61 protein-coding genes and 3 tRNA genes (2 of these 64 only partly in view) are annotated in these 54,940 nt (G+C 60.9%); 36 read left to right on the top strand and 28 right to left on the bottom strand.

Annotated elements, in window-relative coordinates:
• From U1R88_RS04890 to U1R88_RS04905, 4 genes are all read left to right on the top strand, one after another.
• Positions 1–78, top strand: partial view of a hypothetical protein gene (locus U1R88_RS04890; protein ID WP_322430228.1) — the 3' portion only. 312 nt of this gene lie to the left of the window's left edge; the window shows 78 of its 390 coding nt (coding positions 313–390); the start codon falls outside the window, past its left edge; its stop codon occupies positions 76–78.
• 20 nt (positions 79–98) lie between these two features.
• Entirely contained in the window at positions 99–248 is a 150-nt protein-coding gene (locus U1R88_RS04895; RefSeq protein WP_322430229.1) for a hypothetical protein, read from the top strand.
• Positions 249–564: 316 nt separating this feature from the next.
• A complete protein-coding gene (locus U1R88_RS04900) occupies positions 565–990 on the top strand; it encodes a phage virion morphogenesis protein (RefSeq protein ID WP_322430230.1) in 426 nt (141 codons plus the stop codon).
• Positions 987–1,580 (top strand): phospholipase D family nuclease, encoded by a 594-nt coding sequence (locus U1R88_RS04905; protein ID WP_322430231.1) that lies wholly within the window; start codon positions 987–989, stop codon positions 1,578–1,580. The genes U1R88_RS04900 and U1R88_RS04905 overlap by 4 nt, the downstream gene beginning before the upstream one ends.
• Here the strand turns inward: U1R88_RS04905 and U1R88_RS04910 are convergent.
• Positions 1,509–2,003 carry a hypothetical protein gene (locus U1R88_RS04910; RefSeq protein WP_322430232.1) on the bottom strand — a complete coding sequence of 165 codons (495 nt, stop codon included), beginning with the start codon at positions 2,001–2,003 and terminating at the stop codon, positions 1,509–1,511. The genes U1R88_RS04905 and U1R88_RS04910 overlap by 72 nt on opposite strands.
• Before the next feature lie 40 nt (positions 2,004–2,043).
• Positions 2,044–2,472, bottom strand: coding sequence for a GIY-YIG nuclease family protein (locus U1R88_RS04915; protein WP_322430233.1), 429 nt, complete (start codon positions 2,470–2,472; stop codon positions 2,044–2,046).
• Positions 2,473–2,594: 122 nt separating this feature from the next.
• On the opposite strand from U1R88_RS04915, the gene U1R88_RS04920 reads away from it, so the two are divergent.
• Positions 2,595–4,595: a hypothetical protein gene (locus U1R88_RS04920; protein ID WP_322430234.1), complete on the top strand. Its 2,001-nt coding sequence runs from the start codon at positions 2,595–2,597 to the stop codon at positions 4,593–4,595.
• A gap of 52 nt (positions 4,596–4,647) precedes the next feature.
• On the opposite strand, the gene U1R88_RS04925 is transcribed toward U1R88_RS04920, so the two are convergent.
• A complete protein-coding gene (locus tag U1R88_RS04925; protein ID WP_322430235.1) occupies positions 4,648–5,496 on the bottom strand; it encodes a hypothetical protein in 849 nt (282 codons plus the stop codon).
• A gap of 169 nt (positions 5,497–5,665) precedes the next feature.
• Here U1R88_RS04925 and U1R88_RS04930 point away from each other — a divergent pair, with 169 nt between their 5' ends.
• The 17 genes from U1R88_RS04930 to U1R88_RS05010 all read left to right on the top strand — a co-directional run bounded on the left by U1R88_RS04930 (position 5,666) and on the right by U1R88_RS05010 (position 18,753).
• Complete coding sequence (locus tag U1R88_RS04930; RefSeq protein WP_322430236.1) at positions 5,666–6,427, top strand: hypothetical protein; 762 nt, start codon at positions 5,666–5,668, stop codon at positions 6,425–6,427.
• 3 nt (positions 6,428–6,430) lie between these two features.
• Positions 6,431–6,652, top strand: coding sequence for a hypothetical protein (locus tag U1R88_RS04935; RefSeq protein ID WP_322430237.1), 222 nt, complete (start codon positions 6,431–6,433; stop codon positions 6,650–6,652).
• Positions 6,649–7,686 carry a phage late control D family protein gene (locus tag U1R88_RS04940; protein ID WP_322430238.1) on the top strand — a complete coding sequence of 346 codons (1,038 nt, stop codon included), beginning with the start codon at positions 6,649–6,651 and terminating at the stop codon, positions 7,684–7,686. Before U1R88_RS04935 ends, U1R88_RS04940 begins: the two co-directional genes overlap by 4 nt.
• Complete coding sequence (locus tag U1R88_RS04945; RefSeq protein ID WP_322430239.1) at positions 7,683–8,225, top strand: phage baseplate assembly protein V; 543 nt, start codon at positions 7,683–7,685, stop codon at positions 8,223–8,225. Before U1R88_RS04940 ends, U1R88_RS04945 begins: the two co-directional genes overlap by 4 nt.
• A gap of 8 nt (positions 8,226–8,233) precedes the next feature.
• Complete coding sequence (locus tag U1R88_RS04950; protein ID WP_322430240.1) at positions 8,234–8,599, top strand: hypothetical protein; 366 nt, start codon at positions 8,234–8,236, stop codon at positions 8,597–8,599.
• A 9-nt stretch (positions 8,600–8,608) separates the two neighbouring features.
• Positions 8,609–9,730, top strand: a complete 1,122-nt coding sequence (locus U1R88_RS04955) for a baseplate J/gp47 family protein (protein ID WP_322430241.1) — start codon at positions 8,609–8,611, stop codon at positions 9,728–9,730.
• Positions 9,730–10,455: a hypothetical protein gene (locus U1R88_RS04960; protein ID WP_322430242.1), complete on the top strand. Its 726-nt coding sequence runs from the start codon at positions 9,730–9,732 to the stop codon at positions 10,453–10,455. The genes U1R88_RS04955 and U1R88_RS04960 overlap by 1 nt, the downstream gene beginning before the upstream one ends.
• Positions 10,456–12,000 carry a hypothetical protein gene (locus U1R88_RS04965; RefSeq protein WP_322430243.1) on the top strand — a complete coding sequence of 515 codons (1,545 nt, stop codon included), beginning with the start codon at positions 10,456–10,458 and terminating at the stop codon, positions 11,998–12,000.
• Complete coding sequence (locus tag U1R88_RS04970) at positions 12,000–12,353, top strand: hypothetical protein (RefSeq protein WP_322430244.1); 354 nt, start codon at positions 12,000–12,002, stop codon at positions 12,351–12,353. Before U1R88_RS04965 ends, U1R88_RS04970 begins: the two co-directional genes overlap by 1 nt.
• 66 nt (positions 12,354–12,419) lie before the next feature.
• On the top strand, positions 12,420–14,201 hold the full coding sequence (locus U1R88_RS04975; protein WP_322430245.1) for a glycine-rich domain-containing protein: 1,782 nt from the start codon (positions 12,420–12,422) through the stop codon (positions 14,199–14,201).
• A 123-nt stretch (positions 14,202–14,324) separates the two neighbouring features.
• Entirely contained in the window at positions 14,325–14,630 is a 306-nt protein-coding gene (locus U1R88_RS04980; RefSeq protein WP_322430507.1) for a septal ring lytic transglycosylase RlpA family protein, read from the top strand.
• Positions 14,631–14,891: 261 nt separating this feature from the next.
• Positions 14,892–15,431: a hypothetical protein gene (locus U1R88_RS04985; RefSeq protein WP_322430246.1), complete on the top strand. Its 540-nt coding sequence runs from the start codon at positions 14,892–14,894 to the stop codon at positions 15,429–15,431.
• Between the two features lie 626 nt (positions 15,432–16,057).
• Complete coding sequence (locus U1R88_RS04990; RefSeq protein ID WP_322430247.1) at positions 16,058–16,723, top strand: NlpC/P60 family protein; 666 nt, start codon at positions 16,058–16,060, stop codon at positions 16,721–16,723.
• Between the two features lie 170 nt (positions 16,724–16,893).
• Positions 16,894–17,484 carry a hypothetical protein gene (locus tag U1R88_RS04995; RefSeq protein ID WP_322430248.1) on the top strand — a complete coding sequence of 197 codons (591 nt, stop codon included), beginning with the start codon at positions 16,894–16,896 and terminating at the stop codon, positions 17,482–17,484.
• Positions 17,481–17,747, top strand: coding sequence for a hypothetical protein (locus U1R88_RS05000; RefSeq protein ID WP_322430249.1), 267 nt, complete (start codon positions 17,481–17,483; stop codon positions 17,745–17,747). The genes U1R88_RS04995 and U1R88_RS05000 overlap by 4 nt, the downstream gene beginning before the upstream one ends.
• Before the next feature lie 180 nt (positions 17,748–17,927).
• Positions 17,928–18,386 carry a hypothetical protein gene (locus U1R88_RS05005; protein WP_322430250.1) on the top strand — a complete coding sequence of 153 codons (459 nt, stop codon included), beginning with the start codon at positions 17,928–17,930 and terminating at the stop codon, positions 18,384–18,386.
• Positions 18,373–18,753, top strand: a complete 381-nt coding sequence (locus U1R88_RS05010) for a hypothetical protein (RefSeq protein WP_322430251.1) — start codon at positions 18,373–18,375, stop codon at positions 18,751–18,753. Before U1R88_RS05005 ends, U1R88_RS05010 begins: the two co-directional genes overlap by 14 nt.
• A 231-nt stretch (positions 18,754–18,984) precedes the next feature.
• Here the strand turns inward: U1R88_RS05010 and U1R88_RS05015 are convergent, their stop codons facing one another.
• The gene (locus U1R88_RS05015) at positions 18,985–20,001 is read right to left on the bottom strand and encodes an IS110 family RNA-guided transposase (RefSeq protein WP_322430252.1); all 1,017 of its coding nucleotides are present in this window, start codon (positions 19,999–20,001) and stop codon (positions 18,985–18,987) included.
• Between the two features lie 411 nt (positions 20,002–20,412).
• Here U1R88_RS05015 and U1R88_RS05020 point away from each other — a divergent pair, with 411 nt between their 5' ends.
• A complete protein-coding gene (locus U1R88_RS05020; RefSeq protein ID WP_322430253.1) occupies positions 20,413–21,267 on the top strand; it encodes a glycosyltransferase family 2 protein in 855 nt (284 codons plus the stop codon).
• A 45-nt stretch (positions 21,268–21,312) separates the two neighbouring features.
• Here the strand turns inward: U1R88_RS05020 and U1R88_RS05025 are convergent, their stop codons facing one another.
• From U1R88_RS05025 to U1R88_RS05050, 6 genes are all read right to left on the bottom strand, one after another.
• Complete coding sequence (locus U1R88_RS05025; RefSeq protein ID WP_322430254.1) at positions 21,313–22,368, bottom strand: Pnap_2097 family protein; 1,056 nt, start codon at positions 22,366–22,368, stop codon at positions 21,313–21,315.
• The gene (locus U1R88_RS05030) at positions 22,361–23,461 is read right to left on the bottom strand and encodes a GNAT family N-acetyltransferase (RefSeq protein WP_322430255.1); all 1,101 of its coding nucleotides are present in this window, start codon (positions 23,459–23,461) and stop codon (positions 22,361–22,363) included. The genes U1R88_RS05025 and U1R88_RS05030 overlap by 8 nt, the downstream gene beginning before the upstream one ends.
• Before the next feature lie 293 nt (positions 23,462–23,754).
• Positions 23,755–24,255, bottom strand: a complete 501-nt coding sequence (locus U1R88_RS05035; RefSeq protein ID WP_322430256.1) for a hypothetical protein — start codon at positions 24,253–24,255, stop codon at positions 23,755–23,757.
• Between the two features lie 24 nt (positions 24,256–24,279).
• Positions 24,280–24,660 carry a hypothetical protein gene (locus tag U1R88_RS05040; protein ID WP_322430257.1) on the bottom strand — a complete coding sequence of 127 codons (381 nt, stop codon included), beginning with the start codon at positions 24,658–24,660 and terminating at the stop codon, positions 24,280–24,282.
• A gap of 69 nt (positions 24,661–24,729) precedes the next feature.
• Positions 24,730–25,092, bottom strand: a complete 363-nt coding sequence (locus U1R88_RS05045) for a hypothetical protein (protein WP_322430258.1) — start codon at positions 25,090–25,092, stop codon at positions 24,730–24,732.
• A 2-nt stretch (positions 25,093–25,094) separates the two neighbouring features.
• Positions 25,095–25,757 (bottom strand): SOS response-associated peptidase, encoded by a 663-nt coding sequence (locus U1R88_RS05050; protein WP_322430259.1) that lies wholly within the window; start codon positions 25,755–25,757, stop codon positions 25,095–25,097.
• A 152-nt stretch (positions 25,758–25,909) separates the two neighbouring features.
• Here U1R88_RS05050 and U1R88_RS05055 point away from each other — a divergent pair, with 152 nt between their 5' ends.
• From U1R88_RS05055 to U1R88_RS05065, 3 genes are all read left to right on the top strand, one after another.
• On the top strand, positions 25,910–26,359 hold the full coding sequence (locus tag U1R88_RS05055) for a hypothetical protein (RefSeq protein ID WP_322430260.1): 450 nt from the start codon (positions 25,910–25,912) through the stop codon (positions 26,357–26,359).
• Positions 26,356–26,616, top strand: coding sequence for a hypothetical protein (locus tag U1R88_RS05060; RefSeq protein ID WP_322430261.1), 261 nt, complete (start codon positions 26,356–26,358; stop codon positions 26,614–26,616). Before U1R88_RS05055 ends, U1R88_RS05060 begins: the two co-directional genes overlap by 4 nt.
• Before the next feature lie 316 nt (positions 26,617–26,932).
• A complete protein-coding gene (locus U1R88_RS05065) occupies positions 26,933–27,256 on the top strand; it encodes a hypothetical protein (RefSeq protein WP_322430262.1) in 324 nt (107 codons plus the stop codon).
• Here U1R88_RS05065 and U1R88_RS05070 read toward each other — a convergent pair.
• The 7 genes from U1R88_RS05070 to U1R88_RS05100 all read right to left on the bottom strand — a co-directional run bounded on the left by U1R88_RS05070 (position 27,231) and on the right by U1R88_RS05100 (position 34,838).
• Positions 27,231–27,479 carry a hypothetical protein gene (locus tag U1R88_RS05070; RefSeq protein WP_322430263.1) on the bottom strand — a complete coding sequence of 83 codons (249 nt, stop codon included), beginning with the start codon at positions 27,477–27,479 and terminating at the stop codon, positions 27,231–27,233. The genes U1R88_RS05065 and U1R88_RS05070 overlap by 26 nt on opposite strands.
• A gap of 147 nt (positions 27,480–27,626) precedes the next feature.
• Positions 27,627–27,702 (bottom strand) — tRNA-Val (locus U1R88_RS05075).
• Between the two features lie 115 nt (positions 27,703–27,817).
• A complete protein-coding gene (lon, locus tag U1R88_RS05080) occupies positions 27,818–30,241 on the bottom strand; it encodes an endopeptidase La (protein ID WP_068296297.1) in 2,424 nt (807 codons plus the stop codon).
• Between the two features lie 547 nt (positions 30,242–30,788).
• On the bottom strand, positions 30,789–32,048 hold the full coding sequence (clpX, locus tag U1R88_RS05085) for an ATP-dependent Clp protease ATP-binding subunit ClpX (protein ID WP_068296294.1): 1,260 nt from the start codon (positions 32,046–32,048) through the stop codon (positions 30,789–30,791).
• A gap of 280 nt (positions 32,049–32,328) precedes the next feature.
• A complete protein-coding gene (locus U1R88_RS05090; protein ID WP_068296291.1) occupies positions 32,329–32,961 on the bottom strand; it encodes an ATP-dependent Clp protease proteolytic subunit in 633 nt (210 codons plus the stop codon).
• Positions 32,962–33,261: 300 nt separating this feature from the next.
• Positions 33,262–34,692, bottom strand: a complete 1,431-nt coding sequence (gene tig, locus U1R88_RS05095; RefSeq protein WP_322430264.1) for a trigger factor — start codon at positions 34,690–34,692, stop codon at positions 33,262–33,264.
• Between the two features lie 61 nt (positions 34,693–34,753).
• Positions 34,754–34,838, bottom strand: a tRNA-Leu gene (locus U1R88_RS05100).
• Between the two features lie 223 nt (positions 34,839–35,061).
• Here U1R88_RS05100 and U1R88_RS05105 point away from each other — a divergent pair.
• On the top strand, positions 35,062–36,363 hold the full coding sequence (locus U1R88_RS05105; RefSeq protein WP_322430265.1) for a multicopper oxidase family protein: 1,302 nt from the start codon (positions 35,062–35,064) through the stop codon (positions 36,361–36,363).
• A 63-nt stretch (positions 36,364–36,426) separates the two neighbouring features.
• On the opposite strand, the gene U1R88_RS05110 is transcribed toward U1R88_RS05105, so the two are convergent.
• Positions 36,427–37,221 carry a bestrophin-like domain gene (locus tag U1R88_RS05110; protein WP_322430266.1) on the bottom strand — a complete coding sequence of 265 codons (795 nt, stop codon included), beginning with the start codon at positions 37,219–37,221 and terminating at the stop codon, positions 36,427–36,429.
• A 26-nt stretch (positions 37,222–37,247) separates the two neighbouring features.
• Here U1R88_RS05110 and U1R88_RS05115 point away from each other — a divergent pair, with 26 nt between their 5' ends.
• Positions 37,248–38,363: an RNA ligase family protein gene (locus tag U1R88_RS05115; protein ID WP_322430267.1), complete on the top strand. Its 1,116-nt coding sequence runs from the start codon at positions 37,248–37,250 to the stop codon at positions 38,361–38,363.
• 16 nt (positions 38,364–38,379) lie between these two features.
• Here U1R88_RS05115 and U1R88_RS05120 read toward each other — a convergent pair whose 3' ends face one another.
• Positions 38,380–39,825 carry an NAD(P)H-hydrate dehydratase gene (locus tag U1R88_RS05120; RefSeq protein WP_322430508.1) on the bottom strand — a complete coding sequence of 482 codons (1,446 nt, stop codon included), beginning with the start codon at positions 39,823–39,825 and terminating at the stop codon, positions 38,380–38,382.
• A gap of 310 nt (positions 39,826–40,135) precedes the next feature.
• Between U1R88_RS05120 and U1R88_RS05125 the strand changes: the two genes are divergently transcribed.
• The 5 genes from U1R88_RS05125 (at position 40,136) to U1R88_RS05145 (ending at position 46,152) form a co-directional block, all read left to right on the top strand.
• Positions 40,136–40,474 (top strand): P-II family nitrogen regulator, encoded by a 339-nt coding sequence (locus U1R88_RS05125; RefSeq protein WP_068296275.1) that lies wholly within the window; start codon positions 40,136–40,138, stop codon positions 40,472–40,474.
• A gap of 166 nt (positions 40,475–40,640) precedes the next feature.
• Positions 40,641–42,050, top strand: coding sequence for a type I glutamate--ammonia ligase (gene glnA / locus U1R88_RS05130; protein WP_322430268.1), 1,410 nt, complete (start codon positions 40,641–40,643; stop codon positions 42,048–42,050).
• 214 nt (positions 42,051–42,264) lie between these two features.
• The gene (locus tag U1R88_RS05135) at positions 42,265–43,416 is read left to right on the top strand and encodes a carboxylate-amine ligase (RefSeq protein ID WP_322430269.1); all 1,152 of its coding nucleotides are present in this window, start codon (positions 42,265–42,267) and stop codon (positions 43,414–43,416) included.
• Between the two features lie 165 nt (positions 43,417–43,581).
• Positions 43,582–45,213 carry an HAL/PAL/TAL family ammonia-lyase gene (locus U1R88_RS05140; protein ID WP_322430270.1) on the top strand — a complete coding sequence of 544 codons (1,632 nt, stop codon included), beginning with the start codon at positions 43,582–43,584 and terminating at the stop codon, positions 45,211–45,213.
• A 9-nt stretch (positions 45,214–45,222) separates the two neighbouring features.
• Complete coding sequence (locus U1R88_RS05145) at positions 45,223–46,152, top strand: carbohydrate kinase family protein (protein ID WP_322430271.1); 930 nt, start codon at positions 45,223–45,225, stop codon at positions 46,150–46,152.
• Positions 46,153–46,206: 54 nt separating this feature from the next.
• Here U1R88_RS05145 and U1R88_RS05150 read toward each other — a convergent pair whose 3' ends face one another.
• The 4 genes from U1R88_RS05150 to U1R88_RS05165 form a co-directional block, all read right to left on the bottom strand.
• Positions 46,207–46,602, bottom strand: coding sequence for a hypothetical protein (locus tag U1R88_RS05150; RefSeq protein ID WP_322430272.1), 396 nt, complete (start codon positions 46,600–46,602; stop codon positions 46,207–46,209).
• Between the two features lie 460 nt (positions 46,603–47,062).
• Positions 47,063–47,136 (bottom strand) — tRNA-Gln (locus tag U1R88_RS05155).
• Between the two features lie 243 nt (positions 47,137–47,379).
• Positions 47,380–47,694, bottom strand: a complete 315-nt coding sequence (locus U1R88_RS05160; RefSeq protein ID WP_322430273.1) for a hypothetical protein — start codon at positions 47,692–47,694, stop codon at positions 47,380–47,382.
• A gap of 53 nt (positions 47,695–47,747) precedes the next feature.
• The gene (locus tag U1R88_RS05165; protein WP_322430274.1) at positions 47,748–47,945 is read right to left on the bottom strand and encodes a hypothetical protein; all 198 of its coding nucleotides are present in this window, start codon (positions 47,943–47,945) and stop codon (positions 47,748–47,750) included.
• A 139-nt stretch (positions 47,946–48,084) separates the two neighbouring features.
• Between U1R88_RS05165 and U1R88_RS05170 the strand changes: the two genes are divergently transcribed.
• The gene (locus tag U1R88_RS05170) at positions 48,085–48,822 is read left to right on the top strand and encodes a hypothetical protein (RefSeq protein ID WP_322430275.1); all 738 of its coding nucleotides are present in this window, start codon (positions 48,085–48,087) and stop codon (positions 48,820–48,822) included.
• 17 nt (positions 48,823–48,839) lie between these two features.
• Here the strand turns inward: U1R88_RS05170 and U1R88_RS05175 are convergent, their stop codons facing one another.
• A complete protein-coding gene (locus U1R88_RS05175; protein WP_322430276.1) occupies positions 48,840–49,088 on the bottom strand; it encodes a hypothetical protein in 249 nt (82 codons plus the stop codon).
• Positions 49,082–49,702: a hypothetical protein gene (locus tag U1R88_RS05180; protein ID WP_322430277.1), complete on the bottom strand. Its 621-nt coding sequence runs from the start codon at positions 49,700–49,702 to the stop codon at positions 49,082–49,084. Before U1R88_RS05180 ends, U1R88_RS05175 begins: the two co-directional genes overlap by 7 nt.
• Positions 49,703–49,972: 270 nt before the next feature.
• Between U1R88_RS05180 and U1R88_RS05185 the strand changes: the two genes are divergently transcribed.
• Positions 49,973–51,082, top strand: a complete 1,110-nt coding sequence (locus U1R88_RS05185) for a hypothetical protein (protein WP_322430278.1) — start codon at positions 49,973–49,975, stop codon at positions 51,080–51,082.
• Positions 51,083–51,358: 276 nt separating this feature from the next.
• Positions 51,359–52,105 carry a V-type ATP synthase subunit I domain-containing protein gene (locus tag U1R88_RS05190; RefSeq protein WP_322430279.1) on the top strand — a complete coding sequence of 249 codons (747 nt, stop codon included), beginning with the start codon at positions 51,359–51,361 and terminating at the stop codon, positions 52,103–52,105.
• 28 nt (positions 52,106–52,133) lie between these two features.
• Here U1R88_RS05190 and U1R88_RS05195 read toward each other — a convergent pair whose 3' ends face one another.
• The 3 genes in view from U1R88_RS05195 to U1R88_RS05205 are tightly spaced (each overlapping or abutting the next) and all read right to left on the bottom strand, a layout consistent with a single transcriptional unit that may run on beyond the window.
• On the bottom strand, positions 52,134–53,060 hold the full coding sequence (locus U1R88_RS05195) for an RDD family protein (RefSeq protein WP_322430280.1): 927 nt from the start codon (positions 53,058–53,060) through the stop codon (positions 52,134–52,136).
• The gene (locus U1R88_RS05200; RefSeq protein WP_322430281.1) at positions 53,044–54,138 is read right to left on the bottom strand and encodes a stage II sporulation protein M; all 1,095 of its coding nucleotides are present in this window, start codon (positions 54,136–54,138) and stop codon (positions 53,044–53,046) included. Before U1R88_RS05200 ends, U1R88_RS05195 begins: the two co-directional genes overlap by 17 nt.
• On the bottom strand, positions 54,135–54,940 hold the 3' portion of the coding sequence (locus tag U1R88_RS05205; protein WP_322430282.1) for a DUF58 domain-containing protein. The gene runs 505 nt beyond the window's last position; 806 of the gene's 1,311 nt are visible here — the last part of the coding sequence; the start codon falls outside the window, past its right edge; the stop codon is at positions 54,135–54,137. The genes U1R88_RS05200 and U1R88_RS05205 overlap by 4 nt, the downstream gene beginning before the upstream one ends.

Genomic DNA, 54,940 nt, shown 5'->3' on the forward strand with positions numbered 1-54,940 from the left:
GGTGCCGAAGCTGTCGCAGACGCGATCCGCGAGCATTTCCGGGTCGAGGAAGAAGGCGCCGGCGAAGCGGGGGAATAGCGGGGGACGGCGATTTCCGGATGAGGCTCTACCTCGTCAAGAACGGCGTCCCCTATGATGTTGCCCTGAGCCTCAGTTCCACCGAAGCCCTCGCCCATTACGTCGTCTTCGGCGAGCTCGACGGCAACAAGTGGAATTGGAACGAAATGAAATGGGAGCCGCGGCGATAATGGGCTCTGTATACGCCTCCGATATGCCCAATGCTCACCGGTTCCCCGGTGCCCCTGCGCGAACGTCCAAGACGCTACCGGCTGCGATCGCGACATATCACATCAGGCGGCAGTTTTCACCGCCTGATCGTCAGTTTGAGTGCCCCAAGCACAACCATAGCAGCGAACAACACCGGCACAGTGGGAAAAGAGCTATCGCCAAGGTCCAAATGTACGCCCATCGCTGTCCAAACGACACCGACAACCAAAGCGAAAAACAACAGCGACCATAGGAAGTGGCGCAGCCCAAGCCATCGCATCGATCTGAGTACCCCCAATGGCCGAATTCACACTTGCCGGTTTCGCGGCACATCTGACCGCCCTTGCCAATATGACCATAGCCGAGCACGAGGGTCTGGAGAAGGCAGCTGTGATTGTCGAGACCGAGGCCAAGAGCGTCATCGGCACCTATCGGTATGGATGGCCCCCGTTGGCCCCTTCAACGCTCGCCAAAAAGTCGGCGAACACCCCTCTCCTCGAAACCGGTGCGATGCGGGAATCCATCCAGCACAGTGTCGGCGATAAGGAGGCCAGGATCGGTTCGAACGACGACAAGGCCGTGTGGCAGGAGCTTGGCACGTCTCGCGGCATCCCTCCCCGATCCTTCCTGGCCGGCGCGGCCCGGCACAAGGCGAAGGAGGTTGTCGCGGCTATCGGCGATGCGGTGTATGGTCATCTGACAATGACTCGGTTCCTCCGTTGAAGATCGCCCTCGCCCTTCTTTCTCTGCTTTTGGTCACGCCCGTCCTGGCTGAGCCGTCGCGCAGCGCCCCGCCGCCGGCCGTGTCGGTTTGCTTCACGCCGGGCGAGAATTGCGAGGCAATCATTGTCCGCGAGATCGCACGCGCGAAGCGCCAGGTTCTGATCCAGGCCTATGGCTTCACCTCGATCCCGATCATCACGGCCGTGATGGAAGCGGCTGGCCGCGGCGTCGAGGTCCTGGTCATTCTCGACAAGAGCAACGATCGCGGGAGGTACAGCGCGGCGACCTATCTTTCGAATGCTGGCATCCCGGTCTGGATCGATACGACCCCTGGCATCGCCCACAACAAGGTGATGATCATCGATCGCGAGCGTGTCCTCACCGGGAGCTACAATTTCACGAAGTCGGCCAAGACCAGGAACGCCGAAAACCTGCTGGTGATCTCCAGTCGGCCGGTCGCGCTGCGGTTCGCGGCGAACTGGGAAGCACGCCTCAAGGCGTCGAAGTCGTATGAGGGCCTACCTGCCGCCGACCTGGATCAGAGCGGCACCGCCTCGAACGGTCACGCTGTGACGAACGCCAGCAACTGATAGCTCTTCGGCTATTCCGGAGGCGGTAGCCTTAGCAATCGCGTCGGATATCGGTTTCGACGTCTGCGAGACCTTCACCTTTTGCCCGGACAGCAAAGTCTCGATTGTCGAGAGGCTGGTCGTCCCGTAGGCCGTCGACGCGGTATCATTGCCGAGAACGACGGTGAAGTGGCTCAGCTCCTCGTTGGGAGCAGGAAAGACGGCCATGAATTTGAAGACGTTCTTCTTCGTGGGGGTGTCGACATAGACATCGCAGACGAAATTCTCGTCTTTTTGGCAGTTATCTGCTCGAAACTTGGTGCGATACCCGAGGCTCTTCGCTGCTTTGGTCAATGCCGTATCGACATCTGCTGAAATCGGATTGGCGGCGAAACTGGCGGTCGACCATAGAGCACATAAGGCAACCAACAACGTCCGTTTCAATCCGGCCTCCCTGATTTGCTTTGAGTTGACACTTGAATGATCACGTCGAGGCGAGCCAAATCACCGACACTCCGGCAACAGCAGCCGGAAAGAGGATGAAAAGCCAAGTCGCCAGCCCTATCGAATCCCTCGGGATCGCATTGAGCCCCCGGCGGAATGTCTCGCTGTCGGTCGTGGCGATCGGGAGTCCGAAATCCGCAGCGACCTCGTTGACGGTGCGTTCGGCCACTTCAGGCGAGCAATCGAACCATTCGCCGGAGCAGCGATAGTTGTCGAGTCGGCGGTGTACTTCGCCCTCGATCTGGCGAGCATCGATCTGCACGGCCAGCGCATAGGTCGGGCGCAGCGGAAAGGCTGATGCCGTCCGCAACTGCGCGAGACGTGCATCCATGTTGGTGGTGACACCGATCTTCACCAGGCCGTGGTCGCCCTGGATGACATAGACGAATTCGATGCCAGCCGCCCCCATCGTAGCGCCGCCTCGACGGCTCTGGCGAGGACCGCTGGCGCCCATAGGGAAGCTCAACCCGGCGCGAAGACCAAAGGGAAGGCGTCTCGAAATGAAAAATCGCATGGCTGGATTCTACGCTGATGTCTGACGTTTACAAGATCGGCGTGCAGCTCGCGTTGACCGGTAACATGTCCGCTGCTCTGGCAGGAATCGCCAGCCAGTTGATCGACATCGACAACAAGACCACCTCCCTGATGTCGAAATGGGAGAAGCTGGGCACAAACCTGAAACTCGCCGTCGGCGGGGCTGTTGCGACAGGTGCTGGCGTCGGCTTGCTCGATGGTCTCGGCAAGCTGATCGATCGAGGAAACGACCTCGTCCACGTCCAGCAGCAGTTGATGGGGGCAACGCAGAATCAGGCTCAAGTCGCCGAGGCGACGGCCGTCGCGTGGGAGAAATCGGCCAAGTATGGGCTCAGCGTTTCCTCGGTGCTGTCCGATATCAAGGAAGCTCGGACTGTCTTTGGTTCCACGGAACATGCCATCGACTTCATCGATCCGCTGGAGAAAATGCGCGTCGTGCTCAATGGCATGACCGAGGGATCGGGCAATAAGGCCGTCGAGGCAGTCTACAACATGGCCCGCGCCGGCGAACTCAAGGGCCTCACGAGCCCGGACGAGTTCATTCGTTATTTCGACGGCATGACCAGAGCCATCACGGCTTCCGGGGGCAAAGTCGACCCGCATGCCTTCATGCAGGCGACCCAGTACGGCAAGCTTGCCTCGAAGGGATGGAGCGAGGAGTTCTATACCAAGATCCTGCCCTCCATGATCCAAGAGGCGGGTCCATCGACCGCTGGCACTCAGCTGATGTCGCTGTATGGAACCGTCAACCAGGGCCGCGTAACGCAACGCGCTCTGGAACTGTGGGAAAAGCTGGGGCTGATCGAAGATCCATCGAAACTGATCTTCGACAAACAGGGGAATACGAAAGGTTTCCAGCCCGGCGCCGTGCAGGGAACGGAACTCTTCACTCGCAACCCGTTCGAATGGGCGCAAACCGTACTGAAGCCCGCGATTGAGAAATCCCTCGGTCACGAGATCAAGCCGGGCGACACCGAAGCGATCAATCTGCTCGGCGGCATGTTCGGGAACCGGAACTCTGCTGCAGCGATTGCAGCACTGCTGCTCGAGGGGCAGCGGATCCGGAAGGATGCCGCCATCACGGGCCAGGCGAAGGGGCTGGACGCAGTCGACGACTTGCTCGGCAAGGACCCGAAGATTGCAGCTGCAAACTTCAAGTCAGCCTGGGACAACCTGCTGACCTCTCTCGGCTCGCCTTTGGTCCAGCCCGCGATCAGCGCCATGAATGCGATGGCAGGTGTCATGAAATCCTTGACAGCTGTCGCCGCTGCGCATCCCGACGCCGTGAAGGCCCTGGGCGTTGGTGCCGCTGGCGCCGGCGGTGCTTTGGCTATCGGCGGTACCGCGGCAATGAGCGCCGCGATCTGGCGGACGCTGTTTGGTTCTGGCGGGTTGAACGCGTCGGCAGCGGCCCTGAACACCTCGGCAGTCATGTTGCAGCAAGCCGCTGTGGCGCTAGGTGCCAAGGGTGTCCCCGGTGTCGGTGGTGTCGCCGGCGCACCTTCTGCCGGGAAGCCTTGGGGAAGCGCCCTGGGTGCTCTGCTGGCCTATTTCGGCGTTGAGTATGCCGACGGCAAGATGGGCCAGTTGATGAACTGGCTGCCTCACGCCAGGACCGACTACTACGGGAAGTCCTACGATCCAGAGGCCGAGCATAGCAAAGGACTTGGCGGCCGCGTCGAGCGCCTGATCAATGACCTGCCGGATAAGATCGCCGGGGATACCCCCTGGTATCGCAGAGCCTTCAGTGATCCGAAGTTCTGGTTCAATCGCGATGCCATGCGCAGTGGGATGCAGAACATGGGCGGTGCCGTTGCACCTCCTCCTCCGCCACCAGTCAACGTCAACCAGCAGACCCAGGTGAAGGTGCAGATCGGTAATCAGAGTATCGACGCCTACATCATGTCGGTGGTGACGAAGGCGATGGCAGGCTTCGCAACGAGTACGCCGGCTCAGAACACAGGCTCGACGATGCCCGCGGTGGATGGTGGGCATTAAGCCGCCAAGCCAAATGCACGGTGGGTCGCAATCTGATCCACAGCCGCCCCCCTCAATAACTCCACCCCTTCACCCCTGGATCCAATTTTCGCTGGCTGGCTTCGTCGGCCAATTGTGCAAAGTCGTCAGGGGTGAAGACACTTGGACCGTCCTCGCTTTGTGGCTCCAACATTCCCCGATCCACCGTCCACAAGCCATAAACTGAGAAAGAAAGATTGAAGTTCGCCCTGCAAATGCCAGTCGTCTTTGCAGGGTCGGACTTGCTTGCGAACCTGAATTGACCAAAAGCCTCTTTCTTTCCTTGCTTTAATGTATCAGTGGTCGGGAGAAGAGAGGTTATTTCTGATGGATAATCATCGGACATCAATTGATGATTTGTTCGCCAAGCGGCTATCACACCGGCTGACGTAGGAAGCGGTTCCTGGCGCTCGTTATAAGCTAACGCCAGTACAAGTTTTTTGCTGAATAACTTTAGATACCAATCGAATACAGGATTAATCTTTACAAATTTGAATCCTGCTTCCCGAGCCATAGGGGAAGCCTGGCTCTTTAGAAAGAACTTTTCTGCGGCCCGTCGCTGAAGCATGCCGACTAAAACATCGGGACGATTGTTTCGGATGCCGCGAAATATCCGCTCCAAGTCTTCGTCGACTTCGCGATATTCTTCATCTGAAGCAAAAAATCTGGTTGCTAGCGCGGCTACGAGATCAGCGTGTCCAGTACCGTTATTGCATCTCACGCATGCAGGGATCTCTAGCCCAGGCGGACGGTCTTTCTTCCGAAACATGATCTTAGGGGGCATATGCTCCTCAGTTTCGGCGGGTGTCATCGCGCAATAGGCACAGAATTTACCGGCAATATTTAGTTTTACCGCAGAACGTCGTCTAGAAGCTTCGCCCATGATCTTTTCTCGGAAGTCCAATCCTCAGCAGAGTAACTTGTAAATTATCTGATACCTTAGTTTAAAGGGTTTTCAAGCGACAGTTGCTGTCTGCCCACATACTGACTCTGCGGACTGATCAGATCAGACCAGTTTTCAGGTCGCGGCCAAAGCTAAACAAGGAAGACCAATGGCTGATACCCAGATCATCATCGGTCCCTTCGTACTTCAGGGCTGGGAGATCCCGGAGAAGATCAACTTCGGCGGCAAGCACGAACTTCCCGTTCATAAGCTGATCGGCGGCCGGCGTGTCTTCGATGCAATGGGTGGCGTTCCGGATGCGATGGAGTGGAAGGGGCGCTTCCGCGGCCCCGATGCTCTGTCGCGTGCTCAAGCCTTGAACCAGTTGCGCATCGCCGGCGCGCAGATCGAGCTATCCTGGTTCGATTTCTTCAAGACGGTGGTGATCACCAAGTTCAAGGCGGACGTCGAGCGCTTCTACGAGGTTACCTACGACATCACCTGCGAGGTCATCACCGATGATGTCGACGATGCCCTGGGCGGCCTTGCCGGAGCCCTGGACGGCCTTGTGACGGCAGATCTTCGCTCGGCCGCCAGCGCAGCCCTGATAGCCCCTGCAGCGGTTTCTGTCGCGCTCGGAACTGTCCAGGCAGCAATGACGGCATCAACCGGGCTGACACAATCCAGCAACGCCGACCTGCTCGCCTTCCACTCCACGGTGGCGGGCGCCGCAGGAACGATGACCGGGGTCGCGGATGCATCGGAGGCAGCGATCTCAACCACAGCTGGCATGGAGTCCGGCACTGACCCCGATGTCATGGCTTCTTGGCTGGTCGGGCAGGTATCGGCGATCCAGACCGAGAGCGCTGTTCTCGACGTCGTCCCCTACGTCGAGCGGATAGCGATCAATGTCGCCGGAACCGGAGCCTGACCGATGCCTGAGGCCAACAACATCCAGTCGCCGATCACCAGCCGTGTCGTCACGGTTGCCGGCGGCAACCTGTTCCAGGTCGCTGCTGAACAGCTCGGCGAAGCCACCCGGTGGAACGACATCGCTGCGCTCAATGGGCTACGCGATCCATTCCTGACCGGCGTCGTCACTCTCAAGATCCCGTCGGGCATTCGCCCCGGCAATGGCGGAATTCTCTGGACATGACCTATCGCACCCCGCGCGCCAATCTGGTCGTCAATGGCCAGCCCATGCGATGCGAGGAGATCAATGTCGACCAGAGCCGAGACGGCAAGTCTGACACATTCAGCGCCAGGGCGCCGCTCTGGCACCTTCCCGAAGGCCTCGATGCTGACTGGTGGTCGAGTGCCACGGACATCAAGGTCCAGGTCTACGTCGACATCGGCCAGGGCGCGGTAAAGCTCTTCGACGGTGTCGTCGACGACGTCGAGCATGACTTCGATTCCGGCGTTCTGAACCTCAATGGTCGAGACAAGGCGGCGAAGCTGCTCGACAAGAAGTCGTCGGCAAAATTCCACAACAAGAAGCCGCACGAGATCGTGCAGCAACTCGCGAAGGAGTCGGGGCTCGAGGCGGATGTCGATGACGTCGCCGACCGGGCAGGCAAGATCTACCAGATCGACTATGCCGCGATTCAACACCGGATCTCGGATTGGTCGTCGATCCAGGATCTCGCCGATAAGCACGGACGAGTGGCCTACATCTCCGGCGGGAAGGTCTATTTCAAGAAGCCGGATGAGCAACTGCCGGTGCTGAAGGTGACATATCGGCCGCCGACACCGGACGGCCCTGCCGACAGCAATGCGGTGAAGCTGTCGGTCAAGCGGAGCGTCACCCTGGGCCGACCGATCAAGCACAAGGTGAAGAGCTGGAACCATCGCAAGGCCGAGTCCGAAGACGGCGAGTACACCGAGCCTGGTGACGGTGACGAGTTGGTATGGCAGCACCATTATCCCGGCCTGTCACGCGACCAAGCGGACCGCCGCGCCAAGGACCAGTGCGACAAGACCACCAAGCACGAGGTCGGGCCAACCGTGACGATGCCGGGCGATCCAACGGTGACCCCGCGGTTCATGCTGGAAATCAGCGGGACCGGCACCGCCTACGACCACCAGTACGAAATCAAGTCCCTGAAGCACCGCCTGAAGCAGGGTGAGCCCTACACCATGTCGGTCAACTGCAAGGCGAAGTCGAAGAAACGAGGGAAGTCGAAGGGATGAGCGAGTTCCAGGACTATCTCCATCGGGAGATCGATCGGCACCTCGCACGGCGTTCCGGCATCAAAGCGGCCACGATCACCAGCTACGACCCCAAGCGTCATGCGATCAAGGCCACGATCCAACCCGACGGCTTTGAAACCGGATGGTTTCCGCATTCGGTGGCGCATGTCGGGAATGGTTTCGGAATTGTAGCGGGCCCGACGCCAGGCGATCAGATCATGGTCGGCTTCATCGACGGCGACCTCGAAAGCCCGGTCAACCTCGGCCGTGTCCATTCCGACAAGGAGCGTCCACCGGTCGCCGAGTCCGGCGAGGTCGTGATCCAGTCCAAAGGGGTCACGATCAAGATCGACAAGGACGGAAACATCGGGATCACCGGAGGTGCCGGCCTCAACTTCACGGGCCAGAACATCAAGCTTTCCGGCAATGTCGCGATCGAAGGCGGAACGCTGACTCATGAGGGCGTGAACATCGGCCACGACCACGAGCATACCGCTGTCCAGCCCGGGCCCGCCAACACGGGGCCGCCAGTCTCCTGAGGTCCTGAATGCCCGATCTCTATCATTTCTGGGGGGAAGACCTGTCGGTCAGCCCCGCGGGCGATCTCGCGCTTGTCGATGGCGACGATCTAACCACGCAGCGGATCATCCGGCGGCTGATGACAGCGGTCAAAGGATACATCTGGCATCTCGATTACGGCGCCGGACTTCCGCAGCGCATCGGTGATCTGCTCGACGCCAATGCGATCCGTGGCGTCATCAAGACACAGATCGCGCTGGAGGAAGCCGTCGCCCGGCAGCCCGCGCCCAAGATCACCGTCTCACCTCTCACGAACGGCGTCTCGGTCACGATCGAATACGCCAGCGCGATCACCGGTCAGCAGACCACCCTGTCCTTCGACGTCAACAATTGAGGCCGCGCGGTGGCACTGAACGTAAAGAGCTTCGCCCGCCTGGTGCAGGATCAGGCCGCGGCGATCCAGACCAAGTCGTCGAAGCTGGTGGCGTTTGCCGTCGGGTCGCTGCTTCGCGCCGTCATCGAGGCCAATGCGTCGGTTGCCCTATGGCTCCAGGGGCTGGTGATCTACGTCCTGTCCCTGACGCGGCTGTCGACCTCGATGGGGGCCGATGTTGACAGTTGGGTCAACGATTGGGGCATCAGCCGGCTAGCTGCCACGCTTGCGAGTGGACAGGTCACCTATTCTCGGTTCACGCCGACCAACTCGGCAGTGATCCCGGTCGGTGCCCAGGTCCAGACCGCCGACGGCTCCCAGACGTTCGCGGTCGTTGCCGATCCCTCGCACTCGTCCTGGTCGACCGATCAGAACGGCTACCTTCTGCCGGCCGAAGTGGCGAGCGTCACGGTTTCTGTCCAGTCGGTCACAGGTTCCACGGCTGCCAATGTCATCGCCGGCGCCGTCAACGTCATGTACACGGCGATCACAGGCGTCGACTATGTCTCGAACGCCCTGCCCTTCGCCGGCGGCGCCAATGCCGAGAGCGATGCCTCCCTCAAGGCTCGCTTCGTCGCCTATATCGCTTCCCTGTCCAAGGGTACGATTCCCGCCATCAAATACGCGGTGTCGAGTCTGCAACTCGGGCTAGAATGCACGATCATCGAAAACGTGACGCCCGATGGTGTTGCAACGCCCGGGTTTCTCTGGGTGACGGTCGATGATGGTTCCGGCGCTCCGCCCCAGAGCACCTTGGACGAGGCCGCACTGGCTGTCGGCAACACCCGCGCTGGCGGCATCATGTGGGGCGTGTTCCCGCCCATCGTGCTGCCTGCCGACATCGCTATCCGGCTCGATACCGCGACTGGTTACGATCACCAGGTCGTTGTGGCGACCGTGGCCGATGCTGTGACCAAGTTCGTGAACACCTTGCCTCTCGGTGCCGATCTTCAATTCCTGCGGCTCGCCCAGGTCGTCCAGAACGCCTCCGCGGGCGTGTCCGGGTTGTCGATCATCGTGAACGGCACCTCGCTGGACATCACGGCTGAGCCTCAGAACGTGGTCAAGATCTCGACCCTTACGGTGACCTGATGGCTACGGGCGATACCAACAATGTGCTGGCTCGCCTCAAGGCGGCTCTGCCGGTCCGCTGGTTTCCGGACACATCGCCGATCCTGGATGCCCTACTGTCCGGCTTCGCGTCGGCAGCAAGCTGGATCTACCGCCTGATCCAATATGCAAAGCTGCAGACCAGGATCTCGACGGCAACCGACGGCTTCCTCGACCTCGCCGCCTACGACTTCTTCGGTCGCCGGATCAAGCGCCGGAAGAGCCAGACCGACACATCCTTCAGGCGCACGATTCAGGACGAGGTTCTGAGGGAGCGGGTTACCCGCCCCGGCGTCCAAAAAGCTGTTGCCGATCTCACCGACAACAAGGTGACAGTCTTCGAGGCCTTCAATCCCCACGATACCGGGGGCTGGGGCGTCATGTTCGCCTTCAATATGGCCGGGGCTTGGGGCAGCAATACCCTGCCCTACACGATATTCATCACTGCCGTGCAGCCTCAGGGGGCGGGCATTCCGAATATCTCCGGCTTCAACAGCCCCCAATCCGGCTGGGGCGCCGGCATGTTCTTTCTCGCTGATCTCTCCAGGGTTACGGGCGAAGTCACCAATCAAGACATCTACGACACTGTCGAAGCGTCTCGCGCCGCAGGCGTGACGTGCTGGGTGAACATCGCCCCGCCGCCGCGCAATGCCAGCCGGCTCGGCATCGACTTCATTCTCGGCAGCAGCGTTCTAGGAAGCCCATAAATGACCGCTTTTGTAGACGGCCAGTACCTGACGGGTGAGGACCTCAACAATGCCTTTGCTGGCAAGTTCGACGCTGGCGGCGTGTCGGCTTTCAGCGCGACCGTCCTGGCCAAACCGACCGCGCAGCAATGGAAAGCGGCCATCGGCCTTGTGGGCGGGCCGCTGTCGACGACCGTGAACAATGTTGTTCTCTGGGACAGCACCGACGGCACGACGCTGAAGGATAGCGGTGTCGCCTGGAGCATAGTCGCTAAAACCAACGCGGCGCAGACCTGGACCGCGGCGCAAACGTTCAATGGTGGCGCTGTTGTCCCCAATCAGTCTGTAGGCGCGGGAGATGGAAATGCCGCCAACACCAAATACGTCTTCGATTTCTTCAATTCGGTGTTCAATGTCACGGTTGCCCCGTTGGCTTCGCCCGCTTTCACCGGCAACCCAACGGCACCGACCCAGTCGGCCGGCGACAACGACACCAGCATCGCCACAACCGCCTTCGTTCAAACCGCGATCAACAACCGAGTTCCTGCTTCCAACACGCAGTATGGCCTAATCTACGGCAATGGAACTGGTGCCCTTGCCGTTACCGCAGCAATGACGAACGGCCAGGTGCTCGTTGGTCAGACCGGCGCCGCTCCGCTGCCCAAGACAGTGTCGGGCGACGCGACCATGGCGGCGAGCGGCGCGCTGACCGTCACGAAAATCAATGGCCAACCCGTAGGCACTGCCGCCAACAACATCGTGGCACTCACAGCTGCTGCAAAGCTGCCGGCCGTCGACGGCTCCCTCCTAACCGGCATTGCCTCGACCTGGGCGCCGGGCACGCTCGTCGGCTTGACGCTTTCCCGAGTCTCGGCAACGACCGTCGGAATCGCCACCGGCTTCGCTCGCAACGAGGATACCGGCACGGCGTCCAACATGACGCTGGCTTCGGCGATCACGAAATCGCTGTCGACCTGGGCGGCTGGCACCGGCAATGGCGGCCTTGATACCGGCTCAATCGCGGCGAGCACCTGGTACGAGGTCTGGCTGATCCGAAAGGACAGCGACGGCTCGATCGATGCTCTCCTGTCATTGAGCGCGACCGCTCCGACAATGCCGCCCGGCTATACAGCGCGGCGGCGGCTGGGTGCGATCAAGACGGACGGCAGTTCCCAGGTGATTCCTTTTGTTCAGGACGGCGACGATTTTCTATGGAGCACTCCTATTGCGGATGCCTCCAGCGCCATCACCTCAAACGTTGCTCAGTTGGTCACTCTATCTGTGCCGCCTGTCGCAGGTGTGTCGGCTGATTTTGAGTTCAGCGGGGTCAGCAATACGTTCGGGCACATACTGGTATCATCTTCGCTCGTTCCAGACGCAGCCCCTTCAACAACGGTGGCGCCGTACTTCACAGTCATCGCGGCATCAGGCGACGGTCGAGGTTATGCCCGGCTGGGCGTCAAGACTGGCTCAAGCGGTCAGATCCGGTACCGCAATGACACGACTGCTTCGACCACGATTTATGTCATCACCTACGGTTGGGCAGACCCCAGAGGGAGGCTCTGATGCCGTTTGTTCAGCGTGAGAACGGCGCCATTGTCGGCGTTTATGCAAACGAGCAATCAGGCTACGCCGAAGAGTGGCTTGAGGTCGATGATGCCGAGGTCGTGGCTTTCCTCGCCTCCATCGTCCCCAAACTGACCGTCATCTACAAGGCTGACATCTGGCGCAGGGCTACTGAGGAAGAAGCCGAGATCATCGACGCTCAGCTGAATTCGCAGCCCATCAGGCTTCGGCGGATGTGGCAGGACAGTCAGACCCTAGCCACAACCGACGAGATGTATGCGTCGGTAAAATCCGCCTTCGAGAGTGCCTTCGGAGCGGAGCGAGCTGCCCAATTGCTGGAGCCCACAGCCTAGTCCCCACTCTCCGCACCGTCCTGTTCAGCCGCCTCACAAGGGCGGCTTTTTCTTTGGAGCTTCCCCTTGGACCGCACGATCGTCTATGCCGGCCAACAGCCGACCGATACCATCTGGCTGACCCACGAACGCAACGCCATGATCGCGCTCGGCTACCTGGCGCAAGGCGTGCTCGGGACCAACACCATTGCCGATGGCCTCACGGTTACACCAACGCTTCCGGCGTCAATGGCCGTGCAGGTCGCTCCCGGATCGATCTATACCGTCGAGCCTGTCGACGCGACTGGCTACGGCTCGCTCCCGGTCGATGCCGTGCATACCGTCGTCAAACAGGGCATCAGCCTCGATGTCCAGGCCCTGACGCTCGTGCCGCCTTCCACATCGGGCCAAGCCGTCAACTACCTGATCCAGGCTCAGCTCTCGGAAGTCGATGACGGCGACGCGGTTCTGCCCTACTTCAATTCGTCGAATCCGCTGATTCCCTATACCGGCCCCAACGGTTCCGGTGTCGCGCAGCCCACCAGCAGGACCTGTAAGGTCGTTGTTCAGGCCAAGCCCGGCATTGCCGCGACGGCCGGCAGCCAGGTCACGCCCTCGCCGGATCCGGGTTGGGTTGGGCTCTACGCCGTCACGGTGGCCAACGGCGCTTCGTCCATCGTGTCGGCGAATGTTGCCTTGCTGCCGACAGCACCGCTGATCTCGGTAAAGCTCCCGGACCTGCCGAAGTGGGTCCAGGCCGGAGCCTGGCAGTATGCAACCGACACCGGCACCGCCAACGCCATGTCGGTCACATTGAACCCGCAGCCCTCTGCACCGCCGGCTGCGTTCTTCGTCCGCAAGATGGCTTCGCCGAACAATGCTGGCATGACGATCACCATCGCGGGTGTTGGCACATTTGCCCTGTTGAACGCCGATGGCACCGCACTCGGCAACGGAGCAATGACCGGCAACTATCTCGCCCACGTCGCCTTTGACGGCACCTCCTATCGTTTCATCAACACCACGACATCCACCTCGGTCGGTTCGTTCTCGGGCACGTCCGGCGAAGGCATCAACGTCAACGGATCTGGCGTCGTCGCGCTCAACCTGCCGAGCCTCACCGATCAGCCCAATATCGTGGCGGCCGACCTGCTTCCGTTCTACAGCCAGGCTGACGCCCATCACCGGGTGCTGAAATATTCCGAGCTGCTCGCGGTCGTGAAAACTGGCCTACCAGGCTCTCTCCTGAATATCCGCGTCTTCACCAGCACGCAGACTTTCACCAAGACGGCCGGTGCGAGAACCGCCTTTGTCATGGCTACGGCCCCTGGTGGCGGCGGCGGTGCAGCAAGCAGTATCGATTCGGTCGCCGCTGCTGGCGGTGGCGCTGGCGAGACAGCATTTGCATTTGTCGACATGACATCAGTCACAACGGTGCCGATTACGATCGGTCTGCCTGGCCTGGGCGGCTCGAAATCCGGCAATGCAAGCGCAAACGGCGCAGATGGTGGCCAGGTCTTGTTCGGAGCCTATGCCGTCGCAAATGGCGGCAAGGGCGGCCTTCGCAACGGTGCCACTCATAACTTTGGCCAGGGTGGCGCTGGCGGAACAGGCGGAACGGGTCTTTGGACTGCTGACGGAGGCGCTGGCGGCTGCGGAAACTCAGTCGCTTCCGGTCATGGTGGCAATTCGTTCTGGGGTGGCGGTGCGTTGGGGTTGACCACCAACACAATCAACGCTGGCACTGGCAACGGCTTCGACGGCGGCAAGTACGGCGGCGGAGGCGGCGGCGGTGAAAATCAAGCCGGCGCGGCCGTTACAGGCGGCACTGGCGGTCCTGGCGTCGTCATTGTGATGGAGTTTTCCTGACCACCCATTCACGTCCGACCAACTGGGCCCCGCCGAAGCGGGGCCTTTCTTTTGGAGTTCTGTGCATTGCTCGATCGCCGAGATATCCCGGCCATTTCCCTTGCAGTTGGCCTGGTCTGGGCAGTGTCGGCGATAGATCCGGCCTTCGGTGGCCAGACAGGCATCGCATCCTGGTATGGGCGAGAAAGTGGCCGGCGCACTGCCAATGGCGAGCGGTTCCCGACCTCTGAGCGGACCTGTGCTCACCGTTCAGCCCGGTTCGGGTCTCACCTCAGGGTAACCGTGCTCGCGACTGCCCATTCCGTTGTCTGCCGAGTGAACGACCGCGGCCCCTTTATTCGAGGCCGCATCGTCGACCTCAGTCCGGCTGCAGCACGCGCGATCGGGATGTCTGGACTAGCTGTCGTTCGAATTGAGCATTTGAAATGAACTAGAGGGCCGGCGGACAGCTTGCAGGCTCCGCCACATCCGGGCCTCCAGTTCCGATTTTTGCGCCTATCCCGGAGCACACGGAAGCTACCGGAACACCTTGCCTCCGGCAATCTGGCCATACGGCTTACCTCGATCCTCAAGGAAACGACCCATGCTCCGTACCCTGCTCGCCGGGCTGCTGGCGCTCGCCCTAGTGTCATGTGCGACCCGCCAACCCGATGCGCCAATGTGGGCAGCGGTCTCCAAGGAGATCCGCAAATGGTGAGGCTGCTGTTGGTCCCAACTTTCGCCGCCGTGCATCACATCCGAGGCGGCGGCGGGCTCTTCAGATCGAGGTTCGTTGCTCTTCTCCAGCGCATCCCAGGCAACGGCGATATCACCGCCACACCATTCGTCGCGCTGATGGCATGGACGGCCGGCGTGTCGGCTTTCGGCCTGCCGAGTTGGGCGTCATGCCTGATCTTTGGCTTGTGTTGGCTCGCCTGGTCGACGCCGGCGTGGGGCTTCCTACAGGGGCTTGGGCGTGGGCCCGGGCCAATCGAAACCCGGTCGCCGAGTTGGTACGAAGCGTTATTCATCCGGTGGTCGTTCGGCAGCCCGCATCTCGCCTACGGCTATCGGACGACGCTCTTTCTGATCCCCATGGCGCTATGCTTCGGCTGGCACTGGCTCCTACTCGGCCTCTTGCAGGTCGCCGCCTATGAGATTGGTTGGCGGGTCAGGCCATCTGGCGGAATCGCCGTCGGCGAATTGATCACCGGTGCGTTGTGGGGCGCTGCTCTTGCGATCGGAGCCTGACACAAGTGCGGCCCGGCCCTTGGGATCTTGGGTCGATCTGTACGGGCCGAGCCGCCGCGAAGTTGGACTGCATCCAGACCTCGCACTTTCCGAACGCTCCTCCCCGCTCCTGGTTCCCAAATAGTCCGCCACCTCAGCCCAACACCCGGGAACTGCTGAAATGGTATCGAGCCATTATGCCGGGCAACCGAGAACCTTCGAATAGACGGCACAAATCAGAGCGTTCGCGGTAGGATGAACTGACAGCCTCAGTTTCATGTTCCAAGGCCTTTTTTCACCGTGCGGCCCGGCTCGCTGGGTCGGGTCGGAAGCCGGGCCGCGGTTGGCGCCAACGGGCAAAGCCAGCGCAGGGGCGCACATCATCGCCGGCTCTGCGCGCTAGAAACGACGATTAGAGATCATTGTTCCTTGAAAAATTTGCGGCCCAATCAGTTTTGCTCTGGCGGGAAAACTGACTGGGCCGCGGCGTCAGGACATCCCGGTACACTGACGTCACGAAGGCTGCCTTCACCCTTCGTGGCACAATAACGGGCTACCTCTCGCGAGGTTCCAAGCCGGCACGTTTTTTTGGTTCGCCCGCCTGAAATCTCCCCACGAATTCCACCGAGAAAATTATCGAGGCTTCCATGGACGTGCTGGCCATCCAGACACGATTGAAAGCGCTTGGCTTCAATCCCGGCCCTCTCGACGGCGATCCCGGGCCACAAACTGCGCGCGCTGTCCTGGCATTCGAACGCTCCAAAGGGCTCGCCCCCGATGGCAGGATTGATCAGGCCATGGTGTCTGCCCTGTTCGCCGGGCTCGATTTCAAGGAGCCGCCCTGGCTCACTGCGGCGCGCAAAGATCTCGGCATCCGCGAAGGTGTCGGTGCTGCCGATAATCCGCTTGTCGTGAAGATGTTCGCTGAAGCCGGTCATCCCGAAATCAAGCACGACTCTGTTGCGTGGTGCGCTGCAGCCGTCGGCGCGTGGCTCAAGCGGGCTGGCATCAAGGGCACCGGATCACTGTGGGCGCTCGACTATATGAAATGGGGCGTACCGCTGCCTGGGCCGATCCTCGGCGCAATCGCCGTCAAGAAGCGGCAGGGCGGCGGACATGTCACGTTTGTCGTCGGCGCCAGTTCCGGACGCGTCTTCTGCCTCGGCGGCAACCAGTCCGATTCGGTGTCGATCGCCGCCTACGACGCCTCGGTGTTTGCCTATCGCTGGCCGGCCGGCGTTCGCATTCCGAGCCCAGCCCTTCCACTTCCGAAGACGATTTCCGGCGCCCGCGCCGGCGTATCGGAGACCTAGAAGGGCAAGGCATCATGCCTCTGGAAATTATCGGGAGCGCCTTTGGCTTGGCGCTTGAGGCGTGGGCCATCGCCGTCGTCCTCGGGCTGCTCCTCCTATCCCTTTCCCGTTTCCTTGACTGACCGCGCCCGGCGGCACCGGGCAATTTCCCTGATCAGGAATCCAACACGATGAACCGCTTCTATCTCGCGGCGCTGCTGGCGTTCGCGCTGGCGACGTCTGTCTTCTTCCACCCCATCGTCGGCCTGGTGGTCTTTTCCGCCGGCGTCGTCGCCCCAATGCTTCCGGCCTATGCCTGGGCTGGCGCCGTGGCGTTCGTCGCTCTGGTTGCTCCGGCCTGGGCCGCCGACGACACCACCGTGTCCCTCGGCGGCCTCGTCACGGCCCTGCTTCCTTATTTCGAAGCCGCTGTCGCTGCCCTACTCACGGCTCTGATTGCCTGGGCCGCTCAGGCTATCCAGAAGTGGCTTGGCATCCAGCTCGATCAGTCCAGCCGCGATGCCCTGCACAGCGCCGCGATGACGGGCGTCAACATGGCCCTGTCCAGGCTCAGCCAGTCCGCCGCCAACCTCACCTTTGACGCGAAATCGGCCGTCATCGCCCAGGCGATCGAGTGGGTTGAATCCAGCGTTCCCGACGCACTGAAGCATTTCGGTCTGACGCCGGAGCAGCTCGAGGCTCTGATCGAATCCAAACTCGGCATCGCTGCCGCTGCCGCCGCGCCGGCCGTCGTTGCGCCCGCGCCGGCGCCTGCGGGATGAGCGCATTCTTCAAGGCCTTGCTGGAGGCGCTGCTTAGCGGCGTCGCCAGCGCGCTCCTTGCTTGGCGAGACAAGGCGAAGGCCGACAAGGATGCCCAGGTTGCGGCGGTCGAGAAGGCCGCGAATGACACCCTCCAGGACACAGCGGAAACCGCCGATGCTCAGGCCGAAAACAATGCGCGTGATCGCGGTAGTGCTGCTGACGTCGCTCGCCGGGTGCGCGACAGTCTTGCCAAGTCCAAAACCGGTGGTTCAGGCAGCTGATAGGGCTGCCCGGGCCGCCATCCTTGCTCCCCGTTGTCCGACACCGACCTCGGACGGCAAAGCCGAGCAGATCGCCGGATACATCGAACAGGCGCCACCGTCCAAGGGCCTCGATGTCCTGGCGACGGAATGGGAGAGGCTCGATGACGGGGCGCGGATCTGCCGAAAGGGGAAGGCGCTATGATTGTCGCCCGGGTTGTCTCCGGCGCCAGCAAGCATTTCCAGTCCAGGTTCTGGGAGTGGCTGCATACCGGAATGCTCTTCGGGTCATCGTTCGCGATCTCGCAGTCGGACATGACCTTCCAGATGTCGCCGGCGTACGTGTTCATGCGATCGATCGCCTTCGATGACTTCTGGATTGTGGCATTCGGCGTCATCGCCATGTTCCGCCTGATCGCGCTCACCCTCAACGGCACGTTCCAACCGTTCCGGCGATACTCCCCGCTTGCCCGCTGCATTCTGTCCGGTTTGTCCGCGCTATGTTGGGCCAGTCTCGCACTCGGTCTGATGCAAGCTGAACAGGCCCGGCTTGGGCTGGTGACTTTCGTGGGCCTCACCTGCGGCGAGCTGTTTCTGTTCATGAAGATCGCCGAAGAAGCTGGGGACGTGGAACGGGGTTATCGAGATGGGGCCGCCTGAAATCCCAGCCTGGGTCTATGGCTGGCTCGCATTTATCGGCGGCATCATTGCTGCCATCGGCCGTGGTGCCTGGCTCTATCTGCAACGGGCCAATCGCGACCCTGAACCGGCGAAACAGATGGTGATCGACCGCGCCAGTGTCGCGGACATCCGCCCTATCACAGAGATCCGGGACGATGTCAGGGCCATGCGCAAGATGATGGAAGACGCAGCCGAAGCACGCGAGGAACGCGAGCGCGATGCCAGATTGCTGGATCGACTGGCTCGCATGCAGGCGCGGAAGCGGCGCCGCGGCGAAGATGAAGACGAGGAAGAGAACGACAACGAAGATGTTGACCGCCGCGGTGGTCCACCTCGACGACGATAGATATTCGCCGCACTGACAGCGGCACACTGGCCCCTGGTCCTTCGGGATCGGGGGCCTTTTTTGCGTTTGTGGCCAAGCTAGACTTGCAAATCGACCACACACGTCTGAGTTGAATATTCGTTTCGAGCTAGAAGGGAGTGGCGGATCGCTGTTTTTTAACGAAGTTGCACAAGGCACTTCATCCCCGCCACAGATCTCACCACTCCCTTGCCCCTTGCGGGACCTCGGAAACTACGCCTCCCAACGGTAGGGAGTGCGATCAAGCCATATTCGATGAAGGATGACGGCTAGACGACGGGACACGGCAGTGCGGGCAATTTTGGCGCCGCGTCGCTCTGCAACCCGCGTTCCCCAGACTTTCAGGGGAGATGGCTTTGCATTTGGCCGCAGAATAATCGTAGCAGCGGCCCTCAATATGTGCCGCAAGTAGCTATCCCCGAAATGGGAGATTTTGCCCCGCCGATCGACTCCTCCAGATTGGTATGTTCGCGGTGTCATTCCAAAATGCGCGCCCATCGATCGTGAGCGTTTGAAACGAGTGGGGTCGTCTACCGTCGATCGGTAAACCAATGCCACAAGCGGCCCAACGCCAGGCGCTGTCATCAGAAGGTGGCAAATCTCATCCGAGTGGGCTGCGGCAAGCACCTGTTTATGCAGAGCCGTGAACTGCTCCTCCAGGGTTTGTCTGGCATGCAACAGAGGTTGGATGATCTCGCTCAGCGCCGGGTGTTTTACGAGAAGCTTTTGGACGTGCGCCTTATAGCCTTTGCGTACGACGTGGCCAAGTTTGATACCGAAAGCGTGCAGTGTTCCCCGAATGCACTGCTCTGTTGCGATCAATTTTTGCTGGACAAACCGACGGTTGTTCAAGAGCGACTTGATTACCTGACGATCGAGCGATTTGACATGCACTGCCTTGAAGAACCCAAAGCGCATTATTTCAGCGATGCCGCGGGCATCATTGCGATCGGTTTTGTTGAGACGGGCTTTGAGCACTGAATGTGCATGTCGTGTTTCAAGACAGGTCACTGGAAACTTACGCTGCTGCAACTCGCGATACAGCCATTGAGAGATTGGACCCGCCTCCAGTCCCACAGCCGCGCATCGACGTTTTTCTTTAGCAAGGAACTTCGCAATAGGTTTGGGAGAACTCTCCACGATCCCTTCCCGAACAAAGTTGCCGGCGTCGTCGACAACGCAGACACTTGTCGTTTCGATCGAAATATCCAGCCCCACGTAGAACTTCATCACTCCGCCCTAGCCAAAGAAATTGGCGATGCATAGCGGCATTGTTTGCATTGAGAATGACATTGAACGAAGCAGCTGAGAGCTGCCCTGAGAATGCAGCGTACAAGCGTCAAAGCTATCTCCGCTCCGGTCAACCCCACGCGCGTTCGTGGCAACGCTCCCCCGGATCATCAATGACGAGATCAATTTGAATGGGCGGTAAAATTTCACCGCAGCACTGCAGCTGCGATAGCTGTAGCAATGACATGAGCGATAATGCTCGAAAAATACGTTTGCCCAGGCGGCGGTAGCCAATTGCCGTAGGTCATGATGAAATTATCTCCGAAATCATGTGGCTATAGGCACTTTTTGCTTCCAATAAAAATTAGGCTTAAACCACACTGATTCATACCGCTGGGGTGGCTTAAACAAATGCCTAAGGTTTCTATTGGTGTTCCGGTTTATAATGGCTCGCCATATATACGCGACAGTCTTCAAAATTTGTGTGATCAGACCTTCAAAGATTTCGAAGTGATCATATCAGACAATTGCTCGGAAGATGATACCGCCGACATATGTAGGGAATTCTGCGAGAAAGACTCAAGGTTTCGATATATTCGTCAATCTGAAAATATAGGGATGGTTAGAAATTTTGAGTTCGTACTCAGAGAAGCAAAATCCGAATATTTCTGCTGGCGCTCGTACGACGACTACGCCGATCTGGACTATATTGAATTTCTGTCAAACGTGCTCGACAGAAGTCCGCGGGCAACCCTCGCCGTTTCTGAGTCGGTTTGGTACGACTACGAGAACAATTACGAGAAGACCTTCAAAGTAAACCCGACAGTTGGGGCTTCACGAATATCAGCACTTAAGAAACTACTCATCAGATGTGCTGGTCCCTGGTTCTACGGTTTATATCGTAGAGAGCAGCTCATTCCGCATTGGGAATACTCAAGGGACAATATCGGATTTTTTGGCCACAATAGCGACATCCTCACGATCGGAAGATTGGTGGTTGAGGAGGCAGTTGTCGCCGAATCTGGCAGCAAAGTTCATCTGCAGAGGTTTAAATGGCGCGACCTTGGAGAGAATTATCACAGCATCGAAAATAGAGTTAGATCCCTTAAGCTGGCGAAGGACCATCTCTGGCCCTCACTGAAAAAGGTGAATGTAAATCCGATCGATAAATTAGTTTTGTACGTCCTGTTTGCCCGATTTCTCGATAAGAAAATTGTTCGCATCAAGCCCCTGCTCAAGGACATGCTGAAGCGAAAATTCGCATAGAGGTGCCTCCCCTCCGGCCTTCGGGGCGGAGGGGGTTTTGGCATTCTAGCCCGCAGGAACGCGTTTCTTTTTTGTCCGGATTAGAGCCATCGGCGTTCCATCTTGGCGCGAAATTAAGGATGTTAACTCGCTACCGCCTGTCGTCTTCACATGCTCAAGCACGGCGAACTTCAGAGTCTCGCTGGCGTCGCTGTTCGCGAAATAGGCAACATCTCGCGCCACAGTGCTGTGCTCGGCCGCCCATTGATTACCCTGGTTGAAGAAGCGTAGCTCGCAGGTGTCGGCGATAGTCGGATAAGCCGCAAAATACAGAAGGCCGACGCCATTGATGTCGTGGTAGGGATTGATCTGATAATCACACTCGAAGATCGCCGGCTTCGGAGAGATATCTCGAATAGAGCGATATTCATCCAGGAAAGCCGGCTTTTCAAGCAACGAGACGATCGGCGAATCGGACGGGATGTCGGGTTGCCCCTTTAAGAGAGTTTTGTTCGAGCCCGAAGCAGCCCGTTTGGAAAAACTGGACATTGCCTGGGCCGTGAAGGACTTGCCTCCGGCCTCGCCGCGATAATCACCGATGAAGATCCCGGCACCGTATCTGGACATGCTGCCGGTTATTTGCAGGGCCTCATTTTCGGCGTAGGCGGACAGAGGATCGGAGTTCGATATCGCGATGCGAGTGAACGTCGCATAGAGCCGGTTGCCAATCTCGTCGGTTATTCTCGCAGAGGGCTGCCGGAGCCCTTGAGAGATAAGCTCCCAATGGATATCCCCCAGTTCTTTGAAGAGCCAGGACTCGGAAAGGCCACTCAGCGCCATTTGGGGCATGCCGATGGTATATTCCCGCGTAACCTTGGAACCGGCGGCGGCAGCCTTGGCCACCTCAACCGCTTTCGGATTGACGATGGCCGCGATATCGGCTGGAGAGCGCACCTTCATCCAGTCGCGATCGGGAATCGATCGACCGAGCTTAATTTCGATACCGGTCCGCAGGTTGATGAGGTCGAAGCTATCAACGCCGAGCATCTCGAATGTCGATGAAGCAAGGGCTGGCGTGTACCCAATGATTTCCGAGGCAAAATAGTCGTCGAGCTTAAGCACTGATGGCATCCTTAGGCTTCGCTACCGGGCGATCAAAATCTGCGTCCGACTTCGTGACGTAAAACCCCGAGAAGTCGCACATTTCGGCGAAATTCTCTTTGCTCCAATAAACCAGCGTGGTTGTCGGCGGGTCGCGCATCGTCACCGGGTGGAACAGATGCGGAAAGCGCAGCGATTGGTCATCCAGGGCTGAGAACCAGCCTTTGGCGAGCGGATGTTTGCCTACCTTGGTCGAGCTGCAGAAGAAGTCGGCAATGTCGATGTCGTTGCCGACGCTGAAATCATCAACGAAGTCGAAGGCAGCGGCGATGGCATCGTCGTCACCAAACAGGTCAACAACATGCAGGATCCTGATCCCCGGAACTGCATCCTCGATCCGCAATGCCACGACCGCCTGGGCTTCACCCTTGGTGATAGTAAACACGCGATATGCAAAAACGGGGTGGTTCAGGTATCGCCAGGCGAGATGCTCGGCATCACGCGCAAAACCATGATGGGTCTGCGAGAACCTATTCCAAATCTGGTCGGCGGCCGCGACATCCTCGTCGACTTGATAATTCGCTCGCCCAGCCGTCGGCGTCCACTTCTGTTGAAGTTTTCTCGCCAGCGGGTCCACTGTGCCGATCTCAGACACCGCCTGTAGGTTATACGGGCGAAGGTACCTGGGGATGGCCCGCTGGATGCGAAATCCAGATCGCAGGAAGACTGGCAACGAGAATTTGGTCACTCCCATAGCGACCAACGCGTCGTATTTTTCGGTGAGCTCGTTCATCATCAGTGCGCCGATGCCGGTCGAGCGGTAATCATCGGCGACCACCCAGGTCGTAAGCTCGGCGCCTTGCGAAGCCTTCCCGGCGAGGTTGAACGGCCGAGGGACAACGCCCGTTACACCGGCAATGACGCCGGCATTGTCATCAAAAGCAACCAGCAAATCGTCGCTTCGGCCCTGTGCAGCCGGCGGTTCCAAGAACTGCCAGCCGTAGAATTGAGCTTCCGACAATATGGTGGGTCTACCCCACGAAGCCTTATAAAATTCCCGGATCTGCTCGTCGGATACCCCGAAAAGCTCCGGCTTACCTACCAACAACGTCACCGCCGCCCCACCAATAATTCGCTTCGAATAAAAACGATGCCCCTGTTCACTTGGTACCTCTCAGTGGTCAGTTGGGCAAGTAAACTACACAAGATCGTGAACAGCAAAATTGGAGATCTCTGGGGCGTAAATGGCAACCATGGGGGGGCAATTGTCGCGGTCGCGGCGCCGGCCGCTAGGCAAGTATCAGCTGTTGAGTAAATTGAACTAGGTCAATTTCGCATGCGATAGTATGTCGCCATGCCAATGCTGGCCGAGATGACTCCGGCGCGCTCGTCCTTGGTCCTTCAGGCTCAGGAGCTCTTTTTTTGTTTCGGCTGAAGCGCAAACACACGCTCCGCACCGGGTTCGGCCGCCTCGGGGATATCATAGCCCAAAAATCGGAACCATTTATCGGCCACGCCATCTCGTGCGCGCGACCGCGTAATGATCCTGCACCCTGGATTATCCGCCTGCAGCTTGTCGACGATAGTTTTTGCATGGCGCAGCAAGGATAGTTGGAAAGGTCCTGCCGCCCAATACTCCTCCTTGCTGACAAACAGTGTCTCGATTTGATCGCCCTCTTTTTCCAGTAAAAGCAGCGCCACCGGGTCATCGTTGATCGTTATAGCCAGCCCCCGAGAGGCCTTGTGCTGCTCAATTACGCGTTTGCGGCCTCCAGAGGGCGAGAGCCCAACGTCATGAATCTCCGACTTTGACCTTGCGCTGAGCTTGCCAAGAATTTTCTCAACGTCGCGCGCTGTTGCCGGACGGCTTCCGACGGTCGGTCTTCCCCTTGTGCTTGATGATTTCATTGTTTGTCTCTCGATGACGATCTTCTATTCCCGCATCCGATAAAAGGTCGTCGCCCCGATCTTCGCGGTCCGCTCGTCGATCTCGCTGACTTCCTTACCGTTGAGCAACCAGACCAAGCCCATGACGTCGTAGCGGGTAAGCGGCGCTACAGGATGCAGCCCGAACAGCTCCTCGGCCGTCCAGCCCAGCGCGGCCGCCTGGTCGCCCCAGTCCGACAGGAATTCAATCGCGTCGCGCTTCGCCTGCTCCCAGCGCCGCGGATCCGGCGTCGGGTTCTCGCGCATCAGTTTGGCGAGCTCGTCGGCGAACGGGCCGGTATAGGATGGAGCTCGGGCAACGGCTGCGGGCATCGGCATCTCTCCGTCAAACGGCAGATCGAACAGCTGCTCAGCAGGGTCGGCCATTGTCTCTACCTCTCAACGGACTCAGCGACGGAACGGTGTAGATTCGGTTGCGGTTGCTAGGAAATTGCCTCAGCCTCTCTCGACTGCGACTACCCGGTCTAGGTCTGAGCAGTCGTAGTAGATCGTTCCGCCCTGATGGGGCTTGGCGACACTGTTCCTGAACTTCCCGGCCTTGAGATCAATGAGGTTGACGGGGGCTCTTTGCCCGCTCTCCGCAATGACCATCGCCTGTATCTGGCCGGAATTTATGTTCCGGTGCAGCATGCTGTAAGTGTCATCGTAGAGTCGCCACCAAGGTTCGTTCTCATTTACGCCGCCTCGCTCGCTGTCGTGAAATTCCGCAAGTGGGTGCGCCCTGAGATATTCTGCGCCGTGTGGAAGCTTTGAGATCAGATAGGCATGAGCCTCGAGCATATTCAGCCAGTTCTTCATCGCTACGCGGAGCTCGCATTCGCCGGCCGGGGCACGATCACAAGCTGATCATCCTGCAACGGGCGCTGCAGCGCCTTCGCCTCGCTCCACGGCGCACGCATCCAGACATCGCGCTCCTCGGCTGTCGTCAGGATCACGGGCATCGCTTTGGCGTGATGGGGTTTCACCACAGCATTCGGCTCCGTCGTCAGGAAGCCGAAGACATCGGCGGTGACCTCGCCCTCCTTCACCTTCCGCACCGACGTCCAGTTCGTCCAAACGCCTGCGAAGACGGCCAGCGGCTTGTTGTCGTTGAGAGCGAACCACTTCAGCGCCTTGCCGCCCTTCTCGTTCTTCTCGCTGTCCGAGTATTCGGAGAAGGCCGTGAACGGCACCAGGCATCGGCTTTCCGGGCCCAGCCAGCGGCGCCAGTGCGGCGAAGAGACGTTGCGGATGTTGGTCACGCCCGGATCGCTCTTCTTGCCATCCAGGAACTTCGGAGGCGTCGGCATTCCCCAGCGCGCTAGCACGAGTTCGCGGACGCCATCGGCACCATCACGAATGATCGGCGACGGGTAATCGGGATAGATGTCGACGGCATCAGGCCAGTTGACGGTGTCGCGGATGACCGGGCCCAGAAGCCGAAGTTCCTCCTGGGTCATTTGCTGGTTGAACAGATTGCACATCCCTGGTCCCTCGTTTGCAGCGAGCATGATGCGCCTTCGGACCGCGCGCAACCCCTTCCCTATACCGTGAACGAAATGAGAACAAAAGACTCGACTCGCGAAAAAAGCGAGCGTAGCCTTTTGAGCATGATGATCCCTGAATGGAGGCCGTGATGGAGGGCTTTGATTTCGGGCGGACGGATCGCCTGGACCTCTTCGATATCAATCGCACCCGTGAGGAGATCTTTCGGGATTGGGTTTTGCTCGCTGGCGGCGACTTGACGGTCGCATTGCGGGACTTGATCGAGCGAGCGATCGAGATGGACGACGAACTGGATGCTGTCCGGCTCATGCTGGATGACGCCCGAGAAAAGCTGGGACAGCCGCCTCTCGTCCATGACCGGGAGCGGCGAGAGGCACACTTCACAGCTCGCGCGAGATTAAGAGCGCGCGAAATAGAGGAAAACGGCGAGCCTGATGACGATGAGAATGACGGGCTTACCGAGCTAGAGCTGACCTATCTGCACGATACAGGCATGAGCCCTGAGGCCTATTTGGCGGAGCGGGATGAGAAGCCAGCGCCTCTGGAGCGCGCTCCAAAACTACGCGTCGTTAGAAAATGACCGTGCCGGCCACTGAGCCGGCCTCCGATGATCTCGAAACCAGTGTCGACGACGCAATCGCAGCCTGTGAGGGCGACGCGAGGGCGGCCGTGCGCGCTCTGCTGGTGGCGCTGCATCATTGCCAGGCCGAGCTTGAACACCGAAACGAAGAGATTGCGCAGCTCGCGCGGGATATCTCGCGGGGATACTCCCGAGGGCGATGGGAGGATCTCCTGATCCGCGCCGAGGTGCCGATCCCATACAAACCGGACGACTGATATGGCGCTCGACAAGCCACCCCAGACGGTGCGGGAGGCGCTCGAGCTTGGATGGACCCACCTGGAGTTCACCTGCAAGCGCAAAAGCTGCCGGCACGAGGGGCGTGTTCCTCTAGGCCCGTACGACACGCAGCGAGGCCTGCGTGCTACGACGTTATGGGACGTCTTCAACCGCTGCAAATGCCGAGCCTGCGGGCTTCGGCCAACGACTGGCTCGCTTGCGGTCGTCACCGATTTCCAGGGCCTTAAGAGTTGGCATTCAAAGCGCGTCGATTTCTACGAAGGGATGACACTCCGGCCGTCGAGGGAATGAGCAATGGTATACCGTAAGGGCGAGTTCCAGCTGTCGAGCCTGGATAGCCAGTACCCGTTTCACATCGCCCGGCACTCCCCAAATGGCAAGGTTCCGAATCTAGCGCAGGTCGATGAGTTCTCCCGTGCATTCGGCGGGGCGCCGCGGTATCGAAGCGTTGGCGACTGGGCTACGTTCCATCACATCTTCTGTTTCAAAGAAGAGCGTTACGCCAAAGAATTTCAGGAGCGATTCGGCGGGTTTCCGATCGAAGCCAGCCCGAAGGCGCGGAAGGCTTTGCTGGCGGAACTGCGGTCTCGCCCTAAAGCTTCGGAGGACGGCGGCTGAGTGCCTCGGCGATCTGGCGATCGGTCTCTTCGTTGGCCGCTTTCGCCAGCATGTGGTGATCGGCCAGGCTCTGCAGCGCCAGGGTGATCTCGATCGTGTCCCACCCTGCCCGCTCGGCTCGCTCGACCAAGTCTTGAAACGCGCGCTCCAGAGCCTCCTCGCATTCCAGCGGGCGGTCGGAGATGTCACTGATTCGCCGAGGACCGGGAATGGGTGCGCTCATGAGCGGCGATACTACACCGCCTGGGCGTGTATTGCATCCGAGGTCAGACCGGGAACATCTGCACCAGTAAAAGGCTGGTTTCTGGTGCGTTTCTGGTGCGCCGGCCGGGTCAGATCGCGGGAAAATGACGTAACCCATTGATCTATATGGTGGGCGGTGACGGGCTCGAACCGCCGACCCTCTCGGTGTAAACGAGATGCTCTACCAACTGAGCTAACCGCCCCCGGTCGCGGGGATCCACGCAGGGCCTCTGTCTATTGTGCTTGCGCGCGCTTCGCAAGGCAAAAGAAAGCGGCCATGCCTTTGTGAGGCACGGCCGCTCTTAGATCACTTCAGCGTCAGTGGGCGACGACAGTGTTGCTGTCATCCCCGACCTTGGCCGGCGGAGGCGCGTTCTTGTCCTCGTCCCAGGTGATGGGTTCGGGCATGCGCACCAGCGCCCTGCGCAGAACCTCTTCCATCCGAGAGACCGGCACCAGTTCGAGGCCGTTCTTCACATTGTCCGGGAGCTCGGCCAAGTCCTTGGCGTTCTCTTCGGGGATCAGAACAGTCTTGATGCCAGCCCGCAACGCAGCAAGCAGCTTCTCCTTCAGGCCACCGATCGGCAGCACACGACCACGCAGCGTGACCTCGCCGGTCATCGCCACGTCGCGGCGCACCGGGATGCCCGTCATCACCGACACCATGGCGGTCGCCATGGCGATGCCGGCAGAGGGGCCATCCTTGGGCGTTGCGCCTTCCGGCAGATGCACATGCACGTCGCGCTTGTCGAACAGCGGCGGCTCGATGCCGTAGTCGATGGCACGCGAGCGGACATAGGAAGCTGCCGCGGAGATCGACTCGCGCATGACGTCCTTCAGATTGCCCGTCACGATCATCTTGCCCTTGCCGGGCATCATGACCGCTTCGATGGTCAGAAGCACGCCGCCAACCTCGGTCCAGGCCAGACCCGTGACGGCGCCGACCTGATCCTCGAGCTCGGCCTGCCCGTAGCGATAACGCGGGGCCCCGAGATAGTCTTCGAGCACCGTGTTGGTCACCTTCACGCTCTTCTTCTTGGACATCAGGATGTCCTTGACGGCCTTGCGGGTCAGGTTCGAGATTTCGCGCTCGAGGTTACGCACCCCGGCTTCCTGCGTATAGCGGCGCACCAGGTTGAGCAGCGCTTCATCGTCGATCGAGAACTCGCGTGCCTTCAGACCATGCTTCTGGACGGACGAGGGGATGAGATGCTTGCGGGCAATCTCGACCTTCTCGTCTTCCGTATAGCCGGCGAGACGGATGATCTCCATGCGGTCCAGCAGGGCCGGCGGGATGTTGAGCGTATTCGCCGTGGTCACGAACATCACGTTCGACAGGTCGTAGTCGACCTCGAGGTAATGGTCGTTGAACGTCGAGTTCTGCTCAGGATCCAGCACCTCCAGCAGAGCCGAAGACGGGTCACCGCGGAAATCCTGGCCCATCTTGTCGATTTCATCGAGCAGGAAGAGCGGATTCTGCTTCTTGGCCTTGCGCATCGACTGGACGACCTTGCCGGGCATCGAGCCGATATAGGTGCGCCGGTGGCCACGGATCTCGGCCTCGTCCCTGACGCCGCCGAGCGACATGCGCACATATTCGCGGCCGGTTGCCTTGGCGATCGAACGGGCGAGCGAAGTCTTGCCGACACCGGGTGGGCCGACGAGGCACAGGATCGGACCGGTCAGCTTGTTGGCGCGCTGCTGCACTGCCAGATACTCGATGATGCGCTCCTTGACCTTCTCCAGGCCATGGTGATCCGCATCGAGGATCTCCTGGGCATGCGGCAGATCCTTCTTGATCCGGGACTTGTCGCCCCAGGGCAAGGAAATCAGCCAATCCAGGTAGTTGCGCACGACGGTGGCCTCGGCCGACATCGGCGACATCTGGCGCAGCTTCTTCATCTCGGCCTGCGCCTTGTCGCGGGCCTCCTTGGAGAGCTTGGTGTCCTTGATCTTTTGCTCGAGTTCGCCGAGTTCGTCCTTGCCTTCCTCGTCACCGAGCTCCTTCTGGATCGCCTTCATCTGCTCGTTGAGATAATACTCGCGCTGGGTCTTCTCCATCTGCCGCTTGACGCGGGTGCGGATGCGCTTCTCGACCTGCAGGACGGAGATCTCGCTCTCCATCAAGGCGAGCACCTTCTCCAGGCGCGCCGGGATCGACAGGATCTCCAGCACTTCCTGCTTGTCGGCAATCTTCACCGCAAGGTGCGCGGCAATGGTGTCGGCGAGCTTCGAATAATCCTCGATCTGGGTGACCGTGGCCACGACCTCAGGCGACACCTTCTTGTTGAGCTTCACATAGCTCTCGAATTCGGCCACCACGGAGCGGGCAAGCGCCTCGGCTTCGATCTTCTCACCATTGCCGTCGCCCAGCACTTCGGCTTCGGCCTGGTAGAAATCGTCATGCCCGGAATAGGAGAGCACGCGCGCGCGGTCGACACCTTCGACCAGCACCTTCACCGTGCCGTCGGGCAGCTTCAGCAATTGCAGCACGGTAGCCAGCGTGCCGAGCTTGTAGATGGCGTCCGGCGCCGGATCATCCTCGGCGGCATTGAGCTGCGTCGCCAGCAGGATGTGGCGGTCGGTCCGCATGACTTCTTCCAGCGCCCGGATCGACTTCTCGCGGCCAACGAAGAGCGGCACGATCATGTGGGGAAACACCACGATATCGCGCAGAGGCAACACGGGGAATGTATCGACAGTGCCAGCCGGCACCGGAGGACGCTGCTTATTCGTCGTCATTGCATATCCTTTCCTGCGCCGTACCACGCTGCAATAGCCGTGCCAGCGACGCTACCCTCCTGGCCAACACGAAGAGCGACCCCGGAGGTATTCCCAACTGCCCCGGATGGGCACAGTTGCTTCGATAAGGGTTAGGTGGAGAGCACCAAGCACAGTGTCAAGCCGGCTAATCCCGGTAAATCGCGCTGTCTCGATTTTCTTTCCCGCACCTGCAAACCTCGCTGTAAATTTCTGCTCGATCGACTTTGGATTGATTGCCGGAAGCTTCGGGCTATCCTTGAGATGAAGCCTTGAAAAGTGTCGACAATCAGCCAAATCGTGTATTTTTCTACGGAAACCGGCTCGAATCGAGCCGATCCCTCCGAACTCACGATACCCCCCTCCGACGTCCAGCGCAATCAACGGCCGCTGCGGCGAATGGTCGATCTGACTCGGAGCAAGACACCCCGGGCCAAGCCATGCATTTCAACATGTCTGCAGGAAGGTACCGACATGACAATGCCGGCCAGAGGCCGGCATTGCACTGAGAATATCGCTCCAGCCGGCATCAGCCGGTGGAGGAGACCTCCTGCTTCTCGGAATAGATGAAGAGCGGCTTGGCCTGCCCGTCGACGACCTCCTTGGAGATCACCACTTCCTCGACGCCGTCGAGGCCCGGCAGTTCGAACATCGTGTCGAGCAGGATGCCCTCCATGATCGAACGCAGGCCGCGCGCACCGGTCTTGCGCTCGATCGCCTTCTTGGCAATCGACGACAAGGCCTCGTCCTGGAAGGTCAGATCGATGCCCTCCATCTCGAACAGGCGCTGATACTGCTTCACGAGCGCGTTCTTCGGCTCGGTCAGGATCTTGATCAGCGCCGGCTCGTCGAGGTCTTCCAAGGTCGCGATGACCGGCAGACGCCCGACGAATTCCGGGATCAGGCCGAACTTCAGCAGGTCCTCAGGCTCGACCTCGCGGAAGATCTCGCCGGTACGCCGGTCCTCTGGCGTCACCACGCGGGCGCCGAAGCCGATCGAGGTGCCCTTGCCGCGGCTGGAGATGATCTTCTCGAGACCCGAGAAGGCGCCGCCGCAGATGAACAGGATATTGGTGGTGTCGACCTGCAGGAACTCCTGCTGGGGATGCTTGCGCCCGCCCTGCGGCGGAACGCTGGCCACCGTGCCTTCCATGATCTTCAGCAAGGCCTGCTGCACGCCCTCGCCCGAGACGTCGCGGGTGATCGAGGGATTGTCGGACTTGCGGCTGATCTTGTCGACTTCGTCGATATAGACGATACCGCGCTGGGCACGCTCTACATTGTAGTCGGCCGCCTGCAGCAGCTTGAGGATGATGTTCTCGACATCCTCGCCGACATAGCCGGCTTCCGTCAGGGTGGTGGCGTCGGCCATGGTGAAGGGCACGTCGATGATGCGGGCCATGGTCTGGGCAAGCAGCGTCTTGCCTGAACCGGTCGGTCCGATCATCAGGATGTTGGACTTCGCCAGTTCGACATCGCTGTGCTTGGTGGCATGGTTAAGGCGCTTGTAGTGATTGTGCACGGCCACCGAGAGTACGCGCTTGGCCTGCATCTGGCCGATCACGTAATCGTCGAGCACCTTGCAGATCTCACGCGGGGTGGGCACTCCGTCGCGCGACTTCACCAGCGAGGATTTGTTCTCCTCGCGAATAATATCCATGCACAGCTCGACACATTCATCGCAGATGAATACCGTCGGGCCGGCGATGAGCTTGCGAACTTCGTGCTGGCTCTTGCCGCAGAACGAGCAGTAGAGCGTGTTCTTGGTATCGCTGCCGGCCTTGGTCATGGCATCCCCCTTTCGGGCTCTCTCGGCGGAACGGACATTCCGCATAATCCCACGGGAACCCCCGTGGCTGTAAACACAATCGCGCAGGCGTACCTGCATCGACCAAGCTCGTCTAGCAAGGGCTATGCCAAGTGGCGGCCGCCCCTGCCATCTTCGGTGACGCTGCATCCAGCGGATCCAATGCTGGAATCTAGCGCCCCCCACGTCAACAGATCATTACCGATATCCATCGCAACGAACTGTGGCGAAACTCGTACGGGTCGCCTCCCGAAGCGTCACATCAAGCCTTGGCAGCGCCGTCGTCGGGACGCTTCTCGCTGACATGGTCGACGATACCAAAAGCTTTGGCCTGCTCGGCTTCCATGAAATTGTCGCGCTCGAGCGCGTCCTGAATCTTCTTGATGTCCTGGCCGGTATGCTTGACGTAAATCTCGTTGAGGCGCTGCTTCACGCGGCGGGTTTCCTCAGCATGGATGAGGATGTCAGTCGCCTGGCCCTGATATCCGCCCGAAGGCTGATGCACCATGATGCGCGAATTGGGCAGGGCGAAGCGCAGGTCCTTCTCACCAGCCGCCAGAAGAAGCGACCCCATCGAAGCGGCCTGGCCAACGCAAAGCGTGGAAACCGGCGAGCGGATGAACTGCATGGTGTCGTAGATCGACAGGCCCGCCGTCACCACCCCGCCCGGCGAGTTGATGTACATGGCGATTTCCTTCTTGGGGTTCTCGCCCTCGAGGAACAGCAGCTGCGCCACCACGATCGAGGCCATGTAGTCTTCAACCGGGCCGGTCAGGAAGATGATGCGTTCGCGCATCAGCCGCGAATAGATATCCCACGAACGCTCGCCGCGATTGGTGCTCTCGACCACCATCGGCACGAGGTTGTTGGTGTAGAAGTCGATCGGATCTCGCATCAAAGCTCTCCAGAAGGCGAATCTAGGCAATCCCTGTTCCCTGTCAGGGCAAGGATAGCGGGCGCATTTGTCAAGTGAACCTTCCTGCCGCCCGCTGAGACATGAAGGTGCGACGGGGGTTCGAGAGTATGGCCCTCCCCGACCGGGCCGGCCCCTCATGTCGCAAATGTGTCGTCAAGCCTCGTCCTGCAAGCCCCCGCCTCGCCTTTTGCGAGTCGAGGGTTTTGAGAACGACAATGGCCGGGGAAGACCCGGCCATTGCAGACTCGTTTCGACAGGCCATGACGGCCCGGCGCAGCCTCACTCGGCGGTCTCGGCGGAAGCCTTGGCAGCCTTGGCCTTCTTGGGCTTGGCCGGCTTGTCCTCGGCAGCAGCGGACGTAGCCTGCTCGTCGTCTTCCTTGAACAGATCCTCCTTGGAGACCTTGTTCTCGGTGACATCTGCGAGCGACAGGATGTGGTCGACGACCTTGTCCTCGAAGATCGGCGCGCGCAGCTCGGCAATCGCCTGCGGGTTCTTGGTGTAGAACTCCCAGATCTGCCGTTCCTGGCCCGGGAACTGGCGGGCGCGCTCGATCACGGCGCGGGTCGCTTCCTCGTCGGTCACCTGGATCTTGTTGCTTTCGCCGATCTCGGCCAGGACGAGGCCGAGGCGAACGCGGCGGGCCGCGATCTTGCGATAATCTTCCTTGGCGGCTTCTTCGGTGGTGTTTTCCTGCTCGAAGGTGCGGCCGGTCTGCTGCATCTCGCGCTCGACCTGCAGCCAGACATTGTCGAACTCCTGCTGGAACAGGGTCGGCGGCAGATCGAAGGAATATTTGGCATCGAGCGCATCGAGAAGCTGGCGCTTCACCTTGCTGCGCGAGGCGGCATTATATTCGCCCTCGATCGAGCTCTTGATCACTTCCTTGAGCTTGTCGAGCGATTCGAGGCCGACGGACTTGGCAAGCTCGTCGTCGACGACGAGTTCAGCCGGAGCCTGCACTGCCTTGACCTTGACGTCGAAGGTAGCGTCCTTGCCGGCCAGCGTGTCGGAGGCATAATTGGTGGGGAACTTGACCTCAATGGTCTTCTCCTGGCCGGCGGTGACGCCGATCAGCTGATCCTCGAAGCCCGGAATGAAGGTCTTGGAGCCGAGGTCGACGGAGATATCCTCGCCCTTGCCGCCATCGAACTCGACGCCGTCGATCTTGCCGACGAAATCGACGATCACGCGGTCGTGGTTCTCGGCCTTCGACTTGGCCTTCTTGTCGGCATAGGTCACGTTGCGGCGGGCCAGATCCTCGAGGCGCGACTGCACCTCTTCGTCGGCGACTTCAGCCACCGGCTTGACGATCTTGATGCCGTTGATGTCGCCAACCTCGAAGGTCGGCAGCACTTCCACGGCCACGGTCCAGGCGAGATCGGCCTTGCCGTCGAGCACCTGGGTCACGCCCTCGTCGTCGGCACCGAAGTCGAGCTTGGGCTCCATGGCCAGCTTGATCTGGTTGTCATCGACGATCTTGCGATTGGCTTCGCCAACGAAATTGTTGACGACATCAGCCGTGACCGAGCGGCCGTAGAGACGACGCAGATGCGCCACCGGCACCTTGCCCGGACGAAAGCCGTTGACGCGGACCTTGCCCTTCATGTCTTCCAACTGGGCATCGGTGCGCGAGGCGATATCGGCCGCCGGCACCACCACTTTGAATTCCCGCTTCAGGCCATCGGCCAGGGTTTGGGTCACCTGCATTATCTTGTCCCGAATCCGTGAGTTCGTAGCTGCCCCGTGTTTAAGCCGTCGAGGCCGATCGTGGTGCGGGCGGAGGGGCTCGAACCCCCACGACTTTCATCACTGGAACCTAAATCCAGCGCGTCTACCAGTTCCGCCACGCCCGCAAATAGGGCTCCCTTTCGCAAAACTTGCATTCTGCGAAACGAGTGGCGCCATATAGCATGTCATGAAATTGATGCAGCAAAAAAATGCCATCGCCTGCATGATATTTGGAATTGGGGATTCGCAGACGGATGCCTTGCTCGACCGCAACGCCGCTTCCGGCCCACCGAGCGACCTTCCCGGCAGGCGGGAATAGCCAACACCCCAGCCCGGAAGGAGCGAGCAATGACTGTCAGCCTCGATCGGCGCCAGCTTCTGGCCGGGCTCGGCGTCACCCTGGCCAGCCTTGCTCTTGCCCGCCCCGCGCTGGCGACCACGGGGTCTCTCCTGACAGCCGCCCCTGGTGAACTCGCGCTGCCAGGCGGCGCCAAGCCCACCCGCACGCAGTGCTTTAACGCCACGATCCCGGGCCCTTTCCTGCGTGCCAAGCGCAATCATCCCGTGAAGCTGCGCTTCGCCAACCAGCTCGAAACCCTTTCGACAATCCATTGGCATGGTCTGCGGCTCGCCAACGCCATGGACGGCGTTCCTGGCCTGACGCAGCAGGCGGTGAAGCCAGGCGCGGGCTTCGACTATACCTTCACGCCGCCGGATGCCGGCACCTTCTGGTACCACCCGCCGGCTTTCGGCCCCTTTCTATCCCAATGCGAGGCCGGCCTCTATGGCGTCCTCGTCGTCGACGAAGACGAACCGCCACAGGTCGACCAAGACCTGATTCTCGTCATCGACGACTGGAATATCGGCCCTGACGGACAAATTCTGGCCGCCCCAATCACCGAGAGCAAGCCAACCATTACGGTGAATTCGAAAGCGGCCGAAACGATCCGCCTAGCCCCCAATGAGCGTGTACGCCTACGTCTCGTCAACGCCACCGCAACGCGCATCGCCAGACTGGCCCTGGCCGGCTTTGAGGCCACCATCATCGCGATCGACGGCCATCCCGTCGATACGCCCTTCGCCCCCAATCGCGGCCGAATCGACCTGCCGCCCGGCGGCCGCACCGATATTGTGGTCGACGGAACACTCGCAAAGGGGAGCGAGGCCGGCATCGCGCTGGACCGTGACGGCGACGTCGTCATTCTCGCTCAGCTTGTCGCGAGCGATACGGCTCCGCTTCGCTCGGCCCCCCTGCCCCCTCTGGTGCTGCCGCGCCCCGGCCTGCCCGTCGCACTTGCCTTGCAGAAGGCCAGGCGCATTGCCGTATCGCTGCCCGCCCATGAGGGGAGCGGCTCCGGGCTGCCCGGCAAGCCTCTGTTCTCGGTCAAGCGCGGCAGCCTCGTCGATCTCGGCATCGCCAACAAAACGCCTATCGATCAGGCTGTACATGTGCATGGCCACGCCATGCGCATCCTCCATCCCTTCGACGATGAGTGGCAGCCCTATTGGGTCGACACGGTCGCGATCGGTCCGGGCGAAACCGTGCATACGGTGTTCCTGGCGGATAATCCCGGCAAATGGCTCCTGCATGGCCGCGCCTGCGGCCCCTCCCGGAAAGACGATCTCCTGGCCTGGTTCGAGGTGACCTGAATCAAGGCGCCGCCGGCTGTCACCGCGCCGGCGTCTTCGAGATGACGAGCGGCTGCCGCCGGTTCAGTCGCGATTCATGTCGGCCAGCGCGTCGCGCATGGAGATACTGGAGATGCCGAAGAAGCCGCCATAGGGAATCTTCAGGTCGGTTATCACGAACATGACGCTCGATATGCACACCACGCCGATGGCGAGCACGATCTTGCTCAACAGCCGATGCGAAATCTGAAGGCCGAAGCTGAGAAAGACGAGGGCAAGCCAGAAACTGATGATCAGGGTGAAGGACACGCCGGACGGAGCGTGGGTATCCTCGATCACGGCCCAACGTCCCGTCAGTGCCGCCCTGTAGTCCAATTGGCAGCGCGCGACGATGTTCTTGCTGATGCCATCGGCGGGCTCGAATGAATCGATCGCCAGACCGATCCGGTTCATCATGCCGGCAAGCACCTTGTCCTCGCCCATGAGCGGCATGTCCTTGGTGTCGAGCATGGTCTTGACCTGCGGCGCCGGCTCATCGGGCCAGGTGCTGGCGATCACCGCAGCGGTGTAGCGGCGCAGCAGCTGCCGTGTCGGTTCCATTTGCTTGGAGAGATCGCGCAGGCATTGATCGAGGCTCGCCAGATGCGCCGCATAGGTCGAGCGATCCTTGCTGGCTGCGTCGAATTCAGCCCTGGAGGTGGAGAGTTGCAGGCTCAGGATCAGGGCCGCGAACGACACCAGCAGGCCTGTCACCAGCCGCAGCGCCTCCATGTTCTCCTTCGAGAGGTGCTCCTCATGCAGGTGCCTGCGCAGGATCACCCCGCCGACGGCGCTCAAACTGAAAAGCACCAGGAAACTCAGGCCGTAGATTTCTTCCATGACCGGGACCGCCAGGTTTTTCTTTTGTGTCGGCAGTGTCGCTCAGCAGGCGTGACTTGAAAGTCACACCAGAATTCCGCCGCGCGCACAAAACCGTCACGCTCTCTTGCCCGGACGTGTTGCGGCGCCCCTCGAGTTCAGCGGCTGAATGGAGCGCCGCCTCGATTGCGCGCCTGTCGACGCTTGTCCGATCAGGCGATCGCCCCTATACGCGATACTCAGGAGTTTGCCATGTAACGCGCATCTCGGCCCTGTCGGTTCAGGCAGGGCCTCCGTCCCACAGCCCGCATTTTCCTACGCCGCCTGCTGGCCGGGCGAATGCGAAATCGTGTGTACAAGGTGCGACCATGTCCTTCTTCAAATATCCGCGCACGCCGCATCTCGTCGGCTCGCGGCTGCAGCCTGGCGACGACAGTCCGGGTCAGATTCAGCTCAGCCAGCTTGACGGCGGCCGTCTCGTCTTCGAAGAGAAGCTCGACGGCGCCAATGCGGCCATAAGCTTCGACCATAGCGGCAACCTCACATTGCAATCGCGCGGCCATATCCTCGCCGGTGGCGCGCGCGAGGCCCAGTTCAACCTGTTCAAGGCCTGGGCGCAAACTCATGAACGTATATTCAGGATACTGCTGGGCCGGCGTTTCATGATGTTCGGTGAATGGTGCTTTGCCAAGCACACGGTCTTCTATGATCGGCTGCCGCACTATTTTCTCGAGTTCGATATCTATGATCGCGAACGCGCGGCCTTTCTTTCGACGCCGCGCCGGCATGCCTTGCTGGCCGGGGTGCCCGTGGTTTCGGTACCGGTCGTTCATCAAGGCAACCTGCCCAGGAAGGTAGAACTACCGGCAGTGGTCGAGCCGTCGCTCTATAAATCGCGGGACTGGCGGCAATCCCTGCGGCTCGCCGCAGCCGAGGCCGGCCTCGACGTCCCGACTGTCCTGGGCCAGACCGAGGACAGCGATCTCGCCGAAGGGCTCTACCTCAAGCAAGAGGATGAGGAACAAGTCATCGGCCGCTACAAATTCGTGCGTGCCGATTTTCATCAGACCATCCATGATTCGGGTTCCCATTGGCAGGAGCGCCCAATTCTGCCCAACTGCCTGGCCGATGGCGTCGACCTGTTCGCCGAAAGCTTGGCATGAGTTGACGCGGCACGGCTCACGACAAGGCTGCGAGGGCCTTGGGCAACATCACCGGCAAGTCGTCGGCGGTGAGCCCCGGCCCGAACAGATGGGCCGCCTCGCCGTGCAGCCAGACAGCCGCGCTGGCGGCCTCGAAAGCCGGCATCGATTGAGCGAGAAGCCCGCCGATCAGGCCGGAGAGTACGTCGCCGGAGCCGGCCGTCGCCAGGGTCGGCGGTGCGTTGGCGTTGATAGCGGCGCGCCCGTCCGGTGCTGCGATCACGGTATCGGCCCCCTTCAGCACGATCACAGCGCCGGTCGCCTCGGCGGCTACACGGGCCCTCTGGAGCTTGTCAGCATGTTTTCCGGCAATGTCGTCGAAGACGCGTGCGAATTCGCCCTCATGGGGCGTGAGAACGACGGGCCCGAGCGCAGCCCGCAGCGTGGCGATGAAATGAATGCGCTCAGCGGCAAAGGCAGAGAGCGCGCCGGCGTCGATCAGCACGGCTCGCGCGGAAGAAAGAACCAAATCGACCTTGGCGCGGGTCTCCTCATCCGGCGGCAAAGCGGGCCCCACGACGAATGCATTGCGCCGGGCATCTTCCAGCATGACGGCGAGGCCTTCCGGGCCTTCGCAGCGGCGCACCATGATGGCATCGAGCGAGGCTGCGTGGATGCCGAGCGCGTCGGAAGGACTGGCAACCGTCACCAGGCCGGCACCGACGCGCAACCCGGCCTTGGCCGCCAGCCGCGCCGCCCCCGTCCCTTCGACGCCGGCGGACAGCACGACCAGATGCCCGCGCGCATATTTATGTCCCGCCGGTTCAGGATGCGGAAAACAGGGCTGCCACAGGGAAGGCTGGTTGACGAAAGTCCGCGGCCGGATGGTTGCCAGCACATTGTCCGCAATGCCGATATCCGCAACCCGGACCGCACCGCAATTGAGCTTGCCCGGCAGCAGCAGATGTCCGGGCTTGCGCCGGAAGAAGGTCACCGTCTCGTGCGCCTTGATGGCCACGCCACGGATCTGGCCGGTCGCCCCATCGATGCCGGAGGGCAGATCGACCGCGATGACCTGCAGGCCCGAAGCATTGATCCGTTCGACCAACGCGGCGAGCGGGCCGCCGATGTCGCGGGAAAGCCCGGCGCCGAGCAGCGCATCGATGATGATTCCTTCCTTGGGGAGCGACAGCGCCAGAGCATCCTCCACCGGCTGCCCCCATTTCTCGGCAGCATAGGCGACCTCTCCCCCCAGCGCCGAAACCGGGCCCAGCAGGCCGAGCCGGACCCGATAGCCCCTTTCGCGCAGGATACGGGCGGCAACGAAGCCATCGCCCCCATTCAGGCCGGTGCCGCACAAAACCAGGATCGGCGTGTTGAAGGGGTGTCGCGCCGCGACATCGGCCACGGCCCGCCCGGCCCTCTCGAGCAACTGGTCGGCAGTCATGGCCTCGGCAATGGCAAGACGATCCGCATCGGCCATTTCGGACGGGGTCAGCAACTCAATCAAAACGTCCTCCAAACCTTCCCTGGCATGCGCCACCTCGTCGCATTCGGTGGAAAAAATGCGCTCCTTCACGTCAGGCGCCGAAAATTACCCTCTCGGGGCGCATATTTTATTGGCAGGTCGCCGAAAAATTGTGCAGTCTTCCGGCACCGCTTGCCCATTTTTCAGCACCTATCGCCTCAACATCTTGAAGATAAAAGAAAATTTTCCTGTTGGCGGTTTGGCATGCGACCTGCTACCAGCAAGGAGGTTTCTGCGCACTATGTGCTGAAATCGAGGAGACCCCATGAAGAAAATTGAAGCCATCATCAAGCCCTTCAAGTTGGACGAGGTGAAGGAAGCGCTGCAGGAGGTCGGCCTGCAGGGCATTACGGTGACGGAAGCGAAGGGATTCGGGCGGCAGAAAGGCCACACGGAACTTTATCGCGGCGCCGAATATGTCGTCGATTTTCTTCCCAAGGTGAAGATCGAGGTTGTGGTGCCGGACGAGCGTGTCGAGCGCGCCATCGACGCCATCCGCAAGGCCGCCCAGACGGGCCGGATCGGCGATGGCAAGATCTTCGTCCTCAACATCGAGGAAGCCATCCGCATCCGCACCGGCGAGAGTGGCCTCGACGCCATCTAGAGCAAAGCGCGTTCATGGCTGAACGCCTATTTGCTCTAGCTTTGTATTTCGACGCGTCTTTGCGATTTCCGGTGATCCCGTCCAATCGCAAGACGCCCTGGCAATCAGCGGGCCTCGGTTCGCGCCTTAAAAGATAGTGCCCAAACGAACGAAAGGGTTGCACCAGATGAAGACCGCCAAGGATGTCCTGAAGGCGATCAAGGACAATGACGTCAAATATGTCGATTTTCGCTTCACCGACCCGCGCGGCAAGTGGCAGCATGTGACCTTCGACGTCTCCCTGGTGGATGAGGAGATCTTCACGGAAGGCACGATGTTCGACGGTTCCTCCATCGCCGGCTGGAAGGCGATCAACGAATCCGACATGTGCCTGATGCCGGACCCTACCACCGCCACGATGGATCCCTTCTTCTCGGCAGCGACGATGTCGATCACCTGCGACGTGGTCGAGCCCTCCACCGGCGAAGGTTACAGCCGCGACCCGCGTGGCATCGCCAAGCGCGCCGAGGCCTATCTGAAGTCGACCGGCATCGGTGACGTCGCCTATTTCGGCCCGGAAGCCGAGTTCTTCGTGTTCGATGACGTTCGCTTCAAGGCCGACCCCTACAACACCGGCTTCAAGCTCGATTCGACCGAACTGCCCACCAATTTTGACACCGAATATGAAGGTGGCAATCTTGGCCACCGCATCAACACCAAGGGCGGCTACTTCCCGGTTCCCCCGCTCGATTCGGCACAGGACATGCGCTCGGAAATGCTGGCTGCGATGCAGCAGATGGGCGTCGTGGTCGAGAAGCATCACCACGAGGTCGCCTCCGCCCAGCACGAGCTCGGCATGAAGTTCGGTACGCTGGTGACGATGGCCGACCACCTGCAGATCTACAAGTACGCCATTCACAACGTCGCCCATACCTACGGCAAGACGGCGACCTTCATGCCCAAGCCAGTCTTCGGCGACAACGGCTCGGGCATGCATGTGCACCAGTCGATCTGGAAGGACGGCAAGCCGGTGTTCGCCGGCAACAAATATGCCGACCTCTCCGAGACCTGCCTTCACTATATCGGTGGCATCATCAAGCATGCCAAGTCGCTGAACGCCTTCACCAACCCGGCGACCAATTCCTATAAGCGTCTGGTCCCCGGCTACGAAGCGCCGGTGCTGCTGGCCTACTCAGCCCGCAACCGCTCGGCCTCCTGCCGCATCCCCTACACCACGAGCCCGAAGGCCAAGCGCGTCGAAGTCCGCTTCCCCGATCCGGCCGCCAACCCCTATCTCGCCTTTGCCGCCCTGTTCATGGCCGGCATGGACGGCATCCTCAACAAGATCGATCCCGGCCCGGCGATGGACAAGGATCTCTACGACCTGCCGCCCAAGGAGCTCAAGAAGATCCCGACCGTCTGCGGCTCGCTGCGCGAGGCTCTCGCTGCCCTCGACAAGGACCGCGAATATCTCAAGAAGGGCGGCGTGTTCACCGACGACTTCATCAACAGCTTCATCGAGCTGAAGATGCAGGAAGTGATGCGCTTCGAGATGACGCCGCATCCGGTCGAATTCGAGATGTACTACTCGGTCTAACAACTCAAAACCATCCAGAGAGAGCCGAGCGGGGGCCGGTGCAGCAATGCACCGGCCTTTCCTTTACTCTTTGGTATTGCCTACAGGGGGCTCGAGAACGCTCGCTCCTCGCCAATATAAGGGAATTGTATCTGCCTGGGACCTTCTGCGGGCGGCCTGCGTTAGAGAGCTGCATCGAGGCCCGGATCACTGCCCGACACCGATCGGAGGAAGCATGGAGCATCCCTACACCTTCGGTATCGAGGAGGAGTATTTCGTGTTCCAGCGCCGGACCGGCGCTGTGCAGGAAACCATGTCGGCCGAGTTCTTCGACGAGGCCCGGCAAATGCTGGGCAAACACGTTACACGCGAGTTGCTGCAAGCGCAGATCGAGATTGCAACGACTCCCTGCCGCAACATGAAGGATGCGAGGCTGCAATTGGTGGGCTGCCGCCAGGCCTTGCAGGACCTCTCCTTCAAGCACGATCTCGGCATCCTGGCCGCGGGCACGCACCCTTCTGCCGAATGGTCCGAGCAGCATCCCACCCATGCTAATCGCTATGGCAAGGTCACGCGTGACCTGCAGATGCTCGCACGCCGCAAGATGATTTGCGGCATGCACGTTCATGTCGAGATTCCTCAGGAACACTCGCGAGTGGACTTGATGACCCGCATGTTGCCCTATCTGCCTTTGCTGCTGGCGCTTTCGACTTCCTCGCCGTTCTGGCAGTCGCGCCCGACCGGCCTGATGGGCTATCGCCAGAACATCTATGCGGAATTGCCACGCTCGGGCTTGCCCGACCTCTTCCGAAGCGAGGAGGACTATCGGACCTATGTCGACACGCTGGTGAGCAACCGCATCATCGACGACGCCAGTTTCCTGTGGTGGGCGATAAGACCCTCCAGCCATCTTCCCACGCTGGAGCTGCGGATCACCGATGTCTGCACGAATGTGGAGGATGCCCTTGCCATCACCGCGCTTTATCGCGGCCTGGTGCGGCACCTCATTCGAAAGCCGGACCTCAATCGTGGCCTGACATCCTCGGGGCGTGCGATCGTCGAGGAAAACAAATGGCGGGCGCAGCGCTACGGCATCCACGGCTCGCTCATCGACCTGCATAGCGGGCAGGCGCGAAGCGCCGCCAATATGCTGACAGAACTGCTCGATCTCGTCTGGGAAGATGCCGAATTGCTCGGCTGCAGCGAGGAATTGGCGACGGCCCAGATGATCCTGCGCACCGGCACCAGCGCCGATGGGCAATTGACGGTTTATGAGCAACGCATCGCCGCCGGCGCAACGACGGAAGAGGCCATCCACGCCGTGGTCTGTTGGCTTGCGGACAGGACGGCTGCGCCACTGGCCGCGGGCCTTGCTGCCAGCGGCTGAAGGCCGGTTGCGTTTCGATCCGCTTCTGCTAGAGCAAAGCGCGTTTTGACGGAAACGCTTGTTTGCTCTCACTCTTTGGTTCGACGCGTCTTTGCGATTCTTGGCGTAACCTCCAAATCGCAAAACGCTTAGGTCAAGGATATCGAGCGCGATGCGGGGAAGGCCATGACTGTCACTATAGACGGGCGACGTATGACCGGTGCCAAGGTTGTCCGCGTCGCGCGCTCTGAGAAGGCAGGCCGCTTCGAGAAGGCGGGCATCGAGGCCAAGGCCCGTGCCGCGGTGGGCACGGCGCGCGACTATATCGACGCCAACTGGCTGACCGATCAGGCTCCGCTGATGTACGCTTTCAACACGGGCGTCGGCCTGTTCAAGGACGTGCGCATTCCCGTCGCCAACATGGCGCACTACCAGGATCAGACCATCCGTGCCCATGCCACCGGCATCGGCGAGCCCTTCGCGCGCGAGATCGTGCGCGCGACCATGCTGCTGCGCGCCAATGCCTTTGCCTCCGCCTATTCGGGCGCGACACTGCCGCTGATGGACCGTCTCGTCGGCTTCCTCAATGCCGGCCTGCACCCCGTGATTCCTTCCAAGGGCTCGGTCGGCGCTTCCGGCGACCTCGCTCCCCTCGCCTATCTCGCCGGCGCCATCCGAGGGTTCGAGGACGTCCAGGTCGAGTATAAGGGCAAGGTCTATCCGGCGCCCGAAGCCGCGCGCCGGGCCGGCTTCGAGCCCGAATACAAGATGGGGGCCAAGGAAGCCTCGGCCATCATCAACGGTTCCACCGTATCGCTGGCCATCGCAGCCCTTGCCCAGGAGGATGCCAAGCGCATCCTCAAACATGCCGACATCGCGCTCGCTCTGACGCTGGAGGCCCTGCGCGGAGAACTGGCCGCTTTCGACCCGCGCGTGCATGCGGCGCGGCCGCATCGCGGCCAGGCGCGCACCGCCCGCAACCTGCTGCGCATCGCCGGCGATTCCAAGCGCTGCTCGGAAGGCGCTCGCGCCATCGTCTATCCCGACGAGGCGCGCGACCCGGCCAAGCCGGTGCCCCCGCGCGTGCAGGACGTCTATTCGCTGCGCTGCGCCCCGCAGGTGCACGGCCCGGTCTTCGAGGCCCTTGCCTATGCCGATGGCATACTCGGGGTGGAAATGAACTCAGCCACCGACAACCCGCTGATGTTCGCCAATGACGACGGCGGCTATGTCTCGATCTCGGGCGGCCATTTCCACGGCGCCTATGTCGCCCAGGCCATGGATCTGCTTGCCATCGCCATGACCGATCTCGGCGCCGTTTCCGAACGCCGCATCGCCCGGTTGATCGACCCGGTGATGAGCTATGGCCTGCCGCGCAACCTCCTCGCCGGCCAGCGCGGCCTCAATACCGGCTTTGCCACGGTGCAATGCTCGATGTCGGCCCTGGTCATGGAAAACCGCGGCCTTGCCACACCCGGCTCGGTCGACTCCATTCCCGGCAAGAGCAATGCGGAGGATCATGTCTCCAATTCCACCTGGTGCGCGCGCAAGGCCCGCGCCGTGGTGGAGAATGTCGAGCAGATCGTTGCCGTCGAGATGCTGATGGCGGCCCAGGCGCTTTCGCTGGTTGCCGACCGCAGCAAGGACTACCCGATCGGCAAGGGCTCGCAGGCAGCGCTCGATGCCATCCGCGCCGAAATCGCACCGGCCCTTGACGGGGACCGCTGGTACCACCACGAAATGCAATCCATACTCGAACTTGCCCGTAGCGGCCGCATCCTGGCGGCCGTGGAAACGGCAGTCGGCGGCCTGGAGTGAGGAGACCCCATGATTCTTGTGTGCGGCGAAGCCCTGATCGACTTTCTGCCGGTCAAAAGCGCCGATGGCCGGAACGCCTATCGGCCGGCTGTCGGCGGCAGCCCGTTCAACACGGCCGTCGGCATCGGCCGGCTCGAGGGTGATGTCGGGTTCTGTGCCGCGCTGTCCACCGACTTCTTCGGCGAGGACCTTGCCGCTGCCCTGACCCGATCGAAGGTCAAGCAGCATTATGTCGCCCGCTCGAAGCACTCGTCGATGCTCGCCTTCGTTTCCGTCGGCGAAGGCGAACCCGAATATGCCTTCATCGACGAAGCCTCCTCCAATCGCCTGTTCTCGCCAGAACGCGACGTTCCGCCGGTCGGGCCGGAAGTCTCGATGATCTGGACGGGCTCGGTCGCGCTCATCAACGACCCGATCGCCTCGGCCTATGAGACGCTTTATTTCGCCAACAAGGGCAAGCGCGTGCTCGGCATGGATCCCAATGTGCGGCCGACCGTGGTGGGCGATGCCGTCGAATATCGCGCCCGCATGAAGCGCATGACGGAAGCCGCCGAGATCATCAAGATCTCCAAGGCCGATCTCAACTGGCTCTATCCGGGCATCGATCCCGCCGCCTGGGCCCAGGATCTGGTGGCCAAGGGCGCCCATCTCGTGGTGCTGACGGATGGCGGCAATGGTGCGGAAGGCTATGGCAAGGGCTTCGCCGTGCGCAGTCCCGTCGTCAGGGTCGAGAAGGTCGCCGATACGGTCGGCGCCGGCGACAGCTATTCCTCCGGCCTGCTCACCATCCTACAGCGCCGCAACGTGGTTTCCATCGACACCGTGAAGAATATCGACGAGGCCATTGCCCAGGAGGCCATGGACTATGCCGCACGGACGGCGGCAATCACGGTCTCGCGCGAGGGCGCCGATCCGCCCTGGAACCACGAAATGGCCTGATCGCCATCCCGACCGGCATCTCATCCCAGAAGAGCGGCATTGTCACCGATGCCGCTACTTCTCCAGCTCAGCCAATTTCCTGTCGAAGCGCCCGCTCTGCAGGCTGATCAGCGCGAGCAACGGCAGGGCGAACAGTGCCAGATGCACATAGCCGCCGCGGATCAATAGAAACTGCGCAATCAGCGTGCCGGCGTCGATCAAGAGCAGGAGCACGGCCGCCGCCAGGCTTGCCACGGGCACGAGCACCAGCAAGGCGGCGAGTACCTGCGTCGACGACAAGGCAACGCGCATCCAGGGCGCAAAGCCAAGCGCATCGAACTGGCGGACCATGATCCGATGCCCCCACAGGGTGAGCAATGCGGGCGTGAGGAAGATCAATGCCACAAGGATACGCAAACCCCAGGTAACCAGAATCTTGGTGCGGGACTGGGGAGAAGACTCGGACTCCATTCGTGTACTCGCCAACAACGCCTTTGACGCGGCTAAAGCACGATGAAAGCGCTTGCAGACGTCCACGAGGCCAACATTGAATAATCCGCCCGCTTCACCGTATTGGCAACTGTTAAAATTGCACGAGGGCGTGATCTGTAACCCACGAAACGCCTCGCCCCTCTTGCCGCCTGCGGTGGGCTCCACTTGCCGCAATGGTGGAACACTTTCCGTCGACGCTCCGGAGGCCCACTTCATTCTGGAGCGGCACCGCTACGGGTGCGCCGTTACCATCACGATGCGCGACATGGACACACTCCTGATGCCTGACGCCGGTAAGATCGAAACAGGCCCAAACCCGACTCTGGATCGCCGCGATAGTCCCATATAGCGAGTGGCAACCGAGTTCGAGCGCATGCTGGTCGAGCCCGTGCACAACAGCCAGCCCGGTCCTGCATCTTCAGCGATTTCTGGGAAGGAATGGCTCGGGGACCTGGATTCGAACCAAGATTAACGGAGTCAGAGTCCGCTGTTCTACCGTTGAACTATCCCCGAACAAAGAGCCTATGTGATCAAACACTTAGCAGGAATTTTTTGCAGTTCCGCCGAATGTTTTGTGGTGGGTGGCCCCGTTCCGTTCGGGCTTCATATTGAAGTCGCTGCCGCATTGCAAGAGGGCTTGTCGTTTTTCTGTGGCCAGAGCTTCCGTTTGCACCCCAGGGGGCAACGGCACCGGATAGCCTGGGCTGATCTGAAAGGAACAGGCGCCGCGAGGGCGCATGTGCGATAGGAAAAGGCTCAGTAGCCGTCATAGTCACCATCGTAATAGCGACGGTGAGGATAGCTGCGATAGCCAAACCCAAATCCGAAGCTGGGGCGCTCTTCGTAATAATAGTTGTTTGGATTCTGGCCGGGATGACGACGCAGATAGTGGCTGAGTTTACAGCCTCCATGGCTGGTCACCTTGTAACCTGGCGGACATCCACCATGATAGCGAACCTGGAGGACACTGGCACCATCGTCCGCTGGACTTGGCACGAAAGGAGCGGCGGCCACCGGCGAGGCAGCAATACCCATTGCCGCCACAAGACCTATCAGTATCGAGCGAGTCATCGGGACCTCCTTCTGAATCGATCTCCAACATCCCAATGCTCTAAAACTTTATTTTAGTGAAAACGTTCCCTTTCTTGTGGATTTCGACGAAACAGGATGCCCGAGATCACCTGGAAATCCGAGCCAATACCTGCCCGATATGATCGAAAAGGCACGGCGGGGCCATTCGCCACGACGCTGGCCGACCAGGGACCAAAGGGACCAAGACCAGCCAGCACCCAGCGCCCTCCCGAATCGGTCTTGTCGCGCATGTCTCCGCAAAGCAGGGCGCGACCTCCGGGACCAAGGCGCATCCCGGGCGTTATGGTACCACCATGGAGGCCCTTTCTCTTGCCGCCCACAAAGGTCATAACAGATCGATTGGGGTGGCCAGTCTCGATCGAGTAGCCCATGAGCAGACAAAACGCCCACCAACCGCCTCTGCGCCTGTGTCTTCTTTTGGCGAATGCCGGGAAGGGCCTGTGGCGCGGTCTCGTTCCGATCGTCTTGCTCAACAGCCTGCCAAGCCTGCCGACCCTGCTCGCCTTGCTGGTGAACGGCGGGGTGTCGCAAACGCCGACGCTCGCCGACCTGGTAGCCTTGCCTATTGCCGTGATTCTCCTGGTCTTCGCCCAGGGCGCCACCGTCACCGGCACGCACCGCCTGCTGCAAGGCTCGAACTTCGGTCTGCTTGTGTCGATGCGGCTAACCTGGCAGAGGCTTCCCACCCTGCTGGGCACGGCCTTTCTCAGCGGTATCCTCGTCCTGCTCGGCCTTGCAGCGCTGGTCGTGCCCGGCCTGATGGCGATCGCGCTGCTCTATCTCGCCCTGCCGGCCTGCATGATCGAACGCACGGACATGGTCGAGAGCCTGGAACACAGCGGGCAACTCACCGAGGGCTATCGCTGGCCCATCCTCGGTCTCTTCCTGCTGACACTGCTGCCGATTGTCGGGCTCGGCGCTGTTACCGGCGACTTCGCCCATGCGCCCGTAACCGTGATGCAGGTGCTTGGCCAGGAAGCGGGCATGATGCTTTTCAGCATGCTCGCGGCCGTGACGGCGACAGCGGCCTTCGGACGGTTGCGCGAGATTCGCGGCATGCCGGAAGCCCCACAACCTCTGCCGGAATGGGCCAGCGGCAAGACCTGAAGGCTGCCCGCTACCCTCTAGGGCGGTTCATCCCAGAGGAAGGGATGATCAGGTGGCAGCCGGACGTTGCCGATCCTGTCCCACCAATTCGTCGGCTTGCGGCCGTTGCACCAATAGGAATCATAGATGGTGTCCACCTGCCAGCCCCACAGCTGGGTCAGTCCCTTGAAATCCAGAGGATACATGATGTTCTTGGCCGTCGCCGAACCGGCATCGGATTGCTGATGATTGAGGCGGCAGGCATGTCCCATTTCATGGATCAGCAAGGTCTTGGGATTGTCCTGGTTGGTGTGGGATCGGCGATGACCCAGGGCAGCCATTCCTGGCGCAGGACCGTGTAGCCGTTCGGCCCGCCATCGATATGGGCGAACACCACGACCATCCGCGTCTCATCCGGGACGGTGCCGAGGCTTTTCCTGAGGGCGGTGAGGCCGTCGATGGGAGCCTCGCCCTCCATGGGCACATGGACCGAACCGCTGAAATCCAGGAGACCCCGTGCCGCGTGGCCCTGCTCCTCTATCGCCTTGGCGGCAGCTTCGGTCTGCTTCTTAGCGACCTCGCCCTTCGCCTTCTTTTGCCGCGCAACCTGCTTGTCTACGGTCTTGTCGAATTTGCGGGTGACCTTTTCCTTCGTCGAGGCTAGCGCTGCCGGCTCGGTTTGCAGCGGCAGCATGTCGAGCGCCAGCGTATATTTGCGAAGGATCTCGTCAGCCCCCTTGAGCAACGCCCAGCTGTTGTTCCACAGCGACACGTCCCGCCAGATATCGGCGGCCCAATAGACCTGCACCCGCACGCCCTTGCCGCCAAAATTATGATATTGCTGGGGTTTGTTGTCGATGTCGTTGGCGGGATCTTTGTTGAAGTCGAGAAAACTCGTCATTTGAAAGCCTCTCGCGCCATCGTCGCCATGAGCTGAGGAAGGCGGCGTTGACAAGATGGCACGGCGTCGATGGGAGCGCCCGCTCTGGCTCTCCGCAGGCTCGATTGGAGCACAGAAAAGGCAGGGCCACCTCCTCCGAACGCAGGATGACCTCTGCCCGCAGACTGCTCATACTGGCTCGCCAGGCAGGCATTGCCGGCGTGCTGGGGCCGCACACGATGAACCGCGGTCGCTCCGCAACGCAGGCATGCCGCCGTCACGGAGAAGACCATGGCTACACCGCTTGAAACAAAGCCCGCCAAGCTGGCTGCCATTCCGCGCGGCCGTCCCTACCGGGTGAAGGATGGCGACGACTGGCTTTCCGTTGCCAGGGTGCATGGCATCAACGTGCAATATCTGATCAGCTACAATTTCGACACGCTCAACACCCGCGAGGTGAACTGGTATCTGCGCCACCGCGTCGGCTGCGTCGTGCCCAGCCCGAAGGGCTGGAACTGGCGGTTCAGCAGCAGCGCCAATCCCGGCATCATCATGATTCCCCCCGATGATGGCCAGCTCGTCCTCAAGATAAACAGCTTCACCTATTCGATCGCCACCATGAGCTGGATCGACCCCCGCTCCGGCCTGCCGGAGCACGATGCCGGCAGCCCGGGCGAGCTCGTCGATCGCCAGCGCATCCTCGGCAGCAGCGGCTATCGCTTCGCCAATTTTCTCGAAGCCACCATCGAGAGCACCGACACCTCCTCAAAGGCGATCCGGCTGCTCCACCGCGTCGCTTACGAGAAGGACACGGGCCTCTACCGCTCGCCATCCTTCCTCGGCTTCCCCTCCTATCCCTACCCGATCAAGCTGGAGGAGCCGCAATATATCGACGAGGGCGTGGTGTTCCGCCAGACCGTCGGCGCCCGCACCCAGAGCGCCGAACTCGCCGCGGGCGTGGCCCCAGCGCCCATCGGCTTCGTCGCCGGCAAGATCCTGCAGAAGGTCATGAATTTCCCGCCGATCTGGACGGAACTGAAGCTGACGCTGCGCTATGACGGGACCTATGAGGGCGAACTCGTCGCCCATAGCCTCTATCCGAGCTGCTCCTATTATGAGCGCTCGCCGCTCATCTGCCTCAATCTCGGCCCCAAGCCCGAAGCCTGCGAGGCTTATGAACGCAAATATGAATATGACGGCCTGCCGAATTTCGACCGCTGGTTCGAGCAGAACAAGGGCTGGGGCGCCAAGAGCGGCTATATGCCGGCGGATGGCAACCCCTGGGGCGCCACGGCGCCCGATCCGGACGTGCTCTTCGGCCAGCAGCCTCCGGACCCGAACGAGGAGGCTCGGCGCCCGCGCCAGTACCCGCCCGAGACCTGGCGCCCGCCGAGCCGCTGAGGCGGCTTTCCCCGTTCTCCGCGGTTTTGGCGACGGGCTTTGCGGCGCCATCCGACCTCGCGCCCGCTCCCTCCCCTCGGCAGATGTCGTCCTCACACCAACGAGAACAGAAGTGGCATTTGCACTCCTTCATCTCGTGAAATAAGTTTCCATACGCGTCCCTCGAGGAACTTTCCTATCCTGTACTTGACGGCTCGCAAAGGAAATCGTCGTCGATGGACATATCCGTAAATATTGATCTCTTACTGCCGCCCTTGATTAATAGGATGCGCTCTCATGACCAACTCCAGCCAAGGCGCCGGCTCCGGTGATTTCAACATCGGTGCCTTGATCAGCGAAAGCTTTGCCGTTCTCCACCGCGCCCTGCCGCGATTTCTGGCGCTGGGCCTGATTCCCATCGTCCCCCTGATCATCTCGACCCTGGTCATCGGAGTTCCGACGCCGGAGAACCCATTTCCGAATGTCAGTGCCATCGTGGTGCTGATGCTGATCTACATCGCGCTGCTCTTTGTCATTCAGGGCGGCATGATCTACGGCGCCTTCAACGAATTGCGCGGGCAAAACTTTTCGGTTGGCGATGCCCTTTCCAAGGGATTGTCCCGCTTCCTGCCACTGCTGGGCCTCTCGATTCTCGTCGGCCTTGGAATTGCCGTCGGCCTGATGCTGCTGATCGTGCCCGGCCTGTGGCTGATCTGCATGCTTTACGCTGCCGTCGCGGTCTGCGTCGTCGAACAGCGCGGCGTGACGGACAGTATGTCCCGCAGCGGCGAACTCACCTCAGGCTTTCGCTGGCAGATTCTCGGCCTCGTACTGATCGTCGGCATCGCCGGCTGGATCGTCGCCATTATCATCGAATATATTGGCGGCGGCCTCGGGGGGCCGATATTCGGTGCTTTGCTGGGCAATCTGTTCCAGGTTTACCTGACAGCACTTGGCAGCGTACTCACCGCCTTGGTCTATTACCGCCTGCGCTCGATCAAGGAAGGCATCGACATCGACAGGCTCGCCGACGTCTTCGATTGAGAGCTTTATTCCGGAAGGGAGCCGGCCCTCACTTGGCCGGCTCGCCTGCCTTGCGGGTGCCCGAGTTCTTGTCGTCGCGATAGCGGCCGAAAAGCTGGCCGCGCTCGAGTTCCGCCCGCTCCGCCGCATAGAAGGCCTGCAGGAAGTCGGTCGCCGCATTGGGCTCGAATGTACCCTGCCAGCCGATGCGCCGGATGATCTTCTCGGCGATCTCGCGATGGATCCGCCAGGTCTCGGTCCCGCCGGGCCGGCGCAGAATCTCCTCCAGCACCTGCAGCTCATAGGCGCCATAAGCCTGCAACTGCGCCGAGGTGAATGTGTAGCGGGCTGCGGCTTTCGCTGCTCCCTGCGTGAGGTCGAGGGCAAGGGCCCGCTTCGGCAGGGCGATCACCAATGTGCCGCCGATCAGGTCGCCCGCCCGCAGATGATCCCGGTTGAAGAAGGGCAAGGCAGCGAGCAGCACCACCCAGGCCAGCATCGACAGCGCCTGCCAGGATTCGCCGCTGTTGGAGGCGCCGATCCACATGAAGAAGAGCTGCAGCGGCAGGAAGAACTCGACCTCTCGGGTCAGGTTGCGCGCTACCACGGCGGTCGGGGTCAGGACGCCCCCCCGACGATCGATCACCTTCAGTCCCGTGGCGCGCTTGCCTGGCGTCGAGCCCTGCCAGGCGAGCTCGAAATGGATGAAATAGAGGTTGCGCAGCAAGAAGGAGAGGAAGGAGATCACCGTCACCGCGACATCGCTGCCGCCGCGCAGGAAGGTGGTCGCCAGCGCGATCCAGATCAGGATGGTGGCGCCGAACCAGATCACCAGGTCGATCAGGAAGGCACCCAGCCTTTCGCCACGATCGGCGACCTCGACATGGATGGCAACGCCTTCCGGCGTGACGATCTCGCGAGTGCGGCGCTGCCGCCCCTCCAGCAGTTGGGATACGCGATCACGCGGAGAGGCCATGCTGTGCCCCTTTGCCGCAATAGAGGAAATAGACGCCCCACAGCACGGCGGTGACGGCGGCGAAGGCGAAGCGCCAGGACGTCACATCGATGAGCTGGCGCAGGCCTCCCTCGATGAAGCCCGCAATGAACAGCATGGCAACCGCACCGCAAGCGAGGACGGCGGCCTGCTTGCCGTGAATGGAGAGCGCTTCGAGGCGTGAATAGCGGCCGGGGAAAATGATCTTCTCGGCCACCACCAAGCCGGCGGCTCCGCACAGGATGAAGGCTCCGAGTTCGGTCACGCCGTGGATCGACAGCCAGCCGATGCAATCAATCAGGAGGCCGCGCTGATAGTGGATCGCCAGGAAGGCACCGACGATCAACCCGTTATAGACCAGCAGCAGCAGTGTCGGCACGCCAGCCATGAAACCGACCCCGAAGGACAGGATGGCGACCATGCTGTTGTTCTGGAACAGGTAGTTGGCGAAGACGATGAAACCTTCCTTGAAGCCGTCCCAGGGCGCGAACAGGACGCTGCGCAGATATTCGGCGCTGGCGCTCGGCCCCCGCCCTCCAGCCAGGCCGTCGGGAACGATGGCATTGAACCATTCGGCCTCGCTGTTCACCAGCACGAACCCAGCCGCAATGCCGAGCGCCATCGCGGCGAAGGCGATCAATATATGCCAGCCCGCCTTGCGCACGGCGTCGGGGAAGCCGTAGCGGAAGAAATGGCCCAACCCCGCCAGCAGGCTCGCGCGCGGCCCGTAGACCACCAGATAGGCCCGCAGCGTCAGGGCTTCGAGATAGCGCAGCAGATTGCGGTCGAGCGCAATGCTGCGGGCGACGGACAGCGAGGACAGAGCCGAGCGATAGAGCAGCGGCATCTTCTGCAATTCGTCGGCGGAGACACCGTTGATGCCGCGTTTTTCGACGCGCGTGACCAGGTTTTCGAGTTCCCGCCAGCTCTCCTCGCGTCCCCGCCGAAACTCGGCCGAGCGCAGCACCACGTGAGCCCGGGGCTCGCTGGACACGCCGATGATCGTCGGCGCCGGCCCGGCAGGACCGGTCGCAGGCAGGCTGGCATCCATGGTCGTCATAGCAGGCCCTCCTGCTTGATTTGGAGATAGCGATTGAGCAGAGCGACACTGAGCCCGCCAACCGGCACGTCGACGCAATGCACGCCGAGACGGGCGATGCGCTCCATCACGATCGCCCGCTCACGCGCGAAATCATGCGCCACCACCGCTTCCGCCACGATGCCGAAATCCTGCGGCTCGGCATTGACCAGCCGCGTGGTCAAAGGGTCCTGCAGTGTGACGAAGATCACGGCGTGACGGTTGGCCATGCGCTTCAGGCTCTCGATCAGCAGTTCGGCCATCACGCTGTCGACGAATTCGGTGAACAGCACCACCAGGGCCCGGCGCTTCAGCCGCGCATTCAGTTCGGCCAGGCCGAGGGTGAAATTGGTCTCCTCGGTGTGATAGGCGAGCTGGGCGGCCGAGCGCTGCAACCGGGCGTAATAGGTGCTGCCCCGGCCCGGTTCGAGATAATGGCGGATCGTGGCATCGAAGCCGAAACTGCCGACGAGGTCGCCTGCCCTCAGCCCGGTCCAGCCCAGCATCAGCCCCGCCTCGATGGCGTGGTCGAGCCGCGCTAGGCCGTCGATCGGTTCGAGCATGAGATGGCCGGTGTCGAAGGCCAGCACGATCTGGTGGTTGCGCTCGATGCGGAATTCCTTCGACAGGAGCTTGCGATGGCGGGCCGACTGCTTCCAGTCGATCATGCGGGAATCGAGGCCGGGCACATGCTCGCGCAGCGTATCGAATTCGGTGCCCTCGCCCTTCTGGTTCTGGGTCTTGGTGCCGTAGATCGCGCTTTTGCTCAGCGCCTGGATGGCCG

This window comes from Labrys sedimenti, assembly GCF_034424805.1.
Classification (GTDB): Bacteria; Pseudomonadota; Alphaproteobacteria; order Rhizobiales; family Labraceae; genus Labrys; species Labrys sedimenti.

Excerpts from the sequence above, each read along its gene's own strand:
- U1R88_RS05105 (WP_322430265.1), top strand. The coding sequence starts at position 35,062 with ATGACTGTCAGCCTCGATCGGCGCCAGCTTCTGGCCGGGCTCGGCGTC.
- U1R88_RS04920 (WP_322430234.1), top strand. The coding sequence starts at position 2,595 with ATGTCTGACGTTTACAAGATCGGCGTGCAGCTCGCGTTGACCGGTAAC.
- U1R88_RS05200 (WP_322430281.1), bottom strand. The coding sequence starts at position 54,138 with ATGACGACCATGGATGCCAGCCTGCCTGCGACCGGTCCTGCCGGGCCG.
- U1R88_RS04935 (WP_322430237.1), top strand. The coding sequence starts at position 6,431 with ATGCCTGAGGCCAACAACATCCAGTCGCCGATCACCAGCCGTGTCGTC.
- U1R88_RS05125 (WP_068296275.1), top strand. The coding sequence starts at position 40,136 with ATGAAGAAAATTGAAGCCATCATCAAGCCCTTCAAGTTGGACGAGGTG.
- U1R88_RS05070 (WP_322430263.1), bottom strand. The coding sequence starts at position 27,479 with ATGAGCGCACCCATTCCCGGTCCTCGGCGAATCAGTGACATCTCCGAC.
- U1R88_RS05010 (WP_322430251.1), top strand. The coding sequence starts at position 18,373 with ATGGGGCCGCCTGAAATCCCAGCCTGGGTCTATGGCTGGCTCGCATTT.
- U1R88_RS04915 (WP_322430233.1), bottom strand. The coding sequence starts at position 2,472 with ATGGGGGCGGCTGGCATCGAATTCGTCTATGTCATCCAGGGCGACCAC.
- U1R88_RS05055 (WP_322430260.1), top strand. The coding sequence starts at position 25,910 with ATGGAGGGCTTTGATTTCGGGCGGACGGATCGCCTGGACCTCTTCGAT.
- U1R88_RS04925 (WP_322430235.1), bottom strand. The coding sequence starts at position 5,496 with ATGGGCGAAGCTTCTAGACGACGTTCTGCGGTAAAACTAAATATTGCC.
- U1R88_RS05035 (WP_322430256.1), bottom strand. The coding sequence starts at position 24,255 with ATGAAATCATCAAGCACAAGGGGAAGACCGACCGTCGGAAGCCGTCCG.
- U1R88_RS05065 (WP_322430262.1), top strand. The coding sequence starts at position 26,933 with ATGGTATACCGTAAGGGCGAGTTCCAGCTGTCGAGCCTGGATAGCCAG.
- U1R88_RS05160 (WP_322430273.1), bottom strand. The coding sequence starts at position 47,694 with ATGACTCGCTCGATACTGATAGGTCTTGTGGCGGCAATGGGTATTGCT.
- U1R88_RS05040 (WP_322430257.1), bottom strand. The coding sequence starts at position 24,660 with ATGGCCGACCCTGCTGAGCAGCTGTTCGATCTGCCGTTTGACGGAGAG.
- U1R88_RS05020 (WP_322430253.1), top strand. The coding sequence starts at position 20,413 with ATGCCTAAGGTTTCTATTGGTGTTCCGGTTTATAATGGCTCGCCATAT.
- U1R88_RS04985 (WP_322430246.1), top strand. The coding sequence starts at position 14,892 with ATGGTGAGGCTGCTGTTGGTCCCAACTTTCGCCGCCGTGCATCACATC.
- U1R88_RS04970 (WP_322430244.1), top strand. The coding sequence starts at position 12,000 with ATGCCGTTTGTTCAGCGTGAGAACGGCGCCATTGTCGGCGTTTATGCA.
- U1R88_RS05000 (WP_322430249.1), top strand. The coding sequence starts at position 17,481 with ATGAGCGCATTCTTCAAGGCCTTGCTGGAGGCGCTGCTTAGCGGCGTC.
- lon (WP_068296297.1), bottom strand. The coding sequence starts at position 30,241 with ATGACGACGAATAAGCAGCGTCCTCCGGTGCCGGCTGGCACTGTCGAT.
- U1R88_RS04960 (WP_322430242.1), top strand. The coding sequence starts at position 9,730 with ATGGCTACGGGCGATACCAACAATGTGCTGGCTCGCCTCAAGGCGGCT.
- U1R88_RS05165 (WP_322430274.1), bottom strand. The coding sequence starts at position 47,945 with ATGCGCGACAAGACCGATTCGGGAGGGCGCTGGGTGCTGGCTGGTCTT.
- U1R88_RS05195 (WP_322430280.1), bottom strand. The coding sequence starts at position 53,060 with ATGGCCTCTCCGCGTGATCGCGTATCCCAACTGCTGGAGGGGCGGCAG.
- U1R88_RS04990 (WP_322430247.1), top strand. The coding sequence starts at position 16,058 with ATGGACGTGCTGGCCATCCAGACACGATTGAAAGCGCTTGGCTTCAAT.
- U1R88_RS05110 (WP_322430266.1), bottom strand. The coding sequence starts at position 37,221 with ATGGAAGAAATCTACGGCCTGAGTTTCCTGGTGCTTTTCAGTTTGAGC.
- U1R88_RS05140 (WP_322430270.1), top strand. The coding sequence starts at position 43,582 with ATGACTGTCACTATAGACGGGCGACGTATGACCGGTGCCAAGGTTGTC.
- U1R88_RS05005 (WP_322430250.1), top strand. The coding sequence starts at position 17,928 with ATGATTGTCGCCCGGGTTGTCTCCGGCGCCAGCAAGCATTTCCAGTCC.
- U1R88_RS05090 (WP_068296291.1), bottom strand. The coding sequence starts at position 32,961 with ATGCGAGATCCGATCGACTTCTACACCAACAACCTCGTGCCGATGGTG.
- tig (WP_322430264.1), bottom strand. The coding sequence starts at position 34,692 with ATGCAGGTGACCCAAACCCTGGCCGATGGCCTGAAGCGGGAATTCAAA.
- U1R88_RS04940 (WP_322430238.1), top strand. The coding sequence starts at position 6,649 with ATGACCTATCGCACCCCGCGCGCCAATCTGGTCGTCAATGGCCAGCCC.
- glnA (WP_322430268.1), top strand. The coding sequence starts at position 40,641 with ATGAAGACCGCCAAGGATGTCCTGAAGGCGATCAAGGACAATGACGTC.
- U1R88_RS05185 (WP_322430278.1), top strand. The coding sequence starts at position 49,973 with ATGGCTACACCGCTTGAAACAAAGCCCGCCAAGCTGGCTGCCATTCCG.
- U1R88_RS05180 (WP_322430277.1), bottom strand. The coding sequence starts at position 49,702 with ATGACGAGTTTTCTCGACTTCAACAAAGATCCCGCCAACGACATCGAC.
- U1R88_RS04945 (WP_322430239.1), top strand. The coding sequence starts at position 7,683 with ATGAGCGAGTTCCAGGACTATCTCCATCGGGAGATCGATCGGCACCTC.
- U1R88_RS05050 (WP_322430259.1), bottom strand. The coding sequence starts at position 25,757 with ATGTGCAATCTGTTCAACCAGCAAATGACCCAGGAGGAACTTCGGCTT.
- clpX (WP_068296294.1), bottom strand. The coding sequence starts at position 32,048 with ATGACCAAGGCCGGCAGCGATACCAAGAACACGCTCTACTGCTCGTTC.
- U1R88_RS05045 (WP_322430258.1), bottom strand. The coding sequence starts at position 25,092 with ATGAAGAACTGGCTGAATATGCTCGAGGCTCATGCCTATCTGATCTCA.
- U1R88_RS04950 (WP_322430240.1), top strand. The coding sequence starts at position 8,234 with ATGCCCGATCTCTATCATTTCTGGGGGGAAGACCTGTCGGTCAGCCCC.
- U1R88_RS05060 (WP_322430261.1), top strand. The coding sequence starts at position 26,356 with ATGACCGTGCCGGCCACTGAGCCGGCCTCCGATGATCTCGAAACCAGT.
- U1R88_RS05120 (WP_322430508.1), bottom strand. The coding sequence starts at position 39,825 with ATGGCCGATGCGGATCGTCTTGCCATTGCCGAGGCCATGACTGCCGAC.
- U1R88_RS04930 (WP_322430236.1), top strand. The coding sequence starts at position 5,666 with ATGGCTGATACCCAGATCATCATCGGTCCCTTCGTACTTCAGGGCTGG.
- U1R88_RS05015 (WP_322430252.1), bottom strand. The coding sequence starts at position 20,001 with ATGAAGTTCTACGTGGGGCTGGATATTTCGATCGAAACGACAAGTGTC.
- U1R88_RS05150 (WP_322430272.1), bottom strand. The coding sequence starts at position 46,602 with ATGGAGTCCGAGTCTTCTCCCCAGTCCCGCACCAAGATTCTGGTTACC.
- U1R88_RS05135 (WP_322430269.1), top strand. The coding sequence starts at position 42,265 with ATGGAGCATCCCTACACCTTCGGTATCGAGGAGGAGTATTTCGTGTTC.
- U1R88_RS05190 (WP_322430279.1), top strand. The coding sequence starts at position 51,359 with ATGACCAACTCCAGCCAAGGCGCCGGCTCCGGTGATTTCAACATCGGT.
- U1R88_RS05145 (WP_322430271.1), top strand. The coding sequence starts at position 45,223 with ATGATTCTTGTGTGCGGCGAAGCCCTGATCGACTTTCTGCCGGTCAAA.
- U1R88_RS04995 (WP_322430248.1), top strand. The coding sequence starts at position 16,894 with ATGAACCGCTTCTATCTCGCGGCGCTGCTGGCGTTCGCGCTGGCGACG.
- U1R88_RS04965 (WP_322430243.1), top strand. The coding sequence starts at position 10,456 with ATGACCGCTTTTGTAGACGGCCAGTACCTGACGGGTGAGGACCTCAAC.
- U1R88_RS04895 (WP_322430229.1), top strand. The coding sequence starts at position 99 with ATGAGGCTCTACCTCGTCAAGAACGGCGTCCCCTATGATGTTGCCCTG.
- U1R88_RS05170 (WP_322430275.1), top strand. The coding sequence starts at position 48,085 with ATGAGCAGACAAAACGCCCACCAACCGCCTCTGCGCCTGTGTCTTCTT.
- U1R88_RS04900 (WP_322430230.1), top strand. The coding sequence starts at position 565 with ATGGCCGAATTCACACTTGCCGGTTTCGCGGCACATCTGACCGCCCTT.